56 protein-coding genes (2 of these 56 cut by a window edge) are annotated in these 57,671 nt (G+C 42.3%); 43 read left to right on the top strand and 13 right to left on the bottom strand.

Annotated elements, in window-relative coordinates; translation table 11 throughout:
- The 39 genes from ACXAD8_RS10320 to ACXAD8_RS10130 all read left to right on the top strand — a co-directional run.
- Positions 1 to 314, top strand: the 3' portion of a protein-coding gene (locus ACXAD8_RS10320; RefSeq protein WP_475228084.1) for a GNAT family N-acetyltransferase. The gene continues 238 nt to the left of window position 1, outside the view; the window shows 314 of its 552 coding nt (coding positions 239-552); its start codon lies beyond the left edge, outside the window; it ends in the stop codon at positions 312 to 314.
- Entirely contained in the window at positions 311 to 550 is a 240-nt protein-coding gene (locus ACXAD8_RS10315; RefSeq protein WP_475228081.1) for an acyl carrier protein, read from the top strand. The genes ACXAD8_RS10320 and ACXAD8_RS10315 overlap by 4 nt, the downstream gene beginning before the upstream one ends.
- Before the next feature lie 10 nt (positions 551 to 560).
- The gene (locus tag ACXAD8_RS10310; protein ID WP_475228079.1) at positions 561 to 1,310 is read left to right on the top strand and encodes an SDR family NAD(P)-dependent oxidoreductase; all 750 of its coding nucleotides are present in this window, start codon (positions 561 to 563) and stop codon (positions 1,308 to 1,310) included.
- A 21-nt stretch (positions 1,311 to 1,331) separates the two neighbouring features.
- The gene (locus tag ACXAD8_RS10305; protein ID WP_475228077.1) at positions 1,332 to 2,690 is read left to right on the top strand and encodes an AMP-binding protein; all 1,359 of its coding nucleotides are present in this window, start codon (positions 1,332 to 1,334) and stop codon (positions 2,688 to 2,690) included.
- Positions 2,683 to 3,747, top strand: coding sequence for a LuxE/PaaK family acyltransferase (locus ACXAD8_RS10300; protein WP_475228074.1), 1,065 nt, complete (start codon positions 2,683 to 2,685; stop codon positions 3,745 to 3,747). The genes ACXAD8_RS10305 and ACXAD8_RS10300 overlap by 8 nt, the downstream gene beginning before the upstream one ends.
- On the top strand, positions 3,731 to 4,942 hold the full coding sequence (locus ACXAD8_RS10295) for an acyl-CoA reductase (protein ID WP_475228072.1): 1,212 nt from the start codon (positions 3,731 to 3,733) through the stop codon (positions 4,940 to 4,942). Before ACXAD8_RS10300 ends, ACXAD8_RS10295 begins: the two co-directional genes overlap by 17 nt.
- Positions 4,943 to 5,082: 140 nt before the next feature.
- The gene (aepX, locus tag ACXAD8_RS10290; protein ID WP_475228070.1) at positions 5,083 to 6,384 is read left to right on the top strand and encodes a phosphoenolpyruvate mutase; all 1,302 of its coding nucleotides are present in this window, start codon (positions 5,083 to 5,085) and stop codon (positions 6,382 to 6,384) included.
- 36 nt (positions 6,385 to 6,420) lie between these two features.
- Entirely contained in the window at positions 6,421 to 7,536 is a 1,116-nt protein-coding gene (aepY, locus tag ACXAD8_RS10285) for a phosphonopyruvate decarboxylase (protein WP_475228067.1), read from the top strand.
- Between the two features lie 11 nt (positions 7,537 to 7,547).
- The gene (locus ACXAD8_RS10280; protein ID WP_475228065.1) at positions 7,548 to 8,618 is read left to right on the top strand and encodes an iron-containing alcohol dehydrogenase; all 1,071 of its coding nucleotides are present in this window, start codon (positions 7,548 to 7,550) and stop codon (positions 8,616 to 8,618) included.
- 56 nt (positions 8,619 to 8,674) lie between these two features.
- Positions 8,675 to 9,592, top strand: a complete 918-nt coding sequence (locus ACXAD8_RS10275; protein ID WP_475228063.1) for a LicD family protein — start codon at positions 8,675 to 8,677, stop codon at positions 9,590 to 9,592.
- Between the two features lie 44 nt (positions 9,593 to 9,636).
- Positions 9,637 to 10,929 carry a hypothetical protein gene (locus ACXAD8_RS10270; RefSeq protein ID WP_475228061.1) on the top strand — a complete coding sequence of 431 codons (1,293 nt, stop codon included), beginning with the start codon at positions 9,637 to 9,639 and terminating at the stop codon, positions 10,927 to 10,929.
- A 12-nt stretch (positions 10,930 to 10,941) separates the two neighbouring features.
- Positions 10,942 to 12,012 (top strand): TylF/MycF/NovP-related O-methyltransferase, encoded by a 1,071-nt coding sequence (locus ACXAD8_RS10265; protein ID WP_475228058.1) that lies wholly within the window; start codon positions 10,942 to 10,944, stop codon positions 12,010 to 12,012.
- A gap of 46 nt (positions 12,013 to 12,058) precedes the next feature.
- Positions 12,059 to 12,997, top strand: a complete 939-nt coding sequence (locus ACXAD8_RS10260) for an NAD-dependent epimerase/dehydratase family protein (protein WP_475228055.1) — start codon at positions 12,059 to 12,061, stop codon at positions 12,995 to 12,997.
- Positions 12,994 to 13,575, top strand: coding sequence for an SIS domain-containing protein (locus tag ACXAD8_RS10255; RefSeq protein WP_475228053.1), 582 nt, complete (start codon positions 12,994 to 12,996; stop codon positions 13,573 to 13,575). Before ACXAD8_RS10260 ends, ACXAD8_RS10255 begins: the two co-directional genes overlap by 4 nt.
- Entirely contained in the window at positions 13,568 to 14,563 is a 996-nt protein-coding gene (locus ACXAD8_RS10250; protein ID WP_475228051.1) for a GDP-mannose 4,6-dehydratase, read from the top strand. Before ACXAD8_RS10255 ends, ACXAD8_RS10250 begins: the two co-directional genes overlap by 8 nt.
- A 14-nt stretch (positions 14,564 to 14,577) precedes the next feature.
- Positions 14,578 to 15,231 carry a class I SAM-dependent methyltransferase gene (locus ACXAD8_RS10245; RefSeq protein ID WP_475228049.1) on the top strand — a complete coding sequence of 218 codons (654 nt, stop codon included), beginning with the start codon at positions 14,578 to 14,580 and terminating at the stop codon, positions 15,229 to 15,231.
- Positions 15,232 to 15,301: 70 nt separating this feature from the next.
- Positions 15,302 to 16,429, top strand: a complete 1,128-nt coding sequence (locus ACXAD8_RS10240) for a glycosyltransferase family protein (RefSeq protein ID WP_475228046.1) — start codon at positions 15,302 to 15,304, stop codon at positions 16,427 to 16,429.
- 174 nt (positions 16,430 to 16,603) lie between these two features.
- Entirely contained in the window at positions 16,604 to 17,260 is a 657-nt protein-coding gene (locus ACXAD8_RS10235; RefSeq protein WP_475228044.1) for a class I SAM-dependent methyltransferase, read from the top strand.
- A 3-nt stretch (positions 17,261 to 17,263) separates the two neighbouring features.
- A complete protein-coding gene (locus tag ACXAD8_RS10230) occupies positions 17,264 to 18,643 on the top strand; it encodes a hypothetical protein (protein WP_475228041.1) in 1,380 nt (459 codons plus the stop codon).
- A 3-nt stretch (positions 18,644 to 18,646) separates the two neighbouring features.
- Complete coding sequence (locus tag ACXAD8_RS10225) at positions 18,647 to 19,417, top strand: phytanoyl-CoA dioxygenase family protein (RefSeq protein WP_475228039.1); 771 nt, start codon at positions 18,647 to 18,649, stop codon at positions 19,415 to 19,417.
- A 2-nt stretch (positions 19,418 to 19,419) separates the two neighbouring features.
- On the top strand, positions 19,420 to 20,229 hold the full coding sequence (locus ACXAD8_RS10220) for a transketolase (RefSeq protein WP_475228038.1): 810 nt from the start codon (positions 19,420 to 19,422) through the stop codon (positions 20,227 to 20,229).
- Positions 20,226 to 21,149: a transketolase family protein gene (locus tag ACXAD8_RS10215; protein ID WP_475228036.1), complete on the top strand. Its 924-nt coding sequence runs from the start codon at positions 20,226 to 20,228 to the stop codon at positions 21,147 to 21,149. Before ACXAD8_RS10220 ends, ACXAD8_RS10215 begins: the two co-directional genes overlap by 4 nt.
- On the top strand, positions 21,140 to 21,724 hold the full coding sequence (locus ACXAD8_RS10210) for an HAD family hydrolase (protein WP_475228033.1): 585 nt from the start codon (positions 21,140 to 21,142) through the stop codon (positions 21,722 to 21,724). The genes ACXAD8_RS10215 and ACXAD8_RS10210 overlap by 10 nt, the downstream gene beginning before the upstream one ends.
- A 3-nt stretch (positions 21,725 to 21,727) precedes the next feature.
- Positions 21,728 to 22,708 (top strand): phosphotransferase, encoded by a 981-nt coding sequence (locus tag ACXAD8_RS10205; RefSeq protein WP_475228031.1) that lies wholly within the window; start codon positions 21,728 to 21,730, stop codon positions 22,706 to 22,708.
- Between the two features lie 114 nt (positions 22,709 to 22,822).
- Positions 22,823 to 23,092, top strand: coding sequence for a hypothetical protein (locus ACXAD8_RS10200; protein WP_475228029.1), 270 nt, complete (start codon positions 22,823 to 22,825; stop codon positions 23,090 to 23,092).
- 272 nt (positions 23,093 to 23,364) lie between these two features.
- On the top strand, positions 23,365 to 24,198 hold the full coding sequence (locus ACXAD8_RS10195; protein ID WP_475228026.1) for an SDR family oxidoreductase: 834 nt from the start codon (positions 23,365 to 23,367) through the stop codon (positions 24,196 to 24,198).
- A 101-nt stretch (positions 24,199 to 24,299) separates the two neighbouring features.
- On the top strand, positions 24,300 to 25,100 hold the full coding sequence (locus tag ACXAD8_RS10190; RefSeq protein ID WP_475228023.1) for an FkbM family methyltransferase: 801 nt from the start codon (positions 24,300 to 24,302) through the stop codon (positions 25,098 to 25,100).
- Positions 25,101 to 25,228: 128 nt separating this feature from the next.
- Complete coding sequence (locus tag ACXAD8_RS10185) at positions 25,229 to 26,725, top strand: PfkB family carbohydrate kinase (protein WP_475228020.1); 1,497 nt, start codon at positions 25,229 to 25,231, stop codon at positions 26,723 to 26,725.
- On the top strand, positions 26,722 to 27,474 hold the full coding sequence (locus tag ACXAD8_RS10180) for a hypothetical protein (RefSeq protein ID WP_475228017.1): 753 nt from the start codon (positions 26,722 to 26,724) through the stop codon (positions 27,472 to 27,474). Before ACXAD8_RS10185 ends, ACXAD8_RS10180 begins: the two co-directional genes overlap by 4 nt.
- Positions 27,475 to 27,496: 22 nt before the next feature.
- Positions 27,497 to 28,228, top strand: a complete 732-nt coding sequence (locus tag ACXAD8_RS10175) for a nucleotidyltransferase family protein (protein ID WP_475228015.1) — start codon at positions 27,497 to 27,499, stop codon at positions 28,226 to 28,228.
- Positions 28,229 to 28,857: 629 nt separating this feature from the next.
- Positions 28,858 to 29,775 (top strand): hypothetical protein, encoded by a 918-nt coding sequence (locus ACXAD8_RS10170; protein ID WP_475228013.1) that lies wholly within the window; start codon positions 28,858 to 28,860, stop codon positions 29,773 to 29,775.
- Complete coding sequence (locus ACXAD8_RS10165; RefSeq protein ID WP_475228010.1) at positions 29,772 to 30,146, top strand: hypothetical protein; 375 nt, start codon at positions 29,772 to 29,774, stop codon at positions 30,144 to 30,146. Before ACXAD8_RS10170 ends, ACXAD8_RS10165 begins: the two co-directional genes overlap by 4 nt.
- Positions 30,147 to 30,517: 371 nt before the next feature.
- Entirely contained in the window at positions 30,518 to 30,670 is a 153-nt protein-coding gene (locus tag ACXAD8_RS10160; protein ID WP_475228008.1) for a hypothetical protein, read from the top strand.
- 5 nt (positions 30,671 to 30,675) lie between these two features.
- Positions 30,676 to 30,927: a hypothetical protein gene (locus tag ACXAD8_RS10155; protein WP_475228005.1), complete on the top strand. Its 252-nt coding sequence runs from the start codon at positions 30,676 to 30,678 to the stop codon at positions 30,925 to 30,927.
- A gap of 231 nt (positions 30,928 to 31,158) precedes the next feature.
- The gene (locus tag ACXAD8_RS10150; protein ID WP_475228003.1) at positions 31,159 to 31,404 is read left to right on the top strand and encodes an acyl carrier protein; all 246 of its coding nucleotides are present in this window, start codon (positions 31,159 to 31,161) and stop codon (positions 31,402 to 31,404) included.
- 3 nt (positions 31,405 to 31,407) lie between these two features.
- Positions 31,408 to 32,451 (top strand): adenine nucleotide alpha hydrolase family protein, encoded by a 1,044-nt coding sequence (locus tag ACXAD8_RS10145; RefSeq protein ID WP_475228000.1) that lies wholly within the window; start codon positions 31,408 to 31,410, stop codon positions 32,449 to 32,451.
- Between the two features lies 1 nt (position 32,452).
- Entirely contained in the window at positions 32,453 to 33,352 is a 900-nt protein-coding gene (locus tag ACXAD8_RS10140; RefSeq protein WP_475227998.1) for an ACP S-malonyltransferase, read from the top strand.
- Positions 33,352 to 35,334 (top strand): asparagine synthase (glutamine-hydrolyzing), encoded by a 1,983-nt coding sequence (gene asnB / locus ACXAD8_RS10135; protein ID WP_475227995.1) that lies wholly within the window; start codon positions 33,352 to 33,354, stop codon positions 35,332 to 35,334. Before ACXAD8_RS10140 ends, asnB (ACXAD8_RS10135) begins: the two co-directional genes overlap by 1 nt.
- A gap of 2 nt (positions 35,335 to 35,336) precedes the next feature.
- On the top strand, positions 35,337 to 35,990 hold the full coding sequence (locus tag ACXAD8_RS10130) for a hypothetical protein (RefSeq protein WP_475227992.1): 654 nt from the start codon (positions 35,337 to 35,339) through the stop codon (positions 35,988 to 35,990).
- Between the two features lie 180 nt (positions 35,991 to 36,170).
- Here the strand turns inward: ACXAD8_RS10130 and ACXAD8_RS10125 are convergent, their stop codons facing one another.
- The 13 genes from ACXAD8_RS10125 to ACXAD8_RS10065 form a co-directional block, all read right to left on the bottom strand.
- The gene (locus tag ACXAD8_RS10125; RefSeq protein ID WP_475227990.1) at positions 36,171 to 36,983 is read right to left on the bottom strand and encodes a sulfotransferase family protein; all 813 of its coding nucleotides are present in this window, start codon (positions 36,981 to 36,983) and stop codon (positions 36,171 to 36,173) included.
- The gene (locus tag ACXAD8_RS10120; protein WP_475227987.1) at positions 36,973 to 38,166 is read right to left on the bottom strand and encodes a DegT/DnrJ/EryC1/StrS family aminotransferase; all 1,194 of its coding nucleotides are present in this window, start codon (positions 38,164 to 38,166) and stop codon (positions 36,973 to 36,975) included. The genes ACXAD8_RS10125 and ACXAD8_RS10120 overlap by 11 nt, the downstream gene beginning before the upstream one ends.
- A complete protein-coding gene (locus tag ACXAD8_RS10115) occupies positions 38,150 to 39,544 on the bottom strand; it encodes a hypothetical protein (RefSeq protein ID WP_475227985.1) in 1,395 nt (464 codons plus the stop codon). The genes ACXAD8_RS10120 and ACXAD8_RS10115 overlap by 17 nt, the downstream gene beginning before the upstream one ends.
- A 176-nt stretch (positions 39,545 to 39,720) precedes the next feature.
- The gene (locus ACXAD8_RS10110) at positions 39,721 to 41,034 is read right to left on the bottom strand and encodes a polysaccharide deacetylase family protein (RefSeq protein WP_475227983.1); all 1,314 of its coding nucleotides are present in this window, start codon (positions 41,032 to 41,034) and stop codon (positions 39,721 to 39,723) included.
- On the bottom strand, positions 41,031 to 42,926 hold the full coding sequence (asnB, locus tag ACXAD8_RS10105; RefSeq protein WP_475227981.1) for an asparagine synthase (glutamine-hydrolyzing): 1,896 nt from the start codon (positions 42,924 to 42,926) through the stop codon (positions 41,031 to 41,033). The genes ACXAD8_RS10110 and asnB (ACXAD8_RS10105) overlap by 4 nt, the downstream gene beginning before the upstream one ends.
- A 6-nt stretch (positions 42,927 to 42,932) precedes the next feature.
- Positions 42,933 to 43,721, bottom strand: coding sequence for a glycosyltransferase family 2 protein (locus ACXAD8_RS10100; protein WP_475227978.1), 789 nt, complete (start codon positions 43,719 to 43,721; stop codon positions 42,933 to 42,935).
- 9 nt (positions 43,722 to 43,730) lie between these two features.
- On the bottom strand, positions 43,731 to 44,510 hold the full coding sequence (locus ACXAD8_RS10095; protein ID WP_475227976.1) for a class I SAM-dependent methyltransferase: 780 nt from the start codon (positions 44,508 to 44,510) through the stop codon (positions 43,731 to 43,733).
- Positions 44,511 to 44,594: 84 nt separating this feature from the next.
- Positions 44,595 to 48,236, bottom strand: coding sequence for a motility associated factor glycosyltransferase family protein (locus ACXAD8_RS10090; protein ID WP_475227974.1), 3,642 nt, complete (start codon positions 48,234 to 48,236; stop codon positions 44,595 to 44,597).
- Between the two features lie 94 nt (positions 48,237 to 48,330).
- Positions 48,331 to 49,410 (bottom strand): non-hydrolyzing UDP-N-acetylglucosamine 2-epimerase, encoded by a 1,080-nt coding sequence (wecB, locus tag ACXAD8_RS10085; RefSeq protein ID WP_475227971.1) that lies wholly within the window; start codon positions 49,408 to 49,410, stop codon positions 48,331 to 48,333.
- Positions 49,407 to 50,510, bottom strand: a complete 1,104-nt coding sequence (locus ACXAD8_RS10080) for a DegT/DnrJ/EryC1/StrS family aminotransferase (protein WP_475227969.1) — start codon at positions 50,508 to 50,510, stop codon at positions 49,407 to 49,409. Before ACXAD8_RS10080 ends, wecB begins: the two co-directional genes overlap by 4 nt.
- Positions 50,511 to 51,089 carry an acyltransferase gene (locus tag ACXAD8_RS10075; protein WP_475227967.1) on the bottom strand — a complete coding sequence of 193 codons (579 nt, stop codon included), beginning with the start codon at positions 51,087 to 51,089 and terminating at the stop codon, positions 50,511 to 50,513.
- A 2-nt stretch (positions 51,090 to 51,091) separates the two neighbouring features.
- Positions 51,092 to 52,033 carry a Gfo/Idh/MocA family protein gene (locus ACXAD8_RS10070; protein WP_475227964.1) on the bottom strand — a complete coding sequence of 314 codons (942 nt, stop codon included), beginning with the start codon at positions 52,031 to 52,033 and terminating at the stop codon, positions 51,092 to 51,094.
- On the bottom strand, positions 52,033 to 53,295 hold the full coding sequence (locus tag ACXAD8_RS10065) for a nucleotide sugar dehydrogenase (protein ID WP_475227962.1): 1,263 nt from the start codon (positions 53,293 to 53,295) through the stop codon (positions 52,033 to 52,035). The genes ACXAD8_RS10070 and ACXAD8_RS10065 overlap by 1 nt, the downstream gene beginning before the upstream one ends.
- 241 nt (positions 53,296 to 53,536) lie before the next feature.
- Between ACXAD8_RS10065 and ACXAD8_RS10060 the strand changes: the two genes are divergently transcribed.
- The 4 genes from ACXAD8_RS10060 to ACXAD8_RS10045 all read left to right on the top strand — a co-directional run.
- Entirely contained in the window at positions 53,537 to 54,340 is an 804-nt protein-coding gene (locus ACXAD8_RS10060) for a flagellin N-terminal helical domain-containing protein (protein WP_475227960.1), read from the top strand.
- 227 nt (positions 54,341 to 54,567) lie between these two features.
- Positions 54,568 to 56,019, top strand: a complete 1,452-nt coding sequence (locus tag ACXAD8_RS10055; RefSeq protein ID WP_475227957.1) for a sigma-54 dependent transcriptional regulator — start codon at positions 54,568 to 54,570, stop codon at positions 56,017 to 56,019.
- 166 nt (positions 56,020 to 56,185) lie between these two features.
- A complete protein-coding gene (locus ACXAD8_RS10050; protein ID WP_475227955.1) occupies positions 56,186 to 57,331 on the top strand; it encodes a sensor histidine kinase in 1,146 nt (381 codons plus the stop codon).
- Positions 57,328 to 57,671, top strand: the beginning of a protein-coding gene (locus tag ACXAD8_RS10045) for a sigma-54-dependent transcriptional regulator (RefSeq protein ID WP_475227952.1). The gene runs 1,003 nt beyond the window's last position; 344 of the gene's 1,347 nt are visible here — the first part of the coding sequence; its start codon is at positions 57,328 to 57,330; its stop codon lies off the right edge, out of view. The genes ACXAD8_RS10050 and ACXAD8_RS10045 overlap by 4 nt, the downstream gene beginning before the upstream one ends.

The raw sequence follows: 57,671 nt of genomic DNA, 5'->3' as shown, positions 1-57,671 counted from the left end.
CTGATGGCAAACCCGTTTCAGAGACTGACATTCTGGAGCCGGGCATTTATATAGGTGACGAACGTTATCATTCCAATATTCTGGCTTTTGCTCCGTCTTTATTGTTGCTGGACTACTGTTTTGAGCATTTAAAGGTGGGGCAGGTTTTTGCAAAAGTAAAAAACCAAAATACAGCCGCGCTCACATATAATCGTAAACTTGGGTATATCGAGGTCGATAAGGATAATGAATACACGCATATTGCCTTAGAACGAGAGCGCTATACCCAAACTACCTCAACACTAAAAAACATTTTTTCGAGACCGCGTAAATGAACAATCAGGAAAAGCTTTATCAGGCATTTGCTTCGGCGTTAAACATTGAACTTCAGCAAGTTTCACCTGAATTGACTTACAACACCATTGCTGAGTGGGATTCAACGGCACATATGATATTGATCGCAGAAATCGAAGGGGTATTCGATGTGATGCTAGATACCGACGATATTATTGATATGAGCTCTGTGGCAAAAGCGCAGGAAATATTGACCCGATACGAAATTCAGTTTTAGTTTTAAGCCCATGTCTTTATTGCAAGATAAAATAATTTTGGTTACTGGCGCATCCCGCGGCATTGGCGCGGCTACGGTAAGGTGTTGTCTTGAATCCGGTGCGACAGTTCTGGCCAATTGCCGGACTGCAGCTGGATTTCAGCAGTTACGTGACGAACTGTTAGATTGTGAACTCGACAGACTACATTTGTTGCAATATGACGTGGTTGATAGTGATGCGGTTAAACAACACTTCAGGCATGTTCAGTCGGAATTTGGCAAACTGGACGGCCTGGTAAACAATGCTGGTATTATGATTGAGCAGTCGATAGCCATGACCGTTAAGAAAGATATAAATAGCCTATTCGGTATCAATGTTTCGGCAGTGTATGAACATATCCAGCTGGCAGCACGTCTGATGACCCGAAATCGGCAAGGGAGTATTGTTAATGTTGGCTCAATCGTTGCTGCACAGGGCGCCAAAGGTCAATCTGCCTATGCTATGAGTAAGGCCAGCTTATCAGCCCTGACCAAATCAGCCGCCAAAGAGCTTGGGGCGTTGGGCATTAGGATAAATACCGTTTCCCCTGGATTTGTAGAAACTGATTTGACGGCGCACTATCCCCCAGAAAAGAAAGAACAACTGTTGGTGAATATTCCGCTAAAGCGGTTTGCCAGGGCCAGCGACATAGCAAAAAGTATCCGCTTCTTATTATCCCAAGAGGCGAGCTATATTACCGGTCAAGACCTTGGAGTCGATGGTGCGATGACGCTTTCTTAGCGCATTGCAACCGGAGTCCTTATGTATTGGCAGTTTCCCACCGAATATCATGATCGCAATGCATTCGTCTTTGAGCAGACTTGTTATACCTACTCTCAGCTCCAGCAGTTGATTGAAGAAAGGCTGAGTAAACTGCCTGCGCAAGGGGAGCTCGTCTTTCTATTGTGCAGCAATACCCTGAATACCATGGTTAACTATCTGGCTTGCCTGCAGAAAAAAGTGCCGGTTATGTTGCTGCAACAGGATATTGATAAACCTCGGTTGGAACAGCTAATAAACAAGTATAAGCCTTATATGATAATTCAAGGGGCTGAATATCACTCGACCGGTTTTCCTCAAGAAGAAATTGATTCGCGGGCAGCTATATTATTGTCCACATCGGGCAGCACTGGTGCGGCAAAACAGGTAGTGTTGAGTTACGATAATTTGCAGGCCAATGCTGATGCTATATCCCAGTATTTACCGATACAGGTTTCGGATATCACAATAACTACCTTACCTTGTCATTATTCCTATGGCTTATCGGTAATCAATACCCACCTGTTAAAGGGGGCTTGTTGTGTGCTTAATGATGATTCCGTTGTGAGTGCAAATTTCTGGAAACTGTTTAAAGAACACAAGATTTCCAGTTTGGCGGGAGTACCCTATACCTATGAAATGTTGGCAAAATTGCGCTTTCATCAAAAAGCATACCCACAGCTAAAATACTTAACTCAGGCTGGTGGACGCTTGAAGCAAGAAATACTTGGCCTGTTCGCTGATTGGGCAACAAAGCATGGTAAACCATTTTATGTGATGTATGGCCAAACCGAAGCAACGGCCAGAATGGCCTGGTTGGCTCCTGAATTGCTTACTCAAAAAATGGGGGCAATTGGGCGAGCCATTCCAGGTGGAGCATTTAGTTTGATAAACGATAGCGGTGCGCCCGTTGTTGAAGGAGAAGGGGAACTGGTGTACGAAGGGCCTAATGTTATGTTGGGGTATGCCAGTGGACGAGCAGAGTTAACCTCGTTTGCAGCGCAACAAAAACTTAAGACCGGTGACCTGGCGTACAAAGATGCCGATGGCGACTATTTTATTACGGGGCGAATAAAACGCTTTGTAAAAGTGTTTGGCTTGCGTATCAGTCTGGATGAAGTGGAAAAAGTTCTGGAAGCGAACGGTGTATCTGCCAAGGTGACCGGCAAAGATGATTTGCTGTATGTAGCCTTTATTTCTGATGAAGCAGGCGAAATCAGGAATACTTTGAGTAAAGCATTGAAACTTCATGTCAGTACAATCAAAGTCATGAAGCTGGATAGTTTCCCGGTAAACGCTAATCAGAAAACAGATTATCCAGCACTGAAACAGCTATTTGAAGAGAGTCAGGGGAATGTCTGAGTTATTTCCTGAAGACTGGTTTGAAATGAATCCCTTTGCCATAAAGCAGGCAGATAAAGAGACAAAAATGCTGCATACATTAACCAGTCTGCATCATCATCACCTACAACATTGTGAAGCTTATAGCAACCTGTTCTCAGGTGCTTCAACGGATAGTCTTGAAGGTTTCCCTTATTTGGCAGTCAGGTTGTTTAAATATCTGACGTTACAAAGTATTCCCCAAGAGCAGGTGTTTAAAACCCTGTATTCATCTGGAACGACAGGTCAGACCCCAGCAAAAGTCATATTAGATCAGGAAACCAGTCGGCGTCAGTCAAAAGTGTTGGTTAAAGTGCTCCAGGATTTTATCGGCAAAAAGCGAATGCCAATGCTGATAATTGACCATCCCGGTGTGCTTAAAAGTAAGGATAGTTACTCTGCCCGGGGAGCCGGTATTCAGGGGCTTTCCATGTTTGGTCGTCAGCCGGTTTATGCTTTAAATGAAGATATGTCCTTGAACATTGAGGTGGTACAAGCTTTTGCGGAAAAGCATAAAAACCAACCGGTATTACTGTTTGGCTTTACCTTTATGGTGTGGCAGTATTTTTTACAGTCACTGCGGAATAGTGACATTGCGCTCAATCTAAATAGCGGCATATTGCTGCATAGTGGCGGTTGGAAAAAACTGGAAGCACAGAAAGTCAGCAATGAGGAATTTAAGCGCGCCTGCAGCGAAATACTCAATATCGAAAAAGTGTATAATTTCTATGGCATGGCCGAACAAGTAGGTTCAATTTTTGTTGAATGTGAAGCTGGACATCTGCATGCTCCCGTTTATGCAGATGTGATAGTGCGGGATCCGCAAACACTCGAGGTTATAGATAATAATGATCCTGGGCTATTGCAAGTGTTGTCTATTGTTCCTGGTAGTTATCCTGGAAATTCATTACTAACAGAAGATCTTGGCTCAGTATTGGGAGTTGATGATTGCCCTTGTGGTCGAAAAGGAAAATATTTTGAGGTGCTGGGGAGATTACCCAAAACTGAAGTGCGAGGTTGCAGTGACACCGCAAAATAAGCTCCCCCAGATTATCAATGATGGAACTGTGCAGCTCGCGGAAAAAGTGATTCAGTTGCCCTGCTTGCCTGCTTTTTCAGCCGAAACTACCGCGTTCCTAAACGCACTTTCTGGTGCGCTACTGACACAAACCGCCTGTAAGAGTTATCCCGAACTAACATCGCTTGGATTCTGGCTTCGTGCCAGCAACATCAAGCGACTGCAACAACAGTACTTTTCTCTGGTGACTGAATCCAGCAATTTGTTTATTAAGCCGTTGGGCAGTGTTTTACATATTGCCCCTGGAAATGTTGACACCATGTTCGTGTACAGTTGGGTTTGTAGTCTGCTAGTGGGTAACAACAACATAGTGCGCACTCCATCGCGTTCAACAGAAGCGGTGCAGCAACTTTTGACCGTAATAAGTGAGCTTGTGAGTCAACCAGAGTTTGAGAGGATTGCACAACGAAACATTATTGCCCATTGGTCGCAAGAAAGTCAGGTATCGGCCATTTTATCGCAACAGGTTCGGGCGCGCATGATATGGGGTGGAGATGATACCGTTGCAAAGATTCGTAAACTGCCGACGCTACCGGACTGCAAAGACATTGCGTTTACGGATAAATTCTCGGTATCGGTTTTGCAATTGAGAGATAAGCCACAGCATGAAATAGAGGCACTGGCGGAGCTGCTTTGGCGAGATATGAACACCTTTCAGCAAGCGGCCTGTTCGTCACCTAAGGTACTGGTTTTTTGTAATAGTCCCGAGGGACTTAAGCAGCAGTTATATGCTGAGTTAGCATCGCGAGCCAAAACACTGCTCAGAGAACCATCAACGAGTAATAATCATTTGGTGACCAGGCAACTCCTTTTAGCTCATCATCGCGATAATCAAATGATAGAAGCAGGTCCCCTTTCTATCGTTAAGCTTCACAAGCTGGATGAAAATTATATTGGCTGGCATCCGGCGCAAAACTTTTTGTATGAATATGAAGTTGATGATTTAACTGAACTATTTGACCGGCTACCGACTCATTGTCAAACTGTGAGTCATTTCGGGTTTCACCCTGATGATCTTCAGGCTTGCGTCGCACAGTACCTAGGGCCGACAGTCGATCGTCTGGTGCCAGTGGGCCAGGCGCTTAATTTTTCAGAGTATTGGGACGGTTACGATGTGCTCAAACAACTTTCCAGGCTGATTGAACTGCAGGTTTAATCGTGAAGTTTTCCATGTTCAGGCTAATTATGTACTAATAATTGCACGTTGATCGTCGATATCAACAATGGTTTATTCGTTGGTAGTGTTTTTTGCAGGTCCGTATTGTTAGGGACTATTTTTTCAGGATTGAGATTTATATGACTAAAAAAGTATACGTTGGTATGAGTGCTGATCTCGTGCATCCAGGACATTTAAATGTTATTGCAAAAGCTGCCAGCCTGGGGGAAGTTACAATTGGCCTATTAACAGATGCAGCGATCGCGAGTTATAAACGATTGCCATTTATGACATTTGAGCAGCGCAAAATCGTGATTGAAAATATTAAAGGCGTAGACAATGTTGTGGCACAAGAAACACTGGATTACGTTCCCAATCTAGAGCAAATAAAACCAGATTATGTGGTGCATGGTGATGACTGGCAAGAAGGTGTACAGAAAAAGACTCGGCAAAAAGTGATTGATTGTCTTGCGCAATGGGGAGGTGAACTGGTGGAAGTGCCATACACTAAAGGGGTTTCCTCTACCCAATTTCACAGCGCCATGAAAGAAATTGGGGTGACCCCCGAGATAAGACTCAAGTCTTTGCGCAGACTATTAGCGGCCAAACCCTTGTTGCGCTTTCTGGATATTCACAACGCCTTATCGGGGCTCATAATTGAAAACACCAAAGTCGTAAGAGACGATATACCCGTTGAGTTTGATGGTATGTGGGGCAGTAGTCTTACAGACTCTACCGCGAAAGGTAAGCCTGACATTGAAGCTGTCGATGTGTCTTCGCGCATGTCTACTCTAAATGAAGTGATTGAAGTGACAACTAAGCCCATCATTTACGATGGTGATACTGGCGGTAAACCAGAACACTTCAAATTCACTGTGAAAACGCTTGAACGTCTTGGCGTATCGGCAGTAATTATTGAAGATAAAACTGGGCTTAAAAAAAATTCGTTGTTTGGTACAGAGGTACCACAAACTCAAGACTCTATTGAAAGCTTCTGCTCAAAAATTAAAGTAGGTAAAGCGGCACAAGCTACGAATGATTTCATGGTTATTGCCAGAATCGAAAGCCTGATCTTAAAGCAAGGCATCGATGACGCAATAACGAGAGCCAAGGCTTACCTTGAAGCAGGCGCTGATGGCATTATGATTCACAGTCGGGAAAAGTCTCCTGATGAAATTTTCGAGTTTTGCAGGCGATACAATACTCTGCCAGAGCGCAAAGTCTTGGTGGCGGTACCATCAAGTTACAATCAGGTGTATGAACATGAGTTACAGGCACAAGGCGTGAATATCGTGATTTACGCCAATCAGCTGATCCGCAGTGCTTATCCTGCGATGCTCAACACCGCTAAATCTATTTTACAGCACCAGCGCTCTGCCGAAGTAGATGACACTATGATGCCAATAAAAGAAATTTTAGAATTAATTCCGGGCGGCAAGTAATGCTTTTTTGGTTTTAAGCTTAGGTGAGATGTTAGCGTGATAGTACCAGCAAATTTTTGTCAGCTTCTGAAATCCCACGGGATATCCTTTTATGCCGGTGTGCCTGATTCCCTGTTAAAAAATCTGTGTGCCTACATTGATGAGGCACTTGATGCCCATCAACATGTTATTACAGCAAACGAAGGTAATGCTGTCGCCATGGCAATGGGACATTTTCTGGCAACGGGTAATCCTGCAGTTGCATACATGCAAAATTCGGGATTGGGTAACGCTGTTAATCCATTGGTTTCAATGGCCTGTGAAGAAATTTGTGGCATCCCGATGCTATTAGTAATCGGCTGGCGCGGAGAACCGGGCGTTGCAGATGAGCCGCAGCATGAAAAACAGGGGCAGATCACTCCCGCAATGCTCGAATTGATGGGAATTCCTTATGTCATTTTAGAGCCGCAAAGTGATTTCAGTAGTGTCTGCTCTGAGGTAATACTGGAAATGAAGCAGCATTCGAAACCGGTTGCTATTCTGGTACGCAAAGGTACCTTCGCTGCGTCAACAAAAAAACATCGTGCAGAAAGTCAAATGATGTCCAGAGAGGCAGCGCTTGAGATAATTAACGCTCAATTAGGGGCTGAAGACCTGGTGATCGCCACAACGGGTAAAACGGCCAGAGAATTGTATGAGCTTCAAGTAAGTGCGAAAGGTGAATGTTCAGCCTTTTTAACGGTCGGTGCTATGGGCCATGCATCCAGCATAGCTACGAGTGTTGCGATTGCCCGTCCAGACAAACGGGTTGTTTGTCTGGACGGAGATGGCGCTATGATTATGCACATGGGGGCTCTTCCCATGATTGGAGCACTTAAACCGAAAAATCTGATTCATGTCTTACTGAATAATCAAGCCCATGAATCTGTAGGTGGTCAACCTACCAGTATGGGTAACATCAACGTTCAATCATTAGTGCATGCAATTGGCTATGCAGAATATATCAGTATAGAATCCGAATCAGAATTATTGTCTTTTTGGCAGGAGGCGCATTTTGAGCAAGGTCCCTGCCTAGTGGAAATTAAGATTAAGATCGGTGCCAGAACAGATCTTGGTAGACCTAAACCAAGTCCTTATGAAAATTCCAGGGCATTCAGAAAGCATGCAAAATAATAATAAAACCAATGATGCAGTCAGCCAACTCACTAATCCAGACCGTTAAAGAAAGCTGCGATATTATCGCTACTCTGCCCGAGGTTTTGATGCCTGGCGCGACGTTGTTGGTAACCAGTCAGGGATTTACCAAGCGTGGTGTTTCTGCGCAAATCGCTAAGGCTGTGGCTGGGCCAGTGTACATTCTGGATAAGGTCACCACTCACCCTCAACTGGATTTTATCGATCTTTACCTTGGACAATTTAAAGGGCAGAGCATTGCGAATGTGATTGGCCTTGGAGGCGGAAGTGTTATTGATGTCGCTAAGGTGCTCGCGGGAATGCTGGGTAGTTCTACTACGAGTCTTGCTGAAGTGGTCAAGAATAAGCATGCATTAATGGCCTTTTGCGGTCAAAGTATCGCTATCCCTACTACGGCGGGCACCGGTGCAGAGGTTACCGCTTTTGCTACGCTTTGGGACAAAAAAAGTGCACAGAAATATTCAATTACTTGTGCCAAACCCGATGTGGTTATTTTCGAACCTGGTTTGTGTATCAGTTTGCCGCGTCAAATAACCTTGTACTCTGCACTCGATGCCATTTCTCATGCCGTAGAATCTCTTTGGAATATTAACCGTACAGGTGAAAGTGAAGCGTTGGCCCTAAAAGCACTCCACAATCTGCTTTCAGGGCTGCCCACAGTACTCCAAAATCCGGAGGATAGAAATGCCAGGAAACAGTTGCAATGGGGGGCATGGTACGCAGGTTCAGCAATCAATATCACCAAGACCGCAGTCGCTCATGCCATATCCTATCCATTGACTTTGCACTGTGATATACCCCATGGCTTGGCTTGCAGTTTCACTTTGCGAGCAATCCTGGAGGATTTCGGGGCAGCGCAATTAAAGATCCCCAAGGATATTGCCGATAAATTAATTAAACTTTTGGGATCCTTATCTCTTGAAAAGGAGATGCAACAGTTTAATGGGTGGCGAGATATTTTTGAAGGTAATAAATTTTATCTTGATCCCTCCAGAAGTGAAAATTTCCTTTTCCCTATAGATACTCAGTGGGTCAAGAAAATAGTGTTGACAAGTCCATGATACACAAGGGCTTTTATTGAGTTTAAAAGAACTGGAAATGGCATTGAGGTTATCGATTGAAACAAAGTGATGAAGGTAAATCGACACTTGGCGTGTTCATTTTCGGTGCCGGGTTGTCTGGAATGTCAGCTTGGAAAAATCTGAAAACGACGTATCAGGTTTTGGGATTTATTGACAATAATTGCGCCAAACAAGGACAGACTTTTTGTGGGCTTCCAGTTTATAGCCCAGAAAAGTTATGCGGTCTCACTTTTGAGCGTATTTTTATTGCCAGCGAATATATCGAAAGTATCAAATCACAGTTGTTGGATAAGCTCAATATTCCTTCGGTTAAAGTAAAAACCTTGCCTAGCTACATGACCAAACCTATGCAATTTGGCCTGCAAACAGGTTCCGCTGTTGCGGGCGAGCAGGTATTGCGCTGGCTTTGCCAAACGTTCAATGACGCTGGAATTCATTATTTTCTAGACGCCGGTACACTTTTGGGGATTGTCAGGGACAAGGCACTTATTCCCTGGGACGATGACCTGGATATTGGTATTCCACTAAACGAGTTACAGCGGGTCGATTCATTGCTGAACAAACGTCTGGGTGAACTTGACAGTCTCACCGGGGCCGTTTGGTGCATCTCAGCGGTTTGTAGCGAACATCATTTTGGCGCAATAAAGACGGGTGATGTACGTAGTCTTAAGTTGAGTGCACAGCAAAATGCCCAAGCGAGTGATGTGACACTACCCATGGTGGACTTATTTGTGAAGTATCCAAATGGACAAAGCGTCGACTATGCGCTGGCTTCAAGAGGGATCAGCATGCCAATAGAACACTTTACGGAAACAGAAATGATACAGTTTGCCGGGATAAAAATGAAAATACCGGCAAAGCCTGAGCTGTATCTGGAGCGGTACTATGGCGACTGGAAAACGCCAAAAAAGGAATGGGATGTAGGCATGATAAATAGCGCAAGATCTTTTTAGTAAATAAATGTTGGGTGAACTACTGGTGAAAAAGTGGTGTTGTTTTGACTAAAAAAGTTGTTTTATATGGAAATGGCGCATCTGCGCGAGGTTTCTTGACGTCTGACTTTTCTGAATATCAAGTGATAGCGTTTGCTACTGAGAAGCCGCAAACTAACCAGTTTGAAGGCTTGGACAACATCGCTACCGAAGACATTGCCCGCATTGAGTTCGATATTGTCATTGTGGCATCGTGGGCCATTCATGAAATTACCGAGCGTCTCAATCGGGTCGGCATCAGTAAAGAAAAGATACTTTGGTTTCAGCATCATAAACATCGCCTTTTATCTTGGGGTCACCCCGACTTTTTTCAGTTTCATGAGGAAGTTGCTCGAGAGCAGATTTTATATGCGGTCTACGATATGAATGTAGCGAGAGCCACATACGACATTATAGGGTTTTTATGTCTGGCTGAATGCACCCGTTTGGAGCGAGGGTTGTCTGCTATTCATGTAATTATTGTGAATGCCAGTAATAATGAATTCAATAGAGCAAGGTGGGGGCTACAAAACAAAAATGAACACGAGTGGCGCATTCAGCACATTCTTGTGCCATGTTGCTCATTATTGCCTTCTTGCAAGGGCGTGAGTAAAACCGCTACGCGCAATGAAGTTAACAAGATTATCAATGGTACGAAGAATGTCTTCCCGTTCAATTACAACGAGACTCAACCGGTCATAGAATATGAGTTTAACTTACTCTTTAAACGAGTCACCAGAGGCCAGGAGATTGCTCACCTGAGGGCAACTCAGGAAGCCCTGAATATAGTCAGCAAGAGTCTTTCCAGGCTTAATCCGGAGAACAAGAAACTAATTACGGTTTCCTTGAGAGAGTCAACCAGTAAACCGCTAAGAAATAGTAAAAAAGACCAGTGGTTGGCTTTCCTTGACTGGTTGGACAAAGAGAAATATCTACCCATTGTTATCCCAGACACGGAAAATGCGTTCCTCTCACTTGAAGATGGATTTCGGGATTATGTATGTTTCGATGTCGCGGCCTTTAATGTTGAGTTCCGCATGGCTCTCTACGAACTGAGTTATTTGAATCTGGGCGTTAACAATGGACCCATTCATTTGTGCGCCTTGTCAAAAAATTGTGACTACATCATGTACAAACAGATTGTCGAACATTACCCTCACTCCTCTAGCAAATCGTTTATTGATAGAGGGTTCACCATCGGGGGGGGGTTTCCGGGAGCTGGAAAAAGGCAGAAATTTGTTTGGGAAGATGATGACTTTCAGGTGCTTAAGCATCATTTTTGCGAACTTGTCAGTAATGATGAAGAAGCTGATTTATAAGGAATCGAACTAGTGCAAAGTACATGTATTGAAAAAGCTGATTGGATAATATGGGGCACCGGTGATCTATGTGATCGTTTTTGGCGAGAGCTGCCTTTTCGTAGCCGAATTGCTTGTTTTGTGGATTCAAATAAATCTGGTGAGAAGTTTCAGCTACCATTGATTGCACCGTCTGAGCTTAAGTCCCGGAGTTTTCAACGCCTTTACATTTGTTCTTCTTGGTTTAACGAAATAATTGCAGACTGCTTTATGCAAGGAGTGCCCAAAGAGAAAATTTACGTTGTTTTGTCTCGCTCGCTTGATGTAGTCCCTCTAGTGGATTTTGATGAATTAACTTCGGGGAATTTTTATTATCTGCCGTGGAAGCAGCAACTTCAGGAGATCAACTTATCCCTAAGTGGAGATATTATTCATCCGGATGTATACAAGGATCTTGTCAAAAGTATTAGCTATTGTTTTATTTCTTCGGTGGAAGGCGACTTTGCGGAATTTGGCACTTGTTCGGGATATACCGCTTCATTGATTTCATATGTTATGCATTTCTACTCTCAACGATTACTTAAGCATGAGCAGGCCCATAACATTTCAACACGCAAACTCTGTTTGTTTGATAGTTTTGAAGGCTTTCCAGAAGCTACAATGCCTGAGGACCTGAATTCACCCCACGTGGCATCTGGAATGTGGGGAGCAGGCACTGCAAAAGGACTGAATGCGCAAGAATTGCGTTCTCTGGTAACTCAATATCTACCCGAAGATAGAGTTTCCATCTTCGAGGGCTGGTACAAAGACACGCTACCCACCATTGATGTGCAACAATCCTTTGCGTTCGTACATATGGATTGTGATTTGTATGAATCCACAATTGATGTACTGAGACATTTATTCACCAACAGACAGTTATCTGAAGGAGCGATGTTGTTATTTGACAACTGGTATTGCAATCGGGCAAGTGACAAGTTTGCAGAGCGTAAAGCATGGAAAACATTATGTGAAGAGTTTGAGGTAGATTATACGGATCTCGGCATGTATGCCTGTGTCGGGAATAGGATGATAATTCACGGCTATAAAAATAAAGCCATCTGAATGCAAGTTTGTGTTCTAAAAACAGAATTCTAACAAGAGACAGAAAATGAAAATATTGGTAACAGGCGCTTGTGGCTATAAAGGCACTGTTTTAGTTCCTAAATTACTAAAAGCTGGTCATCAGGTGATCGCGCTGGACACGCAATGGTTTGGTAATTTTTTGCCGGAGCATCCCAAATTAAGTGTTTTGGAGCGAGATGTAAGGGAGACTCAAAAAATAGACTTGAACGGAATTGAAGCCATAGTACACCTGGCATCAATTGCTAACGACCCTTGCGGCGACCTCAATCCCAAGCTTACGTGGGAAGTAAGTGCTTTAGCCACTATGCAATTGGCTGACAGGGCAAAACGGGCGGGCATCAGGCACTTTATCTATGCTTCCTCAGGCAGTGTGTATGGTGTTAAGGACGAAGATCAGGTTACCGAAGACCTTACCCTTGAGCCAATTTCCGAGTACAACAAAACCAAAATGGTGTCTGAGCGTGTGCTTCTTAGCTACGCTGATGACATGACAGTACAGGTTGTACGACCGGCGACAGTCTGTGGACTGTCCGACAGGATGCGCTTGGATGTTTCGGTGAATATGCTGGCCGTTCAGGCGCTGGAAAACAAAAAAATTACGGTGTTTGGCGGGCAGCAAACCCGGCCCAATATCCATATTGATGATATTACCGACCTGTATGTGTTCTTGCTGGATAATCCGCAAATAACAGGTGTTTACAATGCCGGATTTGAAAACATCTCTATCATGGATATTGCCAGGCATGTTACTGAGTACGTAGACGCTGAGATTATAGTTACACCTTCAAATGATCCGCGTTCTTATCGCATTAATTCAGACAAGCTTCTGGCTACCGGGTTTAAACCGAAAAAGAGCGTAAAAATCGCGATTGAAGAAATTATCGCTGCGTGGAAGGCAGGTAAACTTATTAATCAACCCCGCTTTCATAATTTGAAATGGATGCAGGAAAATAAACTCGCATGAAGTTGCACATAAATCGATACGTTGAAAATCTGACCAATACCCTTAACGCATTTGACTGGACTCCTGTCGAGGCGGCAGCGGAACTATTACTGGAAGCAATAAGTAATGGAAGGCACGTATTTTTATGCGGCAATGGCGGTAGTGCGGGTAATGCTACCCATCTGGCGAATGATTTTTTATATGGTATCGCACCTGACGGAAAGGCGATGAAAGTAGAAGCCCTGCCTGCCAATAGCTCGGTTATCACTTGCCTCGGCAATGACATCGGTTACGACAATATCTTTTCTCATCAATTGAAGGTTAAAGCGGGAACCGGTGATGTGCTTATTGTTTTGTCTGGGAGTGGTAATTCACCTAATATTCTTAATGCCCTGACCGAAGCAAAGCAATCTGATATGAAGTCTGTGGCGATATTGGGGTATTCCGGTGGTAAGGCAAAATGCATGGCAGATCTTGTCATCCATTTTGCGGTTGACGATATGCAAATTTCGGAAGATACCCAACTCATCGTTGGACATATGCTCATGCAGTACTTGAATGAAAAACTGCAAGCCAAAGAGGTTCCTCAACATGACTAGCACGACGGCTTGTGTTATCGGTAGCAACTCTTTTTCAGGGGCCAGCTTTTGCAAGCATCTGTTGGATCGCGGTTATCAGGTTATTGCCCTTAGCCGTTCGGTTGAGCCGGTGCCTGCCTTGTTACCCTATAAGTGGTCAGACAATGCATCGAAGCTGCGCTTTTACCAGATGGATATGAACCACGATTTGGCAGATATTGAAACACTGCTGGATCAAACTCGGTGCGGAATAATCTACAATTTTGCTGCGCAAAGCATGGTTGGACAGAGTTGGGAGTATCCCGAACATTGGTTTCAGACCAACGCAGTGGCCGCCATAAAACTGCACAATATGCTGCGCCACAAAGACTATCTGGACAGATATATTCACATCACCACGCCAGAGGTTTACGGTAATTGTGAAGGGTTTGTCAGGGAAGATCAGGTCTTTAATCCCAGTACGCCCTATGCAGTATCAAGAGCTACGGCAGACATGAGCCTTAAAACCTTTTTCGAGGTTCATAAATTCCCGGTTATCTCCACGAGGGCAGCCAACGTCTACGGAGAGGGACAGCAGCTATATCGGATCATTCCCAAAACAATTATGTCGATTCTATCGGGACAGATACTTCCATTGCATGGCGGTGGACATTCGGTACGTTCGTTTATTCATATTGACGACGTTTCTGAGGCTACTTTGTTGATTGCTGAAAAAGGTAAATTGGGAGACTGTTACCATATTTCGACAAATGACATGATAAGCATTCGCGATTTGGTGATGAACATTTGTAATTCACTGGGTGTTTCATTTGAAGATGTATGTGAAATTACCAATGATCGTCCCGGTAAAGATGCAGCTTACCGTCTGGATTCAACCAAGATCCGCACCGAACTGGGCTGGCAGGACACAATTTCATTACAGGAAGGTGTTCGACGCACCGTAGCTTGGGCACAAGCCAATGCATTGGAACTAAAAAAACAACCTTTTGATTATATCCATAAGCCCTGAGGGAGTATTAATAAATGGAAATTGATTTACTGCGTAATTATCCAAAGAGTAATCGTGACACCAAAGGACGCAGTGAAATTATGTCCGATGAAGTTAAAGCCATTGCGCGGCAGTATGGCAAAGACTTTTTTGATGGTGACAGGCTTTATGGTTACGGTGGGTTTCATTATCACCCCAGATTTTGGCAACCTGTGATGCCTGATTTTATTTCTCATTTTGGCTTGACGGAGCATTCTTCATTTCTTGATATTGGATGTGCTAAAGGCTTCACTTTATTTGATTTGCGCGAGGCCTTGCCCGGCATCAACGTTAAAGGACTGGACATATCGGAATACGCCATTGAGAACGCTAAAGAAGAAGTAAAACCCTTTCTTACAGTCGGCTGTGCAACAGAATTGCCATACGAGGATAATAGTTTTGATGCGGTGATAAGCATTAATACCGTTCACAATCTGGAAAAAGAGGAATGTGCAAAAGCGTTGCAGGAAATCATGCGAGTGTCTAAAGGAAAAGCCTTTATCACTGTAGATGCCTATCGCGATGACGAAGAAAAAGAGCGCATGATGCAATGGGCGCTAACCGCTAAAACTATTTTGCATGTTGATGAGTGGAAAGCATTTTTCAGTGATGTTGGCTATCAGGGTGACTATTACTGGTTTATTCCATAGGTAATCACTTATGCATCATTATCATTTGGTTAGAATATGTACGGCCGGCACCTTAACCATAAGGAACAGATTGGCAAAAGAGGTTGCGCAACTTAGCGGCTATCAGGAGATCCATGATAAAATTGCTAAAGGTAGATATAACTACACCGACAGTTTTTGCCATGAATTGCGGCTTCGTGGTCATCAGGCAGAAGACCTGTTGTTCGATGTTGAACAGCTACAGTTAGCCTGGGCCAAAGAAAATAATCTGGGGATTACGCCAGGCGAACAGTGGCAAAAAAAAATTGTGCTGGCCCAACTGAAGCATTTGAACCCAGATATTGTTTATTTCCAAGGGGCGTTGAGAATAACGCCAAAAGATGTCGAGGAGTTTAGGGATAACCTGCCGAATCTGAAACTGATAATGATGCACTGCGGATTTCCTCATGGAGAAGATGTACTCACCAGAGATACGGTTGTTTTCGCCGGAACTCCTTCTATCAGAGAGATGTTTGCTAAGTTGGGGGTTGAAAATCATCTGCTATACCATAGCTTTGATGAGCGTTTGTTAGCAGAAACTAAGCAAAGAGAACCACTACATTCGCTTTCGTTCATTGGTTCATCAGGTTATGGCTTTCAGCAAGGACATAAAACCAGATATTGGGAGCTTTTGAAGTTAACTTATAATACACCCATTAAGCTGTGGTTAGATGAGAAAATTGATTCACAACAATTTCCACAAAGCCCCTTTATAGATCGACCTCTGAAGGAAAACTTCTACCATGCTGCTGACGACTTGTCTGTATACCCTAATCCCTTTTGCCCTTTAAGCTTTCTCATTAATAAAGACCGTTTAAATTTGCCTGTTTACGGTATTGAATTTTTTCAGACGATGCGAGATTCATTAGTGAGCTTTCATCGCCATACTGATGCTGTTACCAACGAAGTTGGGGCAATGCGCTTGTTTCAGGCAACAGGAATGGGAAGTTGTCTTATGACCGACAATGGAGCCAATCTTGCTGATTTATATGAGCCTGACAAAGAAGTGGTTGTATATGAATCGACCGCAGAGTGTATTGAAAAAGCAAATTATTTAATCAACCATCCGGAAACGGCGAAGCAAATCGCAGAAGCTGGCCAGCAAAAGACGTTGACCACGCATTGCCAGAAACATCGCACTGAGTATGTGGAGCACATCATTCAAAGTAAGTTAAGTTGATACTCGTGGGTCGGCTACTCCAGGTTGAGAGCATCTTGAATTTTTAAAAACTTAGATAACAAGTGCTTATTTCAATAGCTTCACAGCCGATAATAAAATTAAATGCTGTTGTCTCTGACAAGTTGTAGGTCAGAGATGATAACGCAAATCAGGAAATAGAATTTGGAAAATTGAATGGCCAAAGAAACAAAAGAAAGTCAGTACAAACATAATTTCGATTTCCAAACCACCGAGTTGGGTTGGATGACCAACCAGGTCTGGCATGAAGATCCCAAAAGAGTGGTTTTTGTATTCGCCCGATACAAATTCGTAGCCAAGATGTTGCAAGGCAAACGTAAGGTGGCCGAAGTTGGCTGCGGTGACGGTTTCGGTTCGCGCATTGTTGCTGACGCTGTGCAAGAACTCACTTTGACTGACTTTGATCCATTATTTATCAATTCAATAGAGACGTCTGGAAATAAACAATGGCATGCCGACGCTCAAGTATTGGATATTGCTAAACAGACCTTAAATGGTGGCTATGACGCTATATATTGCCTTGATGTTTTTGAACATATTGTGCCCGAATTGGAAAATGACGTAATCAATAACCTGAAACAATCAGTCACAGATGATGGGATAGTGATTATTGGCATTCCTTCTTTGGAATCTCAACAATACGCTTCACCACAAAGCAAAGAAGGACATGTAAACTGTAAGTCAGGCAATGACTTCAAAGCCTTGCTTGAAAAACACTTCAGGCATGTATTCCTGTTTTCCATGAATGATGAAGTGGTGCATACCGGGTTTTACCCCATGGCCCATTATTTGTTCGCGTTGTGCGTAAAATAGAGTATGAAAAACAGGTCCACTATTCTTGTCTTTGGTGCCGGAGTAATGTTCCAGCGCTTCATTGATTCTGGTGATGCCGATGGGCTCAACATTTTGGCCGTTCTGGATAATCAAAAAAGTGGTGAATTTAATGGTTACAAAATCGACTCACCAGCGCATATAGACCACTACGAATTTGATTTTATATTATTAACTTTGTGGGATAACCCGAGCGTTATTAAGGCGGTTTCTGAACAATTATTGCAGCTAGGCGTTGCTCGAGAAAAAATTAAACTTTATGGCTATGACCGTCACATTATTTGCGACCTGGATGTATTTTCAGAAACCCAAAAACAGGTTCGTTCAGAACAGGTATTGTACGCCTTTTACGACTTAAATCGCAGTTCAGAAACTTACGACATTACTTCTTTTTTGGTGACTGCTGATTGTTATCGCGAAGAACTTGGGTTGGCGTGTTTTCAACTGGTTGTTGTCGCTCGTGATGAGCAATGGCGAGCTCAGGCACTTTGCCTTGAAGATAGCGAAAGACACTGGCGTATGCATAACATTATGATGCAATCAGTGGCGATTTCACCTGGCTGTCGAGGGGTTTCCTACACGTCACATCGAGATGAAGCCCACTACCTGTTAGAACAGGCGAAATACGTTTATCCCCCAAATTGTGATTTAGCTTCACCCGCGCCGATAACGGTGCATAAGGATTTTTATTATTGGTGGCACAAAGGCTTTGATCCGCGCCGATTGCAGGCAAGTCCCAAAGCGACGGCTTCAGTAGAACAATGGTGGCAATATCACAATGATGGATTCAACAAGTATCTAACAGTGACACTACGAGAAAGCAGTTTGCAACCGAAGCGAAATAGTGATCTTCCGCAGTGGGACCGTTTTTTTCAATGGTTGGCTCAGATTTATCCAGGGTTGGCTGTTGTTATTGTGAGGGATACAGAAGCTGCGTTTAAAGAGCTACCATTTGTCGGTGACAATATCAGATATTTTCCGGTAGCTTCATTTCATGTCGATATGCGTATGGCGTTGTATGAGCAGGCGTGGTTAAACATGGGCTGTTCTAATGGGCCCAAACAGCTATGCCATTTAAGTACTACCGCCAGCTATATAACCTGCAAGATGATTGTAGAAGATTATGAAGGTACCAGTACGAAGCGGTTTCTGGATCGTGATATCGCCATTGGCGAACCATTTGAGTTTGCCGGAGAAAATCAAGTTATTGACTGGAGGCCGGATGATTTTGAGTCTCTAAAAGACTCTTTTTTGACATTCCTCAATAAATTTCCATGCTCCAATGAAATATCGTTTTCTGCTGTTCATAATGATGACCAGATGAATCAGCACAACGCTGTGCAAAAAACTCATGGAGAGCAGTAACTTATGGTCTATCTTGATTACCACCAATTCAACAAAAATTCGTTGCTGGAACAAATTAACCATGGTGATGGATTTGTTTTGTTTAATCTGGAAAATTCAGAGCTTAAATTATTGCGGGAGCTAATGGCGGAGCAGTATCTTCACGTTATTCAAATGCATTGCCCGAATAAGGTTGCTCAGTTTCGACATGCAGGGCCGGTCCGATATCATGATGTTTATAACGATAGTGACTTTGATCATGCCACTGTATGGCGAAAACCCGCCAGAGTATTGGGACCTCAGTCTGTTGAGCGTTTGAAGGAAACACCCCTTCTTAACACCCTCAGCACAGTTTTCTCCACAGATAAGTTAGCCGATGAAGAGGATTTTGGTTGGCCGGGGATTTATTGGCGGTTGGTACGCCCAGGACAGAGTGATATTGGACCGATGCATGCCGATAGTTGGTTTTGGGATCTTGGTCACGGGGAAATGCCACCGGGTTATTACCGACTTAAAATTTGGGCTGCTTTGTGGGCTGAAACACAAAAAAGTGGGCTGCAGGTCGTGCCAGGTTCCCACAAAAGGCAATGGCAGTATCATGGCGAAAAAAAAGGTAATATGGTGAAACCGGTTCTGGACTCCGATTTGTCTTGTGAGCAGGTATTACCTTTACCATTAAATGCCGGGCAAGCCGTTATTTTTCATGATGATTTATTGCATGGTGGTATGCCGAATTTGGGCACCACCACCAGAGTGAGTTTTGAATTTACCTTATTGGTACCTAAGGAACCGTAACTATGATCAGCGAACAGGCGACCATCGCCTCTATCCGACAGCAACTGGTGGACGTTTCGTTAAGAAATAAAGTCCCCCATCTTGCCTGCTCATTATCCAGTGTGGAAATTTTATATACTCTGTACTTTGACATAATGAAAGTTGACCCAAAGGAAGCTGAGCAAAAGGAAAGAGACCGATTGTTGTTGGGCAAAGGCCATGCCGCAGCCGTACTATATTCCGTATTGGCCCATCGCGGCTATTTTGCCAAAGATGATGTTTTTCAGTTGGGTAAAAATGGTTCTGCTTTTGAAGAGCATCCGGGCAAGCATTCACCACCTGGTGTGGAAAATATTTCGGGTTCCTTAGGACATGCTTTAGGTTTAGCTACTGGCATGGCGAAGGCGGCAAAATTATCTGGCAATTCGGCACATTTCTATGTCTTAGTGGGTGACGGAGAACTCAATGAGGGAACTGTATGGGAAGCTGCCATGTTTGCCCCTGCGCATCAGTTAGACAATCTTACTTTAGTCGTCGATTTTAATAAACTACAAGGAACCGGCAGAAGTTGCGATATTATGCAATTAGAGCCACTTCAGGATAAGTGGACAGCATTCGGCTGGAATACTACTCGTATTAATGGCCATGATTGTGCTCAACTGCGCAATGCATTGAGTGAGAGCCAACGCCAGAAAGGCAAGCCCACAGCGATCGTTGCAGATACAATCAAGGGGGCTGGCGTCTCCTTTATGGCGGATGACAATAACTGGCACTATAGAATTCCCACGGCTGAAGAATTAGGCAAAGTAGAAAAGGAATTGGGGTTGGCATGAGAAACAAATTCGCGCAATGCATTACTGAGTTAGCTGCCAATGATGACAGTATTTGTTTGCTTTATGCAGACATTGGTAACCGACTGTTTGATAAATTAAAACAGGTGGCACCGGAACGAACCATCAATGCGGGTATTGCTGAAGCCAATATGGCTACCATGGCCTCAGGCATGGCACAGATGGGGTTTAATCCGTTTATTTATACCATTACACCTTTCACAACGGCGCGAAATTTTGAACAAATCAAAATTGATTTAGCCTATGCAGACGTTCCTGTGGTCATAGTGGGTACTGGTTCTGGCCTATCCTATGCCAATTTGGGGCCTACACACCATTCCTTTGAAGATATTGCCTTGATGCGAGTACTACCTAACATGCAGGTAGTCTGTCCTGCCGACTCCCTGGAAATTGAAGCCCTGATGCCGCAACTGGCAAAGAGTGAAAAACCAACCTACTTTCGTATTGGCAAAAAGAATGAACCTCTCAACTACGAATCTGTACCGCAGTTGACTTTGGGTAAAGCCCATCAACTGGCGCAGGGGCAAGATATTGCAATACTGTGTACCGGAACCGCATTGCATATTGGCAAAGGAGTCCACCAGTTATTATTGGAGAAGGGCATTGAGGCAGAGCTTACCAGTATGCACACGGTTAAACCGCTGGATGGAGAATATCTTGATACTGTGTGCAGTAAAAAGCTGATTATTACCATTGAAGAACATAGTTTGATAGGTGGTTTTGGCGCGGCTATCAGAGACTGGATGGATTTCAATGATAAGCAGGCCAATATCCTGCGCTGCGGCATACCTGACAAATTTATTGATCAGTTACATGATCCTCAGTCGGCCCGTGACAAAATAGGGCTCACACCAAAAGCCATCCTGGAAAAGATAATGACAAGGATAACGTTGTGCGAATAGGGGTAGATTTCGACAATACGTTGGTGTGTTATGACAAGGTTTTCTATAGTACAGCAAGAAAACTGCAGTGGCTTGATAGTTGTGACGATACCAGTAAAAAAGGGGTAAAAAGCTATTTTATTGAAAGAGATTGTGAAGACAAATGGACTGAATTGCAGGGAATCGTTTATGGAAAATACATATGTGACGCGTATGCATTTGAAGGCGCCCGGGAGGTGCTTAGTACGCTTGGCCAGGACCACGAATTATTTCTGGTGAGTCACAAAACCAGATATCCCATCATCGGCGAAAAACTGGACTTTCATCAGGCCGCGAAATCCTGGCTAGCCGATAATCACTTCATTAGTTTGTTTTCAGAGATTTTCTTTTGTCCCGAAAAAAATGAGAAAGTCGAGCGAATCGCTCAGTTAAATCTGGACTATTTTATTGATGATTTAACGTCCATATTGATGCATTCGGCATTTCCTGACAGCACTAAAGGGATTTTATTTGGAGCATCTGACATCGGTACAGTCACACAATGTCCATATTACATCGCGCAAGACTGGCGTCAGGTGAATGATTTGCTGAGGTAGCACTTGATCGATTTACTTCAGCGTAAATGGCTTCAAAAGCAGTTTGAGCACGAATGTCAACGCTTTAAGCGACTTTCTGGCGGAAAAAATAATGCGGTTTGGTGCTTTACGTCTAACAACAGAAAATTTATTTTTAAACATTACTTTGCTGATGACTCGCGACGTTGCCTGAGAGAAACTCAGTTCGTTAGCCTTTTAAACCGATTCAGCGTACGCAATGCGCCATTATTTCTGACGGCGGATCAGCAAAACCATTTGGCATTGTTTGAATTCATCAATGGCAACATTCCCAAGGTAGTTGATGAAAAACTGATTATGCAGGCAGCCCAGTTTTCTGCCGACATTAATGCTCAACAGGTTCATAACAATGGCCAGGACCTGTTGGATGCCAGGGGGGCTTTATTCACCACAAGTGCTTTTTTCAATGACGTTGATGTCAGATTAAAACGTCTTATGAAGGGGCTTACTGAATCAGAAGTCGATCAGCTATGTGCGAAGTTTATCCGACAAGAGGTTTGCCCGTTAGTTGCACAACTAAAAAGAAATCTACTGCCACAAATGAGCTCAGAATCCTTTATTAAAGTCCTTTCTCCCTCCGACTTTGGGTTTCACAACTGCCTGGTAGATGAAGGGCGGGCATGTTTTATTGATTTTGAATATGCCGGATGGGATAGCGCTGAAAAGTTGCTAAGTGATTTTTTTGCGCAGCCAAGATTCGATATTCCAATGGAGTATTTACCAGGATTTATTCAGAAGGCATTTGGTGACGAAGTGGCACAGGAGTTAACCGCAAGAGTTACTATGCTGTTGCCTGTCAGCCATATAAAGTGGTGTTTAATATTTCTCAATGAGTTTATTGTTGATGATTTAACGCGAAGAGAGTTTGCACAGTCACAAGCAGAACTGGAACACATAAAACAAACACAGCTTGCCAAAGCCAGGCAGCGTTTGAATCGTATGAAACTAATGGAGAGTTGTATTTAAAATGCGAGCAGCCGTTTTATTTGAAACCGGGAAGCCCTTATAGGTGTTAGACGGGGTGCAGTTACCTTCTTTGAAGGACGGGCAGGTGTTAGTGAAAGTGCACTTTTCCGGGGTTTGTCATTCTCAGTTGGCGGAAGACAAAAAATATGTCTTGAGCCCCATGCTTTTCATCGGGGGAAATCCATTTCCAGAAGTTGGGGAGGGGCTTCGGCACCTGATAGAGATATTCCGACATTTGTGGAACTGTACAATCAGGGTAAATTGCTGCATCTGCAAAAGCTATTATCACAGGAATATGAGCTTGAGGAAATTAATGATGCATTGGATGCTTTAGAACAACGTGCCATAAATCGAGCATTAATTCGTTGCTCGGGGGATGATTAGTTTCACCAGTAAATAAGTAATAATGAGCAAGCAACTGCTTTGACTTACTTCATTGACCTATATTGTGTTTCTTAATTAGTTTCCATCCTGAAAGGTGGAAACTAATTTGGTGCAGGGAAGCACCAGCATTTTCATGGGCTGCTAAGACCTTGAAAATGTGAGGAAAGTGAGAATCGCATTTTACACTTTGCGTTCCAGAACAAGGGCAGGAGCCCGTTTCTGGATTAAGACTAATTCGTTTGTCCCTGACCAGGGTTAACCAGGAGTTTCTTTTGCCTAAAGTATTGGTTATTGGTGGTGAATCAGGTTTAGCCATTGGATTTGTGCAAACCTGTGCATATCGGGAAGATATTGAAGTAGCTGTTACCAGTCGAAGGCCTGACGGCTCGGGGGTTCACTTGGATCTTGAGTCTCCCGACGTTTCGCTGCTAGCAGCTGAACATTTTGACTACGCCGTTGTTTTTGCTGCCGTGACAAATATGCATCTTTGCGAAAACAACAAACAACAGGCCATGCAAATTAACTGTGATGCGGTCATCGGTTTGATGAGTGAATTGAACGTGGATAAATGGATATTACTTTCCACGAATGCCGTTTTTGATGGTGAGAAGCCCTTTGCCGAACATCAACTGGCAGTTTCTCCTTACAATCACTATGGAACTACCAAAGCTAAGCTAGAACGAATAAGCATGTCACTGTCTGATCAGGTGGCAGTAGTCAGATTGACTAAGGTCATCGGTAATCACAATGGACTTTTGAGCACAAAATTGTCGGAGTTGCGGGCCGGCAAAAAGATTGAAGTGTTTCACGACATGGCGGTATGCCCCATTAGTGAATTGGCTGTGAATCAATATCTTCTTCATCTGATCAAGCAGTTTGAACCGGGTATTCATCATCTTTCTGGTGACAAAGACGTTACCTGGTTTGATGTACTTCAGTATTTGGCTGAGATATTTAAACTTGATACAACATTAGTTTGTGGTGTCAACAAACCCTTTAAAAGCCCTAAATATACCTCTTTATTTGTCGATACTAAGGAAGTTAAGAGAGGATTTGTCCCGCAGTCTTTGGATGAGGCTTTGCAGGTTTTTATCTCACACTATTAACGTTTCAATCAGGAAAATATCCCACTATGCTTATGAGCCGAAACAAATTATATAACGTTTATCTGAGACACCACCTGGTATTACGTTGTCGAGTACTTTGGTTGAAGTTAAAGCGTTTTTTTGTTTCTGATAAAACCAGATTGAATGAAGAGATCATATTATTACAACAAAAAATAGGCTTTTCGCGGGTGCTCCATAGAGGTGACATCATCGCAATCCAAGGCGGGGTATGCATGGATCCGTACAAACGAAAACGCTATTGGTACGACAATTGGTCACAGTTGTGGATGATTGCAAAGCAAATGGGGCCTAAAGGCACCGTCGTGGCGGTAGAACCTAACCCGGAAATCGCCAAAAAGATCGAAGATGTGATTTTAGTCAGTAATTTTCCTTGTCGTTTTATTGTGGTGAATAAGGCGCTTTCCTCCAGTAATCAAAATAGCGTGAAATTCCAACTTGGGGATAACGTTGGTCAGGCGCGGTTGCATAATATTCGAAATTCAGAGAGCTGGTGGAATCAAGAGGACGATGAAAACAGAATGATAGAGGTGAATACTGATACTATCGACAATATCCTCACTGAAAACAATTTGGATCCGGAGAAAGTGACATATGTAAATCTCACTATTAATGGTGCCGAATACGATGCGATGCAGGGAATGAAAAACCTGTTAGAAAAAGCTCGAAATATATGTGTTACAACTGTTGCAGGCCGGGAAAATGAAGGTATCACAGGAAAGGAAAAGCAGGACATTGGTTACATTAATGGTGAGCCTGATCATAAAGTAATGAGTGACTTTATGGCGCAGTTTGGCTTTTCATCTAATCTGGTTCGTTACACAAAAAATCGATATGGCATGTTGGTTTGTGTAAAAGGTAATCAAAAAGCCTTCATGGATTGAGTAAAGCGATATTCATCTGTTACTCTGTGGGTTGACGCCGCAGAAAACCACAATCTGTAAAAAATAATAATAGTCGGCCGATAAAGGATAGTAACGGTTAAAAATAATGAGTTACCGGACTGGTTTCAATGGGTAGTAAACAGAGAAAAAATAATATCGTATTTGTTTCCGGGATCTTCAATGTCTTACATCCAGGACATTTTAGATTATTTCGTTTTGCCTCAGAGTTAGCTGACAAAGTGGTCATAGGCCTGTTAAAAAAATCTTCTACAAATCAGGAAATGGCAAGTGATGAGGAAAGGCTGGAAGCCCTGAAATCGGTCAGACTTGTTAACGAGGTGCACCTGATAGACGATGTTATTGAGTCAATTGTAAACTTAAAACCGGATATCGTGCTTAAGGGCAGTGAGTTTAAACATCAATACAATGACGAAGTAGAAGTTTTAGAACAATGGCAGGGGCAGCTGGTATTTGCCTCTGGTGAAAGTTTCTTCTCCGCATCTTCACTCAATACACAAGAGAGCCATCAAACAGCGATTCCTTTTCCTGAAGAGTACCAAAGCTTTATTTTAAGACATCAAGTCTCAGGCGCATCCCTTAAGCAGGCCCTCAATCAATTTAGTAGCAAACGGGTTGCTGTAATTGGGGATATTATATTAGATGAATATGTGGATTGTGATCCCGTGGGATTATCCAGGGAAGATCCCACTATTGTTGTCACCCCAGTGGACTCCAGACGTTTTGTTGGTGGTGCTGCTATCGTGGCTATGCACACCAAATCGCTGGGCGCAAAGGTGGATTTTTATGCCGTTAGTGGTGAAGATGACAATGCCCGGTGGTTAAAAACCATGATGGCCGATTTTTCTGTAGACTTGAATATCTATGAGGATCCATCCAGACCCACTACCACTAAACGGCGCTATCGCTCTCATAATAAGTCTTTGCTACGAGTTAATGAATATCGCAACCACCCGCTGGCCACCAGACTGAGAAACCGATTGCTTGAAGATATTCGGCGCCGTATCCATGAGTATGATTTGCTGGTGTTTTCTGATTTTAGTTATGGCCTGTTAACACCTGATACGGTGACTGAAATTCAACAGTTAGCCAAACAAGCGGGTGTTCCTATGGTGGCTGATAGTCAAACTTCATCGCAGCGCGGTGACTTGAGCAAATTTTCAGGACTATTGCTGGCGACACCGACTGAAATTGAAGCTCGACTGGCCGTTGATATTGAGAGTCGGGAAGTGGGCCTTGCCAAAGTCATTGAAGAAACAGCCAAGCGATTAAATGCAGACAATATTATTATCACATTAGGAGCCGATGGCGCGCTTATTCTGGATAATAACCAACGAAATCGTCCCATTTTAGATTCTCTTTCAGCCTTAAATAAAAATCCGGTGGATGTGGCCGGGGCTGGAGATGTGTTGTTGGTTGCCACTTCGCTAAGTCAGATTTCCGGTGTGGATGTGTGGCATGCAGCCATCCTTGGGATGCTAAGTTCCGGGATCCATATTGGTAATGTGGGGAATACTCCGATACAACTGAGTTCTTTGCTACCATATGTGGATAAATTACATGAGCAGAACATGCAGTCGCAGAATAAGCAAAGAGAACCGCTGTGAAATTGAACATTCAACAAGAAGCGAAAGAGCTTCTCTTGTGTTTTAAACGACAGGGCTATCACTTCACCAGCTTTGAATCTGACAACTGGCAACGGATTCAGCAGCGAATGATTCTTAGGCATGATGTAGACTTTGATTGCGATGTAGCGCTGGAATTTGCCAAGATGGAAGCCGAGATTGGTGTGCAGGCAACCTATTATTTTTTGCTAAATTCAGACGCGTATAATCTTGTCAGTAGACGTAATGCCGAAATCGTAAGGCAAATTCAGGGATTAGGGCATTTTGTCAGTTTACATTTCGACCCGGTAGGCTTTTCAGATGTTGCCGCACAGTGTCAACGTGAATTGGATATTTTTACCAGTTTGTTTGACTATGCGCCAAAAGTGATCAGTATCCATCGTCCTCATAAGAGTTTTATTCAGGAACAAGATAGTTCGTTTACCGTTATGCATACTTATATGGCCAGGTTTAACGAGTCTCATCAGTATTATTCTGACTCAGGAGGGCGATTTAAATACGGCCATCCAACTGAGTCAGAGGCTTTTAAAAATAAACAAAATCTGCATTTGTTGTTGCATCCCGTCTGGTGGACCGATCTGTCTGTCGATGTCATGGAAAAACTGGATTGGTTGGGACAAAAAAAACATCAAGATATGCAGCGCCTGATGGTGGAAAACTGTATCCCTTACCGGGAATATATGGCTGCTAAGTCGGCTAAGGCAAAACCATTATCTGTGAACCCTCAATGATAAACCTAATGAGAATGCTTCGATGAAGGCACTATTGCTAGCGGCCGGCTTTGGAACCAGATTAAAGCCCTACACTGAAAATTGTCCCAAGTGTTTGATGAGTATCAATGGCAGAGTATTGCTGGGCATTTGGCTAAAGCATCTGGAATCGTTAGGTATTGAAGAGATTTACATCAATACTCATTATTTAAAAGAACAGGTTGAAGACTACGTGGCAACTTTGTCGTTGCGTTCAAAGGTTCATTTACGGCATGAGTCAACATTGTTAGGAACGGCAGGTACTGTACTTTCCCTGGCTGATGAACTAAAAGGTGATGATTTACTAATAGCCCATGCTGACAACTACCTTTTAGGTTCCATAGCGGGCTTGATCAGGGAATCTAAACACCAGTCAGAGCATATCAAAATGCGTATGGTGACCTTTAAAACTGAGCATCCGGAACGATGTGGCATTGTTGAGTTGGACAGTAACGGCGTTGTACAGGGGTTTTATGAAAAATCATCAAATAATCATGGTAATCTGGCTAATGGCGCAATCTACTATTGTAAGCCTGCATTGATTGATTGGATGTCAACAATGACCCCGGCACCCAAAGATTTGAGTCTGGATGTCATACCGCAATTAATGGGGCAAATTTCCACCTGGCATTTGTCAGAAGGGTTGATTGATATAGGCAGTCCCGCCTCATTGGAAAAAGCGCGTAAAGTTGCATCACAAAAATCATCAAATTTGAGTTTTGCAAGGTCAGGTTAATGGCAAAAGGCTTAGAGTTCTGGTGGTTAAAAGTATCTTTCAGGTTTCCAATACTAGGGCTACTCCCAATTGTTTTTTATCCTGTTGTGCAGTTTCCCATAGTGGTGACAAATCTTGGCTTGACGGTTTTTAGGGCGCTAATTGCGACTCAAAGATTTGATCACTATCACCAGTATTACGCTACAGCCGTTCACTATTATTACATAATTGACGATATGTTCCGACGTTTTGGTCGCTATGGCGAAACCAGACTGTTAACGTGTGGAGAATCCTTTTATTTGGGGGAGCTGTTTCATTTTTCCGCAGGCTCACTGCGATTATTCAAACGACTTGGACATCGCTATCAACTTATGTGCTTTATTGTTTATTCAATAATAACTGTGATGGCCATCATATTCAGTGATTCTCCATGGTTTCTGCTGTTTATATTGTTACTCAATAACCTGGTGTTTTATTGTTTCTTTTATATGTCCAATTACAACCTCATGGGCGGGGTAATGCTATTTGTATGGTTGCTGCTGGTAGTGGGAGAGCCGGGTTTTCAGGCAGTGTTTGTCGCATTTTTGGTGGCTTACTTCAGTTTTACCTTCGCGGTAATGATGTTGGGAGTAGGCGCCTGGTTGTCGCTGATGAGCTTTTCATATGAACCATTTTTACTGGCGTTACCGGCTGCAGTGCTGTTGTTTCGCAACTTTATAATGGCAAGTAAAGATCGTAATTTGCTCACACTGTTGAAACGCGTCAAATCTGGATTGGGTAGTAGTCAAAAGTATCATCGCGCTGTAAGTAAGTTTGCAGCCCGGGAATATAAACAGCTTGCGTTGTTAATGGTATTTCCCGCAACGCTTTATTTTATTGATGTTGAATTTTTCCTAATATCTCTGCTGGCTCCCGCATTTTTCTTATGTAATAAAGTGGTTCGATTTGCAGATGAGGTAACGCATTTGCTGTTTGCCTTGTTGTTGAATTCCGTCATCATTATTTCTGTACCTGAAAAAATACTGTTATTAGTATTTTTTTTCTTTGCATTGGTTCCCCCTGGGATATTCGCTTTTTCATGGGATCCTCGCGCAAAGTTTTTTTTACCAGCGTTAAAACCTCAGAATTTCGCTTTGAAAACACTTTTGGTGGACTATGTTAGTGAAATGCAGCCGGGGCAACGTATCCTTTTTGCTGCAAGGGATCCTAAGCAAAATTATCACCAACTATTTGGGTTTTTTCGCGATATTGTTTGCGTAATTCAGGCGCTGGCCGCAAAGCAAAATGTACTTCTGTTTTCCTCGTTGTGGAGAGAGCTTCTTCATATAAATCAAATGGATGCACCAAACTATTTTTATCAGGATATTGCTGATATAAACCGTGTAATACAGGCTGTGGAGCCTGAGTTAATATTTTGTTATGAGGTTGCTGTGGTCGAAACTTTGGTGTCTGAATCAGGCTTTGAAATTAAAGAGTGTATTCAATTTCCTAAGGCTATATCGCAAATTGAGTACAAGTCTCAGTATGAATTTCCCGATTTATACCTGTTGAAAAAAGGTTCTCCATGAACAAGATGTTGCGCCGATTTTTAGTTGGGTGTTATGGGGACATGTACCTGTTTAGCCGTTTGTCAGCGCCATTTGCTGAGGGTGAATATGCTATTTACGGTACAGGCGCGTTGGGTAAATATCTGTTGAGCTATTATCATGACAGCGTTCCTCAATGTTTTATTGCTACCCGCCCGGGGGGGGAACACTTGTTAGATATCCCCGTATTATGTCCATCAGAAGTGTTGTCACGTTTTCCAACATTAAAAACAGTGATCATTGCCAGTTTTATGTATGAACAACCAATGCTGGAAGAAGCGCAAAAGATTTTTAATCAACGTCAGACAACAATAGTACATGCAAAAAAATTACTTGGCTGTAAGGTATCCTAACCGACTCGACAGAATAAAGACGGGATGAATTTAATAAAAATTAAAAAACGTGTATTCTATAAACCCATGGCTATTGTACTTGGTGTATTGCTGTATCGTGGTACTTATCCGTCATGGTGATGACATTCACTTGGTGACCGGTTCCATGCTAGGCCATGAGAATATACCCAAACGTGGAGAGTACCTGGCAAGCATTTGGGGAAGGGTTAGGGTATTTAAACAAAGGTATTCGTAATACTGAGGGAGCATTGGACCTTAATACCTTTATTAGTACAGTGGATTACAAACTTCTCTATTTTTAGATAATTGCCACTTCAGTATTTATGGACATAAAGTAGTGAAAAAGTGGTTTGAAGGAGTCCTTTTTAATCATGTTTAAACGATTACTGTCGAACGCATTTGAAACCCGAAAAATATCCGTTACCCTGGTCGCTTTGTTTTCCTGGTTGGCGCGGTCATCTACACCGGATTTCGCAGATGACAAAGTTGAAGAGATATCTGTGCATACTTATATGATGAACTGATTTTTATGGCTACACATCAAGGCAATACCTCAGAAAAGACACTGGAAGACGCCGCCTCTTTTTGGGAGTCGAATCCACTATTTGTTGGTGAGTCTGGTTTTACAGAGGGCACTAAAGCATTTTATGAGCATCACAGACAAGTGTATGAGCAAAATTGTTTCGCTGGACATATTGATGACAGAGTGTTTCCTGGACAAGATCACAATCAAAAGGTTTTGGATTTGAGATGTGGTGTTGGGGTTTGCTCTATAGATTAGAAAAACGTGGGGCTGTTAATCTTGTGGACGCAGACCTAACGGAAAATGCTTTAAAATTGACACTAAAACGTCATCGATAATTATTGTTTCACTAAAGAAATTTAGTTTTGTTTCGATAATTGGATAAAGGACAGTGCGTTTCTGTATTGGCTAGAGTGATGTCGCTTGAAGGACAAATCAAAACACATGCCCGGTGTCTAGAAATACCAAGAATCTACCTTTGGAGATAATTTGGAAAACGAAGAAAGATTAAAAGAAGTGTTGGTGGATATCACCGACGGCGAATATGATGATACGACTGATGCGGATCAGGATTTATTGTTCAATGGTGTCATTGATTCATTTGGATTTGTGCAGCTTTTAATGAGTCTGAAGCAAGAATTTGGGGTTGAGGTGTCAGAAGAAGAACAGCTTGATGTCAGGCTTCGTTCGGTTAATGGCTTGTTGGCATTTATTCAGCAAAAGAGTGAAAAATAAACTATGTCAGGATCGGATGGTGAACAGTTAACTGCGGCTCGCCGCTGCATACAGTGTTGTTTGTCAGATCGGTTACCTAATGTCACGTTAAATGAACAAGGGATTTGCAACCATTGCTGTGAGTACAATGAAGAGGCCGATAAAGTTAATCTCGCCGCTGCCCGAAAGGAGTTAGACGATACCATCGCTGAATTAAAGCAACAGTCGGGTGAGTACGGAGCCTATGAATGTATTGTGGCACTCAGTGGTGGTAAAGACTCGTCGTATATGCTGAAACTGTTGGTAGAAAATTATCAGCTGAACGTACTGGCCATCACAGTCGACAACGGTTATCTCTCTGAGCAATCGGTGATAAATTCCCGCATAGTTTGCGATCAACTTGGTGTCGATTTCTTTTTATTCAGGCCCCAGTTTAGTGTCATGAAAAACATGTACCGACAAAACCTGGCGTCTGTACCTGCTCGCAAGTCCATGATTAAACGAGCCAGTGACATTTGTGGTAGTTGCATCAACCTTATCAACACCATAATGTTACGTGAAGCACTCACCAGAAATGTTGGATTGATTGCTGGTGGATATATTGCAGGTCAGGTGCCAGCCGGTTCATCCGTTTATTCACTGCATCTTGATACTTTGAAATTGTTTTCTTCTTTGGGTAGTAAACAAGGTTTAGAGGCGAGTAAAAAAGACGCTTTATCGAAAAAATATCAGATTGAAGCACCGTTATTTGAGCGTTACTCAAGAAGTCATTCAGTCAAAATAGTGAATCCGTTTTTGGCCTATGAATATGAAGAAGAGCACATATTATCTGTGTTAACTAAAATGGGCTGGCAAAGACCTTCGGATACCGGTGCGCATTCCAGTAACTGCCGAATCAATGACGTTGGCATCGCCAACCATATAAAAAAATATGGTTTTCATCCTTATGAGTTTGAATTAGCAGAGCAGGTGCGTAAAGGCAAATTAGACCGTAGTGTCGCCATCCAAAAAATTCAGTCTCCGCTGGATAAAAATCGAATTGCGGTGATTGAGAGGTCATTGCAATAATATGCAAAGCAACTATCGCCGTGCAATTGTATTCGGTGGGCAAGGATTTTCGGCGGATCAGGTGCCCCAATTTCAGCAAAATAGTCTGTTTGAATTGGTGGCCGACAATTTTAAATTGGTTTTTGGTGAAGATCTTCCGGAACTGTCTGGCCTTAGTGAACAACAAATTCGACGCAATAATCTTTCTGCCGCTATTCTTTTGCTCTCCGGACTTAACAAATACCAAGACCTTAACGACAAAGACTCGATTGACGCAATCGCAGGCTACAGTGTGGGGCAGTACCTTGCTCTTTTTATCGCCAATGTTATTCAGCTGGAAGATATGGTCAGGCTGGTATTTGAACGTTGTCGCATTATGTCAGAGGTTGCATCTGACGAAGAAGCTTCAATGGTGGCGATTTTGGGAATGCCGGAATCAAAGATCCAGGAGTTAATTGTCGCTAGTCAATGGCAAGATAAAGTCTTTCTGGCGAATGACAATTGTATGGGCAATTACAGTTATGCTGTTGCAAAGGAGTTATTAGCTGACTTTTCAGCGAGCTGTGAGAGCCATGGGGCCTATAAATCGGTAGCACTGAATACCGAAGGAGGGTGGCACTCTCCGTTTATGGATAAAGCGGTTGAACCATTCACTAAGCTTTTGACACAGATTACCCTAAACAGTCCCACTATCCCACTGGTTAGCAATAAAGATGGTGGGCTGTTACCACCGGAGACACAATCAATTATGGCAACCTTATTGGAGCATCTGGTGTGTCCGGTGCGGTGGAGAGACACGATATTGCAATTTAAGCAGATGGGCATTCCGGAAGTGCTTGAACTGACGGACTTTAACCTTCTCAGTAGAATGGGGCCAATGATTAGTCGGGAAATGAGCCACCGAAGTGCAAGGGACTTATAATGTGCGGAATAGCCGGGATTATTGGAATTCAACAGGATGTTGAAAAAACAGCGTTAAATCTCCTCACTTCTTTACGTCATCGTGGACCAGATGAAGCAGGCGTTTACTTTGATGACAATGTGTTATTGGTGCACACCAGATTAAGTATTGTCGATTTGCAGCATGGTACACAGCCTGTGTTGGTGCCGCCCCGACAAGAAGTATTGGTATTTAACGGAGAAATATTTAATGCTGCACAATTACGTGATTATCTTGCTCTGAAAGGGATTACGCTCACCTCCCATTCAGACACTGTAATCCTCTACCATCTGTTATGTCTGGAAGGGGAGTCGGCAGTCAATAAACTGAATGGACAGTTTGCTTTTTGTTTTTATTCACCTGATCAGCGCCGCTGTATTCTGGCCAGAGATGGTTATGGTGAAAAGCCTCTGTATTACTATCATGATGGTGAAAGATTGGTTTTTGGCTCGGAAATCAAGGCTATCCGACAAGTCATTGATAAGAGCCTCTCGATAGATTTGGCACAGCTTTCCAGTGTTAACCAGCTTTGGGCCACCTTGCCCGACAAAAGTCTATTTAATGACATTCACCAATTATCACCCGGAGAAATTCTGATATGGCAAGAAAGAGCGGTAAGTAAAGCCTGGTTTCAAACCGATCTTAGCAAGGTTGGGGATAGCGTTCCATCTCCAGAGGATGTCAAAAGCACTTTTCAAACTGCGACTAAAAACCGGCTTATGTCAGATGTTGAAGTGGGCGTGATGCTAAGTGGCGGACTAGACTCTTCCATTGTCGCCTCAGAAGTCGCGGGGCAGAATAAAGGTAAGCATTTAAAGTGCTTTTCAGTTGGATTTGATGATAAAGATTTTGATGAAGGTATTGAACAACGCCTGGTGGCTGAAAAGCTGGGAGCGGATCTTGTCCGGGTTAACGCCACACCGCAATCATTATTGGATAATTTAGATTCAGCCATTTGGCATGCCGAGTGCGTTTCACCGAGATTCGCTTTCGTTGCCATGTATCTTTTACATCAAAAAGTGGCAGAACAAGGTATTCGAGTCATGTTAACCGGGGAAGCTGCTGACGAGATCTTTTTAGGGTATGACTTGTTTCGAGAAACATTAATTCGGCAACAGATTAAGCTGGGGGCAACATTTGAGCAAGTCAGGCCGATGCTGGAATCAGTTAATGCATTTATGCGGGGCCAGCCGAAATATCATGAATTTATTAAGCTAAAATATGCAAATTATGCGTCTTTAGCGGCTAATGTGGGGCCTTTATCTTCTCACGATCAGCGGCAAAATATGGGGGCTACTATGCAGGGGATAATTGCTACTGAGGAGGGAACTTTTTCAATCGAAGAGGATTGGTTAGCCTATTTCATTCGTAAATATCAAGGTTTCATGGCGCTGCCAGGACTAAAACGCGCCCAGATTGTTGAAGTGGAATCTTTGTTAACGGGACACCTTTTGTCGACGCAGGGCGACAGGATGTCAATGGCTCATGGCGTAGAAACCAGAACCCCATTTTTAGATCGTTTTCTACTGGATAATGTTAATAATTACCAACAAAATGTACTTTTATCGTCAGAAAAACAAGAAAAGTGGTTGTTAAGGGACGCATATAAAGCAGTGCTTCCAACTGCGGTGATTGAAAAGCAAAAATTCCCGTTTAGGGCGCCGGAAACTCACTATTTATTAAGTCAATCAGGTGTTCGTGAAGAATGTTTACAGAGATTGAGCAATATCTCGGAACTAAGTCCTTTGATTAATGTAGAAAAAGCGCAAAATCTGGTAAGTAAAATAGCGCAAAAACAGACTATTTCACCCAGACAAAATCATCTTGTGGTTATGCTATTAACGTTGGAGTCTTTAACCCGGCAGTTTTGCAATGGTGCAGCCTCTTTGTCTCATCAAGGTCTTAGATTACAAGAACGCGTATCTGGTCAATACGGACGCTGTTTTACTGTCGAGGGCTGGTGAAAATGATAAAACCCGTAGAGCCTTTTAAAGTTCACGACTTAAATATAAGGCCCGCTACCAAAGCAGATATACCTGCACTGGTGGCATTACATCGGCGAAACTTTAGTCCCGACGAGTTTTCCATGATGCTCTCGTCTGCTCCTACAGAAATGTTTTATCGCTCCTGTGTTGATGATCCAACTGTTTCTCTCTTAATCGGGGAAAACGAAGAAATATTTTGCTTTTCGGTAGTGTTTGCCAGATATCAAGATTTTTACCAGCGATATCGGAGTAGTAACCGCTGGGTATTTGGCGCAGAGTTACTAGGTATGATTTCAAGAATGGACGTAAAATGCATTAAGCAATTCCTCAGCTACGTCTTCGAGAAACCTGTTGTTCCTATTCCTGAGGATATTAAAGACGCTCATGTGGGAAGTCTTGCTTTAGATAAAAAAGTGAGAGGTCAGCCACCTTATATTATGTGTTTTCATCATATGTTTTCTGCGAATTTAGAATGGCTTAAATCACATGTTAAATCGGGATTTTGGACTACCGTGTTTGAAGACAATAAAGAGTCAAGGAGGTTGATTAAATCGGTTTTACAGCCAGACAGGTATTTTTTGTATAGGGAACTGCCGAAGAGAACGCTTTGTTATATTAAGAGAGTTAATCATTAAACTTCAGTTATTGAAACCAAACCTTTGACTGCAATAGTTAACCTCTTGTGATGTACTGTTTACTATTTGTGTGTCACTACACTTTCCGTTCCAGAATAAGGACATGAGTCCGCTTCCGGATGAAGACCAATTAGTTATTTATTGAAACTGTCATAAGCAGACAGTAAGGGAGTATATAGACTAAAACTCATAACCCAAAGCCCTCATCCATGGCTTGCAGTGCGTATTAAAATAAGCTTTTTGTGAATCACTCCAGTGATCCAAAATGTTTTTTCTGTTAAATGTTGCAGAGCTAGCGACTGTACCTTGCTGTGAAAATGATGAATTGCTAATGGTGGCACAATGTTCCACAAGGCACTCCTCAAATGGCATTTGCAGGAACGACATTATTTCTTGCCAAAACAATCGACTGTCTTTGACCAGCGCATCGTGGCGGACAACCATGACATTTTCTTTTGATTTTGCATCCATTGCGGCCTGTGCGTGACGACACCATTCAATACAACCCTGTTCAAATCCATAATCGGGTCTGTTCCACGACAAAACTGAATTGAGCACTTCGATTCCGTTGCGTACCACTAAAATAAAACTGGCTTTAGGGAAGAGTGTTGTAAGGTGTTCGATATCACTGAGTAACGTAGGAACTTTACCGGACCAGCGAGTAAAGTGGTGTTGTTGGAAGAGGCCATTTTTGACATATTGCTCAGTACTACAATCGAACATCAGTCGTGCTAGTCGATCATAGAGTTCGTTGTGGCTGATGGCCATTCTTGCCCATTTGGGAGAATCCGAATGATTGATTTTGGACATGAAAGATAAAAAGTAATCTGTCCAGCCCATCTCATTTCTGCCGAATACCTGACTATGTTTTGCTAACGCTGTGGTTACTATAGTCGTGCCGGAACGACTGGCACCGCCAATAAAAATGGGTTGCGTTTGCAGCTCACTGAGGTCCGTAGGTAATAACACACTTACTGAAACGTTATCCTGCATTTTCAAATTCCGATAAAAATTGTTCTGTTAACCAGGTTCTGTGAACGGGGAAATTAATACAGTGTTGGGAGTAATACGCTGCAACCGGATATTCTCCCCTTTTGTATCGTTGGTATGCTTGCATATCAGGCACTGAATACTCGATTAGAATGCCCAATTGAACACCCATCGCTTCGGCTCTTTTGACCCATACTTCTCTATCTGAAACTCTGGCCACCAGATGACTATAGGTTGTCCCTGAAATATCCTCGAAAAATTGCAAGCCGTTCAGATTCGTCATGGTTTCTTGTATGTTCAGTGCCAGATTACGCCGTTTCTTAATCATCTCTGGATATTTGCTCAATTGCTCAAGTCCGACACGGGCCTCTATTGCGACCGGAAAGTGATCCCAGTCAGAGGGAAATTGGATAACCCCTTCTTCATAGTACTGTGTAAAGTGGTTTAACCAACCTTTTTGATCGCAATAATTGACCAATGAGTACACTAATTCACTAAATGCAATGCTGCTTGCGTATAGATACAAGGTTCGCTTCAGCGCCTTTGAAGCATTATGCGACTTGAGATTGGTTTGCTGCCAGACCCTGAGTTTGTTCGCCGTTTCAAGACAATTCGTGGTGACCATTCCGCCAAAGATAGAGTTAATTATTTTACTGATGTTGCTGCCAAAAATGGCGGCGTCACCAAATCGGGTTACGAGTTTGGACTGCCATCGTGCTCCATAACTGTGGGCGCAGTCCTGGATTACGTATATCTTGTGCCCATATTTCGCTTCGGCTGCCTTCACAATGTCATTAAGGGTCACCACATCCATTGGGTAACCAAACAAATGTGTCGCCACAATCGCTCGAGTTTTTTCTGTTATGGCCGCTTCTATACCCGCTAAAGACATATTGCAGTGATCCTGAGCACAATCCACAAAAACCGGGATGCTGCCAGCCAGTACGATGGCATCTGCCACCACCACACAGGTATAGGCGGGACAGATAACCTCAGTGTTTTCCAATTGCCAGACTTTCAGCAAGGCATATAATCCCGAGCGTCCGTGAGAAAACATCACACCGTGTTGGTTTTCAAAGGTTTGTGCGAACAGAGCTTCATAGCGGGGTACTGCGTCTTGCTCCCAAACTTTTAAGGGCGCAAGCCATTCTTTACAACTGTAATTCGGTTTAAATCTCGGGATCATTATTTTGATTTGCGATATTCATGGCCTGCCAATAACCTTTACTGGCCATACGCATGATATTGAAATTGGTTATCTGTGTTTGAGGCCGATATTTTTCGCTGTTGATGGAGATAGCATCCTTCACAGTGAGTTCTGCCCCGATTTGAATACTTCTTATATTGCTGCCAACCTTGCTATTTTTGCCTGTTAGCAGAAGTTTAACTAATCCCTTTTTTATCCATTCTCTGAATTGCAAATTTCTCATCAGAGTAATATTTAAACACCTCAGAATAATCATTTTTAGTGGTGTAAATTCTGGTACTTCAACTGGAGAAATACCCGACTCAACAATAAAATTCGAACCGTCGAAGTGCGCTTTGTTCTTGCTGTTAAAAGTTTGTGTTGAGAAACTTTTATCATTGCTGTCCTTGAATATTTTACCGCAGTTTTTAATGACACATTGATCACCTCTAAAATGGTATATAACGCCGCCTTTATGACTACTAATCACCGTATGGTGGGTTTTACCTATATCCACAAACAAGCCCGCAGCTTTAAACCAAGAACGCCCTTGAAGAGGCGTGACCTCGTGTGACTCAATGACTGGCTTACTTGCGTTTTTAAGTGCGTCCGACGCCAAGCAAAAGGCATTAAACATAGGAATCAAATTTGGTTCATCCATCATGCTCAAATGAGGGACTTTGTGACCGGCGATGCTGGAGCGCATGGTTGTCGCAATGTCTTTGGATTGGGCACAAAAGGGCGCTAACAGCTCAAAACCTCCTGGGTAATAAAATTGGGTTCCTCTGCTACCATACACACCGCCATAACTTCCATCAGGATGCACAAAGTGACGTAAAAATTGCGCTGATTTAGAGAGGGCTTCCTGTAGTTTCTTATGTGGATAATGTTGATGAAGATCAGCAAGATAATAGGTGCACAAACTTTGGTAACCGGGATCGGCACCTTGATACTCAGTAAACCAACCCTCTTCATGTTGGTGTTGTAATATTCTGTTTAAAAGTAGATCCGATTTATCCTTGTATTCTTCTTTGTCAGTAAGTACATACCATTTGTAAAGCCCTGCACTGGCAGAGGCCAGGTGGTTAGATATCAGTGCATGGTGCTCATCTTCATGCAACAAAAAGTGAAATAATGGTACTATTATTTCCTGATATTTCCGCAGCGTTTCCTTTGGGACTTTGTCTTGCAATAAAAATAGCGCAGACACAAGATCATAAGCCACCAGGGCGGTGACACAGTATGAGCCTTCGTAAGGAAAAGCCTCTTCTAAACTACCGTTTGACCGTATTAACTTCTGACTGCCGCGAAACTGACAATCTATTAATGACAATATTTCAGTTTCACTTATCCAGTCTGGCAATTGTTGGCTTTTCACCAATCGGGCCAGCCCATGGGCTGCACCTTGAAAGGTTCCATTGGCAAAATCAATTAGCCCCCAAGCCCAATAATATCGATCTCCCAGGCCCACTGTTTTGGCCGTTTCATCCGTCTCAAAAAGGGATAGTAACCTGGGGAGGTTTTGCCAAATGACATTGAGGTAGGGGTTGTTGGTCATATCTTAAACCCCATCCTGGATATCGCCAGCAACAGATATTGAAAGCCCGGATACCATTGATAATCATCTGAAAAAGTATGTGGATGCCAGAGGATTGTGGCGATTCCTTTGGTTTGTTGTAGCTCTTCCAGTATGCCATCTATTGCGTTTTTACGTTGTTGCTCATTCAATGCTGCATAATCGTATAAATGAGAATCCATTAGTACCAATGGGACTGACTGAAATCCATTGAGTGGTGCTTGCGCAACCATGGGCGTAAAGCACAATGCCGCTCCATTTCGAAATCCCACTCGATCATTAAAGCCTAATGTCGAATCTAGCTGAATACCCGCTTTAAACATGGCTTGCCAGGAATCACTAAAACTAAATTTTAACCAGTGTTGCCTGCATGAATGGATACTTGTGCCTAGGGCACTTTCAATATACTGACGCTCCTGAACCATTAATTCTGCGTCATTCCATGCACCTACTGAAGGGTGTATCCCTATTTCAAAACCCTGCTTCATCAGTTTTCTGAGTGTTTCCGCGATGTTGTTATCACCAATATCATAGTCAGGATCATAGATACGCGTAGTGAACGACTTCTTATTCTTTGCACCACCGTAGACATTGACAAGTCGTTTTGACAGTTGCCTGTACTGAACGCTTTCAGTGAGTCGTTCTATATGGTCATAGTCTCCAGCGCGGAACAAAATCTGAAGTGCCTTCAGACATTTGAACCAGGCCAGAGTAAGCTGTCCTTTAAATAAGGCTTTACAGCAATTGAATAGGTTAAAGGCAGATTGCTTAAATCGAATTGCTAAGGTTTTTTTGACGGCATCCAGATCATGCGTTAACCAAATCTCTGTATCAGGTAAAGGCGAAAATTGTTGTTCGGTCAGGTTATTGTGTTGAATACACCATACTCTCAGGAAAAGCGCAATACGGTTGACCCAGGCGTGTTGCCACATGCGATTATCCCAATTTTTGTAGTGATAGGAGTAAGAATGGACAGGACCATGCTGCTTTTCGAAATGTTGCTCCGCCTGGGAAGTCAGGTACCAATAAATAACATACCACCAATTAATATTTTGCCAATGGACTTCACTATTTGGGCAACACTCAGATGGCACTAAAAGTTGCTGATTAACACCATACTGGCAAGCCCACTCGGGTAAACTGACAGCAGTGAGTGATACTGGTAATACTACTGTGTCGGGGACGCTTTCATTGACCGGAAGAGCCATCAATAAATCAATATGATCCAGCCAATATCGTCGCAGTTGTTGTGCGCAATAGGCTTTTAATTGTGATCCGTTCAGGCTCATCATTTACCCTGATCGTGGAAAGTTTGGAACCATAATTCCAGAGATAAAAGTCCCCAAATCTGCCTCGCACTCGTACCTCCATATTTATCTATATCTTGGTAAATTTTATTGTTGTAGAGACCGCGCTGCCGACAAGCATTTGAGTTTAACGTATCCATTACAAAATCTCTTACTATGCCAGATTCTAACCACTTTTCTATAGGAACAGGGAAGCCCATTTTGTCAGTTCGATGCACCACTTGCCTAGGAAGGTGCTTGGCTGCAATCTTCTTTAACATGGGTTTCATGGCACCATTGGCAAATTTTATCTCTGGAGGAATCGTAGAGACAAGTTCCATTAGTCGCCAGTCTAGTAGCGGAACTCTGGATTCAAGTGAATGCGCCATTGATACGCGATCTTCAACATGAAGTAGCGCTGGTAAAGAATGGCGGATGTCAAAGTAGGTCATCTTGTTGAGAATCGAATGTTCGCTGTAGCGAGAGAATTCAACACAAAAATCGCTGAAAACTCTGTCTTTGTCCAGATGCACATCACTAGATAAAATGGAGTTTAATTGTGGGCTTCTGTCACAAAGACGGAAATAGCGACGGCTATCATCTTCGAACAACCCATGGTTAAAGAACCCTTGCATCATGGGGGTGTAGTTTCGCAATTCATTTAGATTGTTGAGTATATCGCCCATTTTGATGCCGCTAGGGGGTGGGGTATCACCGTGCTGAATTTGGTGTTTTAAACAATTCTCAAGTAGCGCGACCAAATATCTGGTGTAACCACCAAACATTTCATCACCACCTTGTCCACCAAGTATTACTTTGACTTGTTTTGCTGCATCTCTACTAACCACAAACTGAGGAAATACGCCGGGCCCTGCCAAGGGTTCATCCATATGATATATTATCGTTGGGAGCAGCTTAACAAAGTCCTCTGGAGTTGGAGCCGTAATATTCAGTTTTCCGTTGACGCATTCGTTAACCTGTTTAGCGTAACAAGACTCGTCGAACTGCGGACCATCAATAAATAATCCATGAAAAGTTTTGAGCCCTTTTCCTAAAAAAGACGCAGTTAAAGATGTCACCAAGCTAGAATCGATGCCTCCAGAAAGATAACTACCTAAAGGGACATCAGAGCGAACCTGCAATTTGATTGAATCGTTTAATATATCTTCTATTCTGGTTTGAAAGTAGTCATGGGTATGTTCATGGTCAATGTAATCTGGTATTTGCCAATACGTTTTACGTTGATGTATTTTGCAACGATTCCCTATGAGGAGTTGGCCTGGCTCCAGCCGTTTAATTCCTGAAAAAAGTGTATTGTCTTTAAGGCAATATTGAAAAGTTAAATATTCTGCCAAACCATCTTGATGTATTGTAGGCCTTACTTTTGGATGACAAAGCAGTGCTTTAATTTCAGAACTAAATAGCAAATTTCCATTTATTTCAGTGTAATATAAGGGTTTGATGCCAAAATGGTCTCGACATAAAATCCAATCTCCTGATTTAGAGTCTAAAAAACAAAAGGCAAACATCCCAACCAGTTTTTTAATTGCGGCTTCACCATACCGGATGAGTATCTTTAGAAGTACTTCTGTATCTGAGAATGTTTCGAATGTCACACCTTGAGATTTTAACTCACTGCGCAACTCGAGATAATTATATATCTCACCATTAAATACCAGATGGTAGCGCTGGTCTTGTGAGGTCATCGGTTGATTTCCGCCTGCCAAATCAATGATCGAAAGCCGACAATGACCTAATGTGGCGTAGTCTGTATTTGTTACTTCTTGGGCGTCGGGACCACGATAGCGAATTTTAAACAGCATGTTTCTAACAATTGCGCTATTCGACCCTTGGTGTTGTTTTAATCCGGCATTAAGAATTCCAGCGATACCACACATAAGTTGCTACTTATTAAACTGTTTATACAGCTTCTTATATCCGGTTCTCCAACCTCCCCATGGCCAGTGATACATTAACGCCATGGTGAAATAGCCAAACATGGTAATGCTGCCTATCATTTTGCTGTCGCTCATTTTCTTGTCGTAACGGAGAACAAAGGGTACCTCAGCAAAACGAGCCCCGATTATTTTTAGTTTAACCAGTTTTTCCAATGTACAGGTAAAACCAAGACCTTTAAGTTGTATGAATTCATTGCCATAAAAAGTTACGGCTGATTGAATGATAGACGCACGGTAAGCACGAAAGCCACAAGTGTACTCTTTAAGCCCTTTTATAGGAAAAAAAATCTTCATAAACAAATTGGCACCACGGCTGATAAATGCTCTATTAGAAGTGACACCTTCTTGGCCGCCACTAGATTCAAAACGAGAGGCTATTACTACATCGTACCCATCATTAAGCTTATCGATCATGCTTTTAATATATTTGGGGTCATGTGTATCGTCACAGTCCATTCTGATAATGATGTCATCAGATACTGTATTTGCTGCTGCAAACTCGAATAAGTCCCGGGCAGTTTCACCCAGTCCCCGATTAATTTTATGGGTTAATATTTCAATTGGCATTTCTTGCTGAAATTTGTTTAATACCTCAAGGCTTCGGTCTTTGCTGCCATCATCGCAGACTACCACTTTGTAATCAGTACCCGTTTCATTTAGAGCATTTTTAAGGGCTGGTAAGAGCTTCTGAAAAGATTTTTCTTCATTATATGCCGGTAGCAATACTATAACCATGGTTAAAACCTAGTAGTTTTCATATAAAAATTTCACAATGAGGTTCATATCGATTGAGGGCAGTTTTAGTGGCCAGAAGTCAATTCTTTGTCTTCTGAAGTTACAATCGAGTTTATTTAAGATACTGTCTGCAAAATTAGGATGTTCCCAGCATATGATTTTGTCTGGATTGATCCCTGTGTTTCTTTTTAGCCATCTGCGACTGGTCAAAAAACGCCCAAATCCCCAGCCAAATCCACCTTCAGTGGGAATTGCGCCGATAAGTCTGCCACCTGGTTTCAATATTCTTTTGAACTCCTCAATATAAGGTTCCAATGGGTAAATATGCTCTAAAGAATAAAATGAAACCAAAAGGTCAAAGGTATCATCTTCAAAAGGAAGGCAACTACTGTCTCTCCCTGTTACCACTAATTCTGATATAATGCCATGTTGCTGAAGCGTCTCTTGACCTAGTTTCCCCATTTTTGGGTCAACATCCGCAAGAACATAAGAGGGGCTTTCGGTTGTAGCTCGCCAGTAATGGATATGATTGATATTTCCAGGCCCAATTTCTAAAATTCGAAGCGAAGACACATCTAACCATGACATGACTTGATAGCCTGCTCGGTTAACGATCTCACCAATTCCTTTTTGTTGGTTTTCGCTATAAAAGTTTAAGCTTGTTTCTTGCCATTCCTGCCAGCAAGGGTCGTTGTGATCGATTTCTAAACCGAATCGCTTTCTGTCGCCGAAAAGCGGGTTTGCCAGAACCCCAGGAAGTTTGTGTCCCAATGAAAAAAAATTACTCATTCTTAATGCACTTTTGTTTGACCAATTTTCTGTATTGGTGAGGTTATAAGGCCTAACTCCATATCGGAATAAGAGGTGAAATCTTTAGCTTTGGTGCAAGTCGAGACTGCTATAATCATTTGTTTCTGCAACCAGTAGTTGATTGAATTTTATCATGTTTTCTTTAATTGTTTGAAGTTGTTGTCGTGGCAGTTTAACTAATGGTGGAATAATGTACTCTACATCATGATGAATATACCTGCCTAACGTCCCGTAGGTATTGCAAATATTTTTAGGGTGTTCAGCGGCATCTGTATAAATGCATATATGGTCGGTAAAAATATAGGCCTCTGCTGAGATTGCATAGGGCACACTTGCCAAGTTTCGTAGCTTTCGTTCAATTGTATCATCGTCCACATGAACATATTTCGGTATTATTATTTGGCAGCCATAATCCATCATAGCGACCCTAATACATATATCTGCTTGATAATTCAGACTGCTACACCACTCAGTTGAAAGTAGTCCCTCATTACCTACTAAAAATGGAAAAACGGTTATGTTTTTGTTTTGGAAGTCAATCGGAGAATCATGATTAACATTCTGGTAATGCACCAATAAAGTACAGCCTGTGCCTGTAATCGGGAGGGCATTTTTGCTGATCCAGTCTAAAAACACTTCTGCTTGGGGTTTGTTGGGATTAAACTGATAAATAACGCTAGTGAAGTCTTTCTGACAATATTCTGATAGGGTGTCTACTGTAGTAACCACATAGTCCAATTCTAAATTGAACCATCCAACGATTACCTGAATTGATTTGGCGAAAGCGCGTGAATTGGTCACCACTAATAGTGAGTGCCCCTCCGCTGCATTTTTGATCAACAGTTTCTCTCTTACGATAGCGTTGTATGTTGAAGAGTCGTACAAAAACTGATTTCTTGTTAGCAGATTTTTCATCTCACTAAAATATCTTCGCCAAGTTTCCAGAGAAGAATTGAACGCCTCAACAGCACTTTGCTCATTGCTAAAACTGCTTAATACTTTGGATTTGACTGCATTAGCATAGTTGATGCTGCCAAAAAAATAGTAAAAGAATGCTGACTTCCCACTCAAGTAGGACTCATTCAATAAATCTCTTTGCTTTTTTATGACCGCTTCGGCTTCCTGTACCGAGTCTACCGGTTTGGAAATTATCTTTTCGTATTCAAACACATCGTTTCTGAGCGCTTGTTGCTGAAATCGTTTCTGGAAATTAGATTCAAACGTCGAAACACCTGTCACGCTGAAGCATTGTTCTTTTATCTCGGCAACGGCCTTTTTTTTCATGCTTTCAGTACAGGTAACAAGAATGTTTTCCAAGGGTAAGGGAAGTGTCCCAGCTATTTTGGCACCATCACTACAATTATAAATTGAAGTTTGCTTACCAAAGCGACCAATCATTTCCTCCATTATTTCTCTGGCTACCTTGAATTCGTGCTTAGTGTTGACGGTTTTTCTAAAATTTCCAGGGGTGGTCAAAGAGGTATTATTGTATTTTTCATAATCGTATTGTTGCTTGTTATCTTTATCATAATAGGCAGAGGAAACCGAGTGATGTCGCTTTTTATCCACAAAGCCTAAATCAATACCAATGCAATAGATCTCTTCAGAGCCTAAGGCTAAAAAGAAGTTTGTGGCGAGATTGGCAACAGTAGGGAAGGCGAATTCAAGAGTCTGATATTTGTCTTCTCCCAATATGCTTAGCGCAGAGACGGTGGAAGACTCCCCTTCTTTGAAAACGAGGAAGCAATCTTTATAAAGTTCAAGTGTATCTGGGTGCATACCATTACAGGATACTAGCGACACCTTTTTTAAGTAGTCTTGATCACCAATCAACATAGACCAGTCATAGGTCGCTCGATTTTGTTCTATTTCAAAATGAAAGTCCGGTACGATGCCGTTGCGGTGAAGTGGTTGCAAACTGGTGCCGAGAGAGACAATAATTGCTTTCGGCTGCCATTCTTTTATGGTTTCTATTGAGTGGTCTAGCGAGGGACCGTTACCAACCAAAAATACCGGAGTAGATTTAGAATCAAAACTAATTTTTGACTTTGGATCTTTAAGCAAGTATGGAATCTCAGCTCTCAGTGAACTGGTAGTATGAGCGATACCATAATAGGCATGATCAAAAAACTCACCCATTGATATGACTATCTTAAGTTGCTCTCTCAATTGAGAGATAGCTGCGGTCAGAGAAGAGTTGTAGTAACCCTGATAAAAGTAAGAGTTACTGAGAATATAGGGGCCGACAGTGTAAAACTGGTTTAATAAATCGCGAAAAAGATTGTTTCCAGCGTCACCAACGTTGATGTAAATGCGGCCGTCATTTTCGTTTGTTTCTTTTAATATCTTAACCCAGTCTAAAGCAAACATTGATGCATAGAAGAAATCAGGGTTGGGTTCACATATAAACAACTTTTCTAATTTATGATTTTCGAATAAGTTCTCAAGTTGATAACCTACACCAAGTCCAAATATGATAATCGATTGAATTCTTTCTGGTAATGCGCCTACTTCTTCTTCAATCTGATTTAACAAGGCCTCTGATTCTTTGACATAGCGATAATGAATGTAGTGAGCCAACTTTAACCCGTTGTAACCAAAAATTAGACCATCTTTATTAGGTTGGTTGTAAAAGTTACTATAGTGGGCGGTGCAGTCTTCTCTTGGTTTGTCACTATACATAGCCGCTAATGTGCTTTTTTTAACCAAATTCACTTGTCCACTTGGGCTTCTAACTGGTACCCATTTGGCGGGAGTATATCCTTTAAACTCTTCATAAATACCGGGAAAAAATGCTTTAAATATATCTAGATTTTCATTAAATCGTTTGTCGTCTTTTGGAGAAATTGAAGTATATTCCTTTACATTCACTATCGAAGACCACGGAGGAATATAGTCCAAATAGCTTTCTTCTGAATCAAATTGAATTCCTTTCTTTACAAGGTCCTGCCAAGGCTTAAACAGCAGGCTTTCCCAAATTGCGTCAAAAATGGGATGGTTATAATGTTTATAAATGAAGCAACCACTGATGTTTGTTACACTTTGAAGTTCTTGCAGGTCTGTCAAGATATCCCTGCCATCTTTACCAATTTGAAGAAATAATTGGGAGCCTTGTTTTTTGGCTAAATCGAAAATGTTTTTCCATGGCGCAGCTATGCCCGAACACTTAAAATATTCCAGATTGGGTTCGTATACGATAATGTTTTTGAATTGATATTCTGCAATAAGTGATTCTATATGAGTGGCTAACCCACAGCCTAATACGACGATACACTCATTATTTTTTTTAGTTTCTTGGCTACTCCTATAGTTAAATGCGTCGAGTGCTTCCAGTTTTAAACTAGTATCATCATCTAAATCTGTTGTTTGATTGTGATTGAAATGTTTTGTGCTATCAAATGTTAGATAAGGGCAATTCGACATGATTTGCTGAAATTGTGCGCGAATCTCTTCTTTAGGATGAAAACCATATACCGTCCTTCCTAATCCATAGTCGACTATATTGAGTTCTCCGAACTTGTTACAAAAAACAGAAAGTCTTTGCGATTCTGCATTAGCTAAATATGTTGCGAGATTTGGGATAAATCGTTGGAAAGCATTTAGGTTCTGTTTGTAATTAGTCGTTAAGAAGTTTGCGACTTTTTTTTCGATATCTTCTTGTTTCTTTTCGTCTTCTTCCAGGTGCAATTTAATGTTTTTGAGCATAGTTTTGTTTTTATGTCGGTCACTCTTATGCTTTAATCGCAGGAGCTTTTATAATTTATGGGCTTCTAATCGCCGCCGTTACATAAGGTACTTTTTAAAAGCTCTTTACAATAATCTCTGAAGCGTTCCCTTCACCATACAGGTTTCGAGCCATTGAGCAACTTTTGTTTAGTCCAACTATAGTATCTTTGGCGTAAGCTGTAATTTTTCCATAGTCCGCACCAGCCAGGTAATGGTTGCCAGCGTTTAGTAATTCAACCCACTCTGTTTCTTCTCTCAGTGTGATACAAGGTTTGCCGAAAAAATAAGCCTCTTTTTGTAATCCACCGCTGTCAGTCAATACTAAAGAACACTTGTTTAACAACCACAGCAACTCGAAGTATGACTGTGGAGGAATAATATGAACTTGTTTTGTATTTAGGTTCAGATTTGATTTTTTTAGAGCTAATTGGGTTCTTGGATGAATAGGAAAAATGACATCAATGTCTCTCGATACTTCATTCACGGCACTTACAATATTTTGAAGACTCTCTTGATCATCAGTGTTGGCCGCTCTATGCATTGTTAGCAACGCAAATTTAGTGGGTACTTCTGGTAACAGAATAGGCTTGGTCATGAATTGCTTGCACTGAAGTACAGAATCAAACATAACATCGCCAGAATTTATAATTGTATGCTCTTTATTGTTGATAATGTTTTCTAGTGCTAAATTTTTTATGGCATTTTCGCTTGGACAAAATAGCAACTGGCTAAGTTTGTCCGTTAATACTCTGTTAATTTCTTCAGGCATTTTCATGTTGTAAGAGCGCAATCCTGCTTCAATATGCGCTGTTGGAATATCCAGTTTGGCTGATGAAAGTGTTGCAGCAAGTGTTGAGTCTGTATCCCCATAAACCAGAGTCCAATCTGGGCGTATTTTTATTAAGTGCTGCTCAATTTGTTCAATCATTCGTCCTGTGTTTTGACCGTGACTTCCGCCTCCAATGCCTAAATGAAACGTTGGTTTTTGAATTTTTAATTGTTTAAAAAATACTTCACTCATGTTGTAGTCAAAGTGTTGACCAGTGTGCACAATTATTTCTTCGACATCAGGCCTGTATTTTTTAAAAGCTTTTGAAATTGCTCCAGCCTTTATAAATTGAGGTCTGGCTCCAACAATTGTTACTATTTTCATTTTAACAGTGTTTCTATTATTAGTTGAATCTCATCTCGCTTGAGGTAAGCATGACAAGGAATGCTGAATACTTCTTGGGAAATTTTCTCGGCAACCGGGGTGGTCCCTATCGCATTTTTCATTGCGGGCTGATTGTTTAGAGTGCGGTCATAATAAAGGGTATACGGAATGTCTGCTGCACGCAATTTTGCTAATTCTTCATCCCGAGTATTCTCTTTGGAGCGAACCGTGTAACAGGCCCAGGCGCTTTCAACGGATGCTGATAACTCGGGAATGAAAAATTTGTTTTTGAGTGCATCATTATATCGTTCAGCTATTTGTTTCCTTTTTTGCCGTTCCTCATCTACAACTGTAAATTTTTCTAAGAGTATAGCTGCTTGAATTGTGTCAAGTCGGCTATTTAAACCCACTCGGATATTGTCGTATTTGTTTCTGCCTTTTCCATGGACCCTTATCGATTTCATAATATCGGCATAGTTATCATCATTGGTAAATATTGCGCCACCATCTCCATAACATCCGAGAGGCTTTGCAGGGAAGAAACTAGTAGTAGCAATATCACCAAAACTACATGCTTTTGTCTGGTTAACACTGGCGCCAAAACTTTGCGCGCCATCCTCAATCAACAATAGTTTATGCCGCTTACAAACCTTACTTATTTCTTCATAATTTGCAGGGTTTCCGAATAAGTTTACAGCAATGACGGCTTTAGTGTCACCAATGGCATTTTGTTTACATTGTTCAATTGCTTCAGCTAAGGATTTGCCAGAAATATTGTAGGAGAGTGGGCAAATATCTACGAAGTAAGGTGTTGCACCTATTAAAGAAATCACTTCGGCAGTAGCAAAAAAGGAAAATGCAGTCGTAAAAACAACGTCTCCTTGCCCGATTCCGGCAGTCATTAGGGCAATTTGTAATGCGTCAGTTCCATTAGCACAAGTGATACAATGCTTTATTTTTGTGTATTCTATAAGCGCAGTTTCTAGCTCTTGTACTTCAGGGCCCATAATAAACTGACCATGGGAAAGCACTTTATCTATGCGCTTTCTCAGGCCTGGCTCAAGAAACTCTTTCTGAAGTTGAAGATCAATGAATTGCAATTAGGTTTCTCTGGATATTAGTTGATTTTTCAGTCGATAGACTATGCCACTGACTGGACAAGTTGTTACACCTTCACCTGTTAAGGGGAGGGGTAAGCGGTTTCCCAATTCACTCATCCAACCAATATGTCTTCCTGGTACTCCCACCATCAGTGCGTGATCCGGAACTTCTTGATTTACCACTGTGCCTGCACCGACAAATGCATGCATTCCTATATTGTTTCCACAGATGATGGTGCAATTTGCCCCTAATGTCGCTCCCTTTTTGACTACTGTTTGCTTGAACTCCGATTTCCGGTTGACGGCAGAGCGCGGATTATAAACATTTGTAAAAACCATAGAGGGGCCGCAAAAGACGTCATCTTCAAGTATGACTCCTTCATATACTGAGACGTTATTTTGAATTTTTACATTGTTACCAATTATTACATTTGGTCCTACATATACGTTCTGTCCTAAGCTACAGTTCTCGCCTATTTGGGCCGTGGAACAAATATGTGTCCAATGCCAGATTTTTGTACCGCTGCCAATTACAGCCCCTTTATCAATTATGGCGCTTTCATGAGATTGGTATGTCATTGTTATCCGTTTTCTGCAAAGGGATGAGTAAATTGCTGGTTATTGGAGCACTGCATATTGCGAATTTTGGCAACGGTTTCAATTGCTACACGGTTGTCTTCTAACGTAAACCTTGCCCCTTTTAAAATTTGCTTGTAGCTTTCAGTGTGCAAGTCAGTAAAACCTCCAGAGAACTCGAACTCTTCATTATTCAACTGAAGGCTTCTGTATGTACGTTGCCCTTTTAATCTAATTTCAGCGGGTAATGAGTTCACATCAATAGACAAAAACCATCTAACTCTAGCCAATTCGAACTCCAGATATCCTGCAGCTGTTGTTGGGGTTGAGATATGCAATTGACAGTCTTGAACTTGACCGAATAAATGGTGCAATAAATCAAAAAAATGCACCCCGATATTGGTGGCAATGCCACCAGACTTATCTAAATTACCTTTCCATGAACGATGATACCACTGACCTCTGGAAGTAATATATGTTAAATCTACATCGAGTTTTTTGTTTGGTTTTGTGGCTGCCAATTTTTGTTTAAGCGCAATGACGCTGGGATGTAATCGCAACTGCAAAATAGTGCTAACCTGCTTACCTGTCTCTTTTTCGATTTCTTGTAATGCGTCAATATTCCATGGGTTTAGCACTAATGGTTTTTCGCATATTACATCGCAGTCAGAACGCAACCCAAAGCGAACATGGGAATCGTGTAAGTAATTTGGAGAGCAGATAGATATCATATCTACACCATCTTCATTGCGTTTTCGCTTATCTATATGACGGTCAAACCGCTCAAATTCAGTGAAAAAAGATGCTTCCGGAAAGTATGAGTCAATAACTCCAACACTATCATTTGGATCTAAGCAAGCAACGAGTTGATTGCCCGTTTCTTTGATGGCCTTCATATGTCGGGGGGCCACATATCCTGCAGCACCAATCAATGCAAATTTCTTCATTACAACCTCATTGCGGTATATTTTTGTGGTAACACCCCCTTAAGATCATATATCAAACAGTTTGATCTGAGAGTGTTAACGTATTCATCAATATTCTGTATCAGCTCTTCATGAGGAACCGCTAATACCAGTGCATCAAACGTTGCATCCTCTGTTTTTTCCAAAACGGACAAGTTGAATTTTGATTGCACATCTTCTTTATCGGCAAGAGGATCATATATTGAAACTGAGCAGGCATAATTTTCTAGTTCTTTCACCATATCTATCACTTTAGAATTCCTGATGTCGGGGCAGTTTTCCTTGAACGTTACCCCCAGGACAAGGACCTTGGCTGTGTGCAGAGTTATTTTTCGCTTACTCATTGCTTTGATTATCTGTTGCGCCACATACACTCCCATACCATCATTCAGTCGTCTACCTGCTAATATAATGTCGGGTATATATCCTACCGTTTCCGCTTTGTGGCACAAATAATATGGATCAACACCTATGCAATGACCTCCTACCAAACCGGGGTGAAACGGCAAAAAATTCCATTTTGTCTTAGCTGCATCAAGTACTGATTTTGTGTCTATTTCTAATATGGAGAATAGTTGGGCCAGCTGGTTTACTAACGCAATATTAAGATCTCTTTGAGTGTTTTCGATCACTTTCGCAGCCTCTGCTACTTTGATCGACGGGGCCAAATGAGTACCAGCAGCTATAATATCTTTGTAGATTGCATCAATTCGTTTTGCCCAGTACTGGTTTGAGCCAGATGTGACTTTGGTGATATTTGTAAGGTTTCTGTTTTTGTCACCCGGATTAATCCGCTCTGGACTGTAACCCAAACCAAAATCAACATTAACACTGAGTTGTGAGTGTTCCTCTAAGAGAGGTAAACACTCGTCTTCAGTAACGCCTGGGTACACCGTAGACTCAAAAATCACCATGTCCCCTTTTTGTAGATATTTCGCTACCTGTATCGATGCTTGTTTCAGAAACGTCAGGTCAGGTTTGTGGTCAGAATATATGGGGGTTGGAACGGTTACAATGTATATGTTCGAGGTTGCCAGGTCAGAAGGGTTTTGACTAAAAGTCAGAGAACTTGTATTTAGAGCTGCTTCAGAAAATTCTCTGTTTCTATCGAAACCCGATGCAAGCTCTTTGATGCGTCTGGAGGATGTATCGAAACCAGTTACGGAATACTTTTCAGCAAAAGCTACAGCAAGTGGTAGGCCGACATACCCGAGACCGATAATAGCAATTTTATCTTTTTTCATTTATTTATTTTCATGCTTACCACCATTTGTGTAACGACATGATTTTGTTGTTCTTTAGCCTGATTTTATTATTCTGCCTGAAATTAGTCTAGTTAGGCGTAAATTAAGAAATTTACTGATTCAACATCTATTTATGTCGTTCTGTTGCAGTGATGTTTAAATTGATAACCCTTTCACAATAAATGTGGTTAACATATGAGCATTTTCTGCTATGCTTAATGGTGAGGTATAGGAGGTATGTATGGTAGGCATAGTCTCAAATAATTCCGGCAACTCGATATTACAGCAGGTGCAGGAGCGACAAAACAATCTTTTAGAGCGTCTGGCCAGTGGTCGTCAGATTAATAGTGCGTCTGATGGTGCGGCGGCACAGCAGATTATTGACCGTCTCACTAGCGAGATTGGCGGTACCCAGCAGGCGTTAAACAATGTTTATGATGGTATTTCATTAGCACAGGTTGGCGATGCGGCATTATCCGGAGTCACCAATGATGTTAATCGTATCCGAGAACTGTCGATTCAGGCGGGCAATGGCTTATTGACCGATGCAGATCGCAGCGCATTGCAGCAAGAAGTCACACAACTGCAGGATAATATCCGTAGTACCCTGGAGAATACTGACTTTAATGGCAACCAGCTATTTACTGCTGACAGTACCATTAATTTTCAGTCGGGATCTCAGGCAGGTCAGACTATCGGTGTAAACACCCGGGATTTAGGCAGTGCGTTGTCTGGTATTTTAAGTGCAGATATCAGTACTCAGCCTGGTGCTCAAGCGGCGTTAGATTCTGCAGATGACGCTGTTGAAACCGTAGGTAGCAACAGAGCTGAGTTTGGTGCGATTCAAAATCGTTTTGAAAGTACCGCCCGTCAGTTAACTGAATCAACCGTAAACGAAGCCGCTGCGCGCAGTCGGATTCAGGATACGGACTTTGCTCAGGCAACAGCTGACCTTGCAGCGAACAACATTCTGAGTCAGGCTAATATTGCGGTGCAGGCACAATCTAACCAGCAACAAAGCCAGGTACTATCCCTACTGGGGTAACCATCGGTTGGTTTACTATCCAAAATTCATAAAGGCGCGTTCAGCGCCTTTTTCATACTTATGTCTTATAGCCCCAGAAATACCATGCGGGTATGCTTTTTATACGTCTTTTTGTTTATTTTGTTACTTATAATGTAGATATTTCATCTACTTACTTGAAAGTCTTCGCGATCAGAAGCAAACTAAGCAAAAAGCAATAATAACATTATCGGTATTACGGATTTTCAATGAGTCGCATTCTGGTTATAAGTTCGCAAGAGTCCAGACGAAATAATCTTTCCACCGTGATCAGCTTTTTAGGTGATCAAGCTGAGACTGCCAGTTTTGAACAGGCAATAGCAACGTTGAAACGCGAAGCGGCATTAGATGCTGTACTGATCGATGGTGATGCTGGCGAGCTGGCTTCCGATGTTATTGAAAAATTTCCCGCTTTTCCTTTTATCGCAGTAGGCAATTCAGAAAAGCTGGTGTCTATTCCTAATGTTATGGGCTTATTGGAAGAACCCATTACTTATCCTGTTTTGACTAAGTTATTACATCGTTGTCAGGAATACGTGCGCCGTAAGCCGGGGCAAAATAAAAGCACCCAAAAAACTAAATTATTCAGAAGTCTGGTGGGTAAAAGCCAGGAAATTCAGAATGTGCGTCGTATGATAGAACAAGTTGCTCCTACTGATGCCAATGTACTTGTACTGGGAGAGTCCGGCACAGGTAAAGAAGTGGTAGCCAGAAACGTTCATTTTTTATCACAACGTAAAGACGGTCCTTTTATTCCTGTTAACTGTGGTGCAATCCCAGGCGAACTATTGGAAAGTGAATTATTCGGTCACGAAAAAGGTGCCTTTACTGGCGCCGTTAGCGCTCGAAAGGGGCGTTTTGAGTTGGCCGAAGGTGGCACGCTGTTTTTGGATGAAATAGGTGATATGCCACTGCAGATGCAGGTTAAGCTACTTCGTGTATTACAGGAAAGAACCTACGAAAGGGTTGGCGGTACCAAGCCGATACCATGTAATGTTCGCATTGTTGCAGCCACCCATCGCAATCTGGAAGATATGATTGAAGCTGGCAAGTTTCGTGAAGACTTGTTTTATCGATTAAATGTTTTCCCGATCGATAGTCCTGCACTCAGAGAAAGAAAAGAAGATATACCACTGTTAATGCAAGAGCTGGTATCCCGCTTCGAAAACGAAGCTAATAAAAGTATTAAGTTTACCGAAGAGGCCCTGGCTTCACTGATGGAGCATAAGTGGGCAGGTAACGTACGCGAGCTGTCCAATTTGGTAGAACGACTCACTATTCTTTGTCCTAATCAGGTAGTGGACGTCAAAGATCTCCCCATTAAGTATCAACACATTTCTGTTGAAGAGTTTAATCCTGAGTATCCCGAAGAATTGTTAGAGCGCGAAGCTCTGAATAGTTTGTTCAGCGATGATGGTGAGGACTACGACGAAGAAGACGCAATGGATGCTACTAACGAAAACGGGCGATTTACCGATCCTGATTTACCGGCTGAAGGGGTAAACCTGAAAGAATACTTGTCGGATCTTGAAGTGAATATGATAACCCAAGCCTTGGATCAGCACGACTGGGTGGTGGCCCGCTCTGCTGAATTTTTAGGTATGCGGCGCACAACCCTGGTGGAAAAAATGCGCAAATACAATATTGCCAAGCAGCTCTGAAAACCAGGCTGCTTCGCTATATTGACAAGAAATTGACTCCATCATTAACCTTTCTCACTGCTTAAAATAATTTTATACCTCCTCTAAGCTTCTGATTTAAAACTGATTAATAGTTGGCACAACCTGTGCATTGCATGGTCATGTTTTTTAATGACTTTTTTTTGACATGCAGGTGAACAACATTCAGTCAGGTTATATTCCACAGTCCGGTCAGGCCGGCGCTTTAAGCTTTGAATCATTAACTGATTCTGGTGCTTGCCTGTCTGATGAATTACGCGCGGCCTTTCAGGCTATCCCTGCCGGAATTGTGTTTATCAATCGCATGGGCGCTGTAGAGTTGGCAAATAAAGCCGCCAGGAAGCTCTTTCAGAAAGATATTCACGCCATGCCATGGCGCGAAGTTATTCGTCATTATTTCGTACCTCAAAAAGATGATGGCCTTGAAGTCTCATTGGTCAGTGGGCGTAAGGTAAAGTTTTCCATATCTAAAATCTCTGGGATACCCGGGCAATTGATTCACTTAACTGACCTGACAGAAACCCGGGCGTTACAAGCGAAAGTCAGTCACATGCATCGCTTAAGTTCGTTGGGCAAAATGATGGCCTCTCTGGCGCATCAATTACGAACTCCGCTTTCGGCAGCTTTACTCTATGCCAGAAACTTGCAGTCCACCGGGCTAGCAGACGCTAAACAGATAAGATTCAGTGAAAAGCTTGTTACCCGCCTTAAGGACCTGGAAAAGCAGATTAACGATATGTTGCTGTTTGCTAAAAGTGGTAGCGAAGCCATTATTGAAAAAGTTGATCTCATAGCCCTTTGTAGACAACTAGCGCGTGACTCTGTGGAAGAAAAACCAGAGCAGCCTTTCAAGATTAATTTTGAGGCATCGATTGGTAATTGTGTGCTCCATGGCAATCCAACCGCCATTTCGGGTGCCATAAACAACTTATTGCAAAATGCCCAATCCCTGGGAGCAACCCAAATTGATATCAAGCTTAACCAAAATGACTCCTGGCTGGAGTTGTTGGTTTCAGATAACGGCCCAGGTATCTCAGGCAAAGAACCAGAAAAGATATTTGAACCTTTTTATACCACTCGGACTCAGGGCACAGGGCTAGGTTTGGCGGTGGTGCGGGCAGTCATGACAAGCCACAAAGGGCAGGTAAAAGTGAGCAATAATATTGAAGGCGGAGCCTGCTTTACGCTGCGCTTCCCGGTAACACTGTTTGTTAAAACCAGTGAAAGCGATGAAGTTCAATCAAGACAATCAGAGACAACGACACCCGTAAATACGACAGGAGAATTCGCATGAACCAGAAATGTGTAATGCTGGTGGAAGACGACCAGGGATTGCGGGAAGCACTTTATGACACCCTGGAATTGGGTGGTTATAAAGTCGTTGTATGTGATTGCGCTAAATCGGCTATCTCCCGCATTAATGAGGTTAAAGTGGATTTGATTGTCAGCGATATTCAAATGACCGGTATGTCTGGTATTCAACTGTTGCAGGTGGTCAGAAATAAGTTTCCAAATCTTCCCGTCATATTAATGACAGCCTATGCTCAAATAGATGATGCTGTGACTGCGATGCAATCCGGGGCAACGGACTATATCGCTAAACCCTTTGAGCCAGATGTGTTGTTAAACCTGAT

The sequence above is a fragment of the Planctobacterium sp. AWH2_060 genome, from assembly GCF_056158425.1.
Note: the sequence above shows the minus strand (reverse complement) of the source record. Positions and strands in the feature narration are given on the sequence as shown.

Bases quoted from the DNA above. Each gene is read 5' to 3' on its own strand.
- ACXAD8_RS10315 (WP_475228081.1), top strand. From the start codon at position 311: ATGAACAATCAGGAAAAGCTTTATCAGGCATTTGCTTCGGCGTTAAAC.
- ACXAD8_RS10310 (WP_475228079.1), top strand. From the start codon at position 561: ATGTCTTTATTGCAAGATAAAATAATTTTGGTTACTGGCGCATCCCGC.
- ACXAD8_RS10305 (WP_475228077.1), top strand. From the start codon at position 1,332: ATGTATTGGCAGTTTCCCACCGAATATCATGATCGCAATGCATTCGTC.
- ACXAD8_RS10300 (WP_475228074.1), top strand. From the start codon at position 2,683: ATGTCTGAGTTATTTCCTGAAGACTGGTTTGAAATGAATCCCTTTGCC.
- aepX (WP_475228070.1), top strand. From the start codon at position 5,083: ATGACTAAAAAAGTATACGTTGGTATGAGTGCTGATCTCGTGCATCCA.
- ACXAD8_RS10280 (WP_475228065.1), top strand. From the start codon at position 7,548: ATGATGCAGTCAGCCAACTCACTAATCCAGACCGTTAAAGAAAGCTGC.
- ACXAD8_RS10260 (WP_475228055.1), top strand. From the start codon at position 12,059: ATGAAAATATTGGTAACAGGCGCTTGTGGCTATAAAGGCACTGTTTTA.
- ACXAD8_RS10255 (WP_475228053.1), top strand. From the start codon at position 12,994: ATGAAGTTGCACATAAATCGATACGTTGAAAATCTGACCAATACCCTT.
- ACXAD8_RS10250 (WP_475228051.1), top strand. From the start codon at position 13,568: ATGACTAGCACGACGGCTTGTGTTATCGGTAGCAACTCTTTTTCAGGG.
- ACXAD8_RS10245 (WP_475228049.1), top strand. From the start codon at position 14,578: ATGGAAATTGATTTACTGCGTAATTATCCAAAGAGTAATCGTGACACC.
- ACXAD8_RS10235 (WP_475228044.1), top strand. From the start codon at position 16,604: ATGGCCAAAGAAACAAAAGAAAGTCAGTACAAACATAATTTCGATTTC.
- ACXAD8_RS10230 (WP_475228041.1), top strand. From the start codon at position 17,264: ATGAAAAACAGGTCCACTATTCTTGTCTTTGGTGCCGGAGTAATGTTC.
- ACXAD8_RS10225 (WP_475228039.1), top strand. From the start codon at position 18,647: ATGGTCTATCTTGATTACCACCAATTCAACAAAAATTCGTTGCTGGAA.
- ACXAD8_RS10220 (WP_475228038.1), top strand. From the start codon at position 19,420: ATGATCAGCGAACAGGCGACCATCGCCTCTATCCGACAGCAACTGGTG.
- ACXAD8_RS10215 (WP_475228036.1), top strand. From the start codon at position 20,226: ATGAGAAACAAATTCGCGCAATGCATTACTGAGTTAGCTGCCAATGAT.
- ACXAD8_RS10185 (WP_475228020.1), top strand. From the start codon at position 25,229: ATGGGTAGTAAACAGAGAAAAAATAATATCGTATTTGTTTCCGGGATC.
- ACXAD8_RS10175 (WP_475228015.1), top strand. From the start codon at position 27,497: ATGAAGGCACTATTGCTAGCGGCCGGCTTTGGAACCAGATTAAAGCCC.
- ACXAD8_RS10170 (WP_475228013.1), top strand. From the start codon at position 28,858: ATGAGCTTTTCATATGAACCATTTTTACTGGCGTTACCGGCTGCAGTG.
- ACXAD8_RS10165 (WP_475228010.1), top strand. From the start codon at position 29,772: ATGAACAAGATGTTGCGCCGATTTTTAGTTGGGTGTTATGGGGACATG.
- ACXAD8_RS10160 (WP_475228008.1), top strand. From the start codon at position 30,518: ATGTTTAAACGATTACTGTCGAACGCATTTGAAACCCGAAAAATATCC.
- ACXAD8_RS10155 (WP_475228005.1), top strand. From the start codon at position 30,676: ATGGCTACACATCAAGGCAATACCTCAGAAAAGACACTGGAAGACGCC.
- ACXAD8_RS10145 (WP_475228000.1), top strand. From the start codon at position 31,408: ATGTCAGGATCGGATGGTGAACAGTTAACTGCGGCTCGCCGCTGCATA.
- ACXAD8_RS10140 (WP_475227998.1), top strand. From the start codon at position 32,453: ATGCAAAGCAACTATCGCCGTGCAATTGTATTCGGTGGGCAAGGATTT.
- asnB (WP_475227995.1), top strand. From the start codon at position 33,352: ATGTGCGGAATAGCCGGGATTATTGGAATTCAACAGGATGTTGAAAAA.
- ACXAD8_RS10130 (WP_475227992.1), top strand. From the start codon at position 35,337: ATGATAAAACCCGTAGAGCCTTTTAAAGTTCACGACTTAAATATAAGG.
- ACXAD8_RS10125 (WP_475227990.1), bottom strand. From the start codon at position 36,983: ATGCAGGATAACGTTTCAGTAAGTGTGTTATTACCTACGGACCTCAGT.
- ACXAD8_RS10120 (WP_475227987.1), bottom strand. From the start codon at position 38,166: ATGATCCCGAGATTTAAACCGAATTACAGTTGTAAAGAATGGCTTGCG.
- ACXAD8_RS10110 (WP_475227983.1), bottom strand. From the start codon at position 41,034: ATGATGAGCCTGAACGGATCACAATTAAAAGCCTATTGCGCACAACAA.
- asnB (WP_475227981.1), bottom strand. From the start codon at position 42,926: ATGTGTGGTATCGCTGGAATTCTTAATGCCGGATTAAAACAACACCAA.
- ACXAD8_RS10100 (WP_475227978.1), bottom strand. From the start codon at position 43,721: ATGGTTATAGTATTGCTACCGGCATATAATGAAGAAAAATCTTTTCAG.
- ACXAD8_RS10095 (WP_475227976.1), bottom strand. From the start codon at position 44,510: ATGAGTAATTTTTTTTCATTGGGACACAAACTTCCTGGGGTTCTGGCA.
- ACXAD8_RS10090 (WP_475227974.1), bottom strand. From the start codon at position 48,236: ATGCTCAAAAACATTAAATTGCACCTGGAAGAAGACGAAAAGAAACAA.
- wecB (WP_475227971.1), bottom strand. From the start codon at position 49,410: ATGAAAATAGTAACAATTGTTGGAGCCAGACCTCAATTTATAAAGGCT.
- ACXAD8_RS10075 (WP_475227967.1), bottom strand. From the start codon at position 51,089: ATGACATACCAATCTCATGAAAGCGCCATAATTGATAAAGGGGCTGTA.
- ACXAD8_RS10070 (WP_475227964.1), bottom strand. From the start codon at position 52,033: ATGAAGAAATTTGCATTGATTGGTGCTGCAGGATATGTGGCCCCCCGA.
- ACXAD8_RS10065 (WP_475227962.1), bottom strand. From the start codon at position 53,295: ATGAAAAAAGATAAAATTGCTATTATCGGTCTCGGGTATGTCGGCCTA.
- ACXAD8_RS10060 (WP_475227960.1), top strand. From the start codon at position 53,537: ATGGTAGGCATAGTCTCAAATAATTCCGGCAACTCGATATTACAGCAG.
- ACXAD8_RS10055 (WP_475227957.1), top strand. From the start codon at position 54,568: ATGAGTCGCATTCTGGTTATAAGTTCGCAAGAGTCCAGACGAAATAAT.
- ACXAD8_RS10050 (WP_475227955.1), top strand. From the start codon at position 56,186: ATGCAGGTGAACAACATTCAGTCAGGTTATATTCCACAGTCCGGTCAG.